The organism is Leptospira yasudae, assembly GCF_003545925.1.
GTDB lineage: Bacteria > Spirochaetota > Leptospiria > Leptospirales > Leptospiraceae > Leptospira > Leptospira yasudae.
This window is the reverse complement of sequence record NZ_QHCU01000003.1, coordinates 270,001-327,671: the sequence shown is the minus strand read 5'-3', so window position 1 is coordinate 327,671 and position 57,671 is coordinate 270,001. Positions and strand designations below refer to the sequence as shown.

Here is a 57,671-nt window from a genome sequence, read left to right as displayed (position 1 = left end):
GATCTCGGAAGACTTTTAGTTGTTGATCCAGGTCACTCATTTTCGAGTAAATCGTCCAGGTTTTCAAATTTCAGCTCTTTGACTTCCACGGGAGCCGGAAGATCCGATAGTTTATTCAATCCGAAATGAATCAAGAATTCTTTGGTCGTTCCGTAAAGCGCCGGTCTTCCCGGAACTTCTTTGTTGCCGATCGGCTTGATCAATTTCTTGGATATGAGAGAAGTCACCATCGCTCTGGAAGAAACCCCGCGGATCTCGTCGATCTCGGGAAGAGTGATGGGTTGTTTGTATGCGATGATGGCAAGAGTATCCAAACTGGATTTGGAAAGTTGTTCCCTTCTTTTTTCCTTGAAGATGTTCCCGAGAATTTCGGAATATCCTTCGTTGGTCACGAACTGATAAGCTCCGCCGATTTCCTTTAAAAGAAAGCCGCCGTTCTTTTCGGAATAGTCTAATACGAGTTCGTCGAGAATTTCTCTGGCATCGGTCTTTTCCATTTCGGCGGACTTGGCGATGCTCGCCAGTTTAAGAGGTTCACCGGAAACGAATAATAACGCCTCGATCAATCCTTTGAGTTTTGCCCTGTCCCGTTCCACTGTTCCTCTACCAGAAATAAACGGATCTCCCCGAAAAGTTTGTGCTGCTTAGCCCGGAGAATCCTCTGCTTACTTAGTTCCAGCAATGCCAGAAAAGTGGCAACGATTTCTGCCTTTTCCGGAACTTCCTTCTCGAATAATTCCGGGAAAGTAACTTCCTTTTTTTCTCGGAGGGAAGAAAGGATTTTTTCCATTTTTTCTTCCACCGTAAATCGGTGAGGTGTGGTGAGTAATGCGGGGATTTCCGCGTCGTCGACTTTGGCTTCGAGAATTTCGTTGAACGCGCCGATTAAGTCCAACAAAGAAACGTCCAGCCAATTGTCCTCCTCTTCCAAGGTGACATTGGATTCTCTTCTGAAAACTCCGGCTTGGACCTGATCCATTTCAGAGAGGCGCTTTGCGGTAAGCTGGAATTTTTTGTGTTCTAAAAGTTTTTCGACGAGTTCGGGGGGGAGCGGCGGCTCGTAGTCTTCTTCCTCAAATCCCGGATCCGGCAACAAAGCCTTGGATTTTAAGTAGATAAGATTGGCCGCCATCAAGGCGTATTCCGCACTGAGTTCTAAGGAGAGAGTCTCTGAAATCCGTAAGAAGCTTAAAAAATCACGGGTGATGCGAGAGAGAGAAACATCAAAGATGTCCACTTTATAACTTTCAATCAAACTCCAGAGGACTGAAAGAGGTCCTTCCGTCAAACCTCCCTCTGAGTTGTTCCATTGAACTACAAAGGACTTACCGGATTCTTCATTCTCCATTCAAAGACTTCTGCCTCTTAAGAATTCAGAGCTTTGTCCGCCGCCTGCTGGAGTCTTTCCGGAGAAAACGGTTTTACGACGAAGTCTTTGACTCCCATCTTGATCGCCTTTGCCAAAAGGTCTTCCTGACCGAGCGCGGTTACCATGATAATTCTCGCTTTCGCATCCAACTTGAATATTTCCTGAGCCGCTTCGATTCCGTCTTTTTCACGCATGGTAATATCCATCGTGACCAAATCCGGTTTCAAAGACTTGTATTGCTCCACGGCAATATTCCCGTTTTCAGCCTCACCTACGATCTCATGACCGGTTTGGGTGAGCGCGTCTTTTACCATGGTTCTCATGAATTTGGCGTCATCCACAACGAGAATTCTGGCCATAATTAAATTCCTCTCTCTTTCAAAATGATTTGGATCCTATTGATGATTTCAGTCACAGGCTCGATATATTCGACGCCTCCCATTTCAACGGCCTGACGGTTCATTCCATAAATTACGGAAGATTGTTCGTCCTGTGCGATCGTGGAACCGCCGGCTTCTTTCACTTTTACCATAGCCGCCGAGCCGTCCTTTCCCATGCCGGTCATAATCACGCCGACTATTCCGCTCTTGTATTCTTCGATCGCGCTGTTTAGGAGAACTTCAATGGAAGGTCTGTGTCCATTTACGGGAGCTTCCCTGTTCAGGGCAATCCATTTCCTCCCGCCGCGAGATTGAATGGAAAGATGCGCGTCTCCGGGAGCGACGTAGCCCGTATTCGGTTCGATCGGTTCTCCGTCTTCTGCTTCCTTCACTCGAATTTTGGAATGTTCGTTGAGTCTCATCGCGAACGCTTTCGTAAAACCTGCGGGCATATGTTGCACGACTAGTATCGGCAAAGAAATGTCCGCGGGGACTCTGGAAAAAACTTCCTGCAACGCTCTCGGTCCGCCGGTGGAAGTGCCGATGCAGATCACTTGCACGGGAGATTTTTTCGCCTGCGCTTCGCCGGAAGGAACGGTAGTCACGGGAACTTTTTTTAATGCGACAATGGAAGGAATTTTTACGCGGCTTTCGAAATACGCGAGAATCTTGGACTTGAGAATGTTTCCGATCTCTTCCGGATCGAATTGAAACGCGCTCGAAGGTTTGGGAACGAAGTCGATCGCGCCGTATTCCAAAGCTTTGAACGTGGCCTCGGCTCCGTTTTGAGTCAGAACCGAAAGCATGATGACCGGAATTCCCATCTTCTTTTTTTGAAGCTCGTGCAAGGCCGTAAGACCGTCCATCACCGGCATTTCCACGTCGAGGATGATGACGTCAGGATTCAATTTTTGAGCGAGCTCGATACAATCCACTCCGGTCTTACCGGTGGCTACGACGAGAATCTTGGAATCTTTTTGAATCTGATCGGAGATGATGTTTCTCACTAAAAGGGAATCATCCACGATGACCGCGCGAACCGGGTTGGGGACCATTTCCTTTAGAACCTCGGGATCAACTGAATCAGTTCGTCAAAGTCCGGAAGGAATAAAAGAACGCCGAGAAGATCGTTTCCTTCATGATTGAATTCGGTCAGCATACTTAAGAACTTCGTTCTCTCCGGTTTTACGACGTCCAACACCTGCATGAACGTTCCTTCTAAAAACTCGGGAACGGAAGGCATCACGCTCGCTTTCGCCTTGTTGGAAATCGAGTTCATCACCGAAGAACAAACGATATTGGAAATCTCGCTGAGAACGGACTTCGCATCGTCGGTCAAACCGGAACCGGGGGGCATATCCGAACCGAGAAGTTCTCTCGCGAGATTGCTCGCGTTTTCTCTGGAGAACATCATCAAAAGATTTCCGTTCAAATCCCCGTTCATGCGGATACGAAGACCGTAAAAGTGATCGTCCGAAAAACGAATTTCTTCCGCGAGACCGTCGCGGTCGTTCATGATGATTTCCGGAATAAAAAGATCGATATTCTTTTTCAAAAGCTGGGAAAGAACCATACCCGCGTTCATCATTCCCGTGTTGACTACGCTTTCGAGTTTTTTGATTTCCTCTTTGGAAAGGGCGCCTTTGAAGTCCTTCGCAGGACCGACGGACATCGTACGTTCCTTCTTTTGCGTCAGGAAGCTGTCGATGATCGACTTCGCCCGTTTTTGTTCCTCTTCGCTAGCGCTTTGATCCAACGCGATATCGGTGATATGCGAACGGTATTCCTCTTCCGACTTGGAAACGAACGGTTTACGCGGAGCGGATGGAGAATCCGAAAACGAAGTCACGGTCGGAGGCGGAGTAGCCTTCGGCGATTCCGGAATCACGGGTTCGCCAGCGGCAGGAAGTTGTCTTTCCTGAGGCGCTTTCATCTCCACGCTGAGAGCCGCCGCGAGTTCTTTTTCTTCGCGGATCATTTCCTCTTTGTCCACGACGATGCGTTTCGTATCGCGTGCGCGTTCCGTCTTTTTCTTTTTCAGACGTTCGCGGTTCGTGATCTCGTGCAGTTTGTGATTGTAGACGTTCGTAGGATTCGTCGTTTTCTGAACGTAAAGTTCTTCTTCGCGGTCCGCGGAATGAATCGAACTGATTCTCCGCATCGTTTCGAGATGATAACGAACGACTGTGTCCGTGTCTTCGAGTTCCGACGCGATCTCGACGATTCCGGGAATGTCCAAAACCATAATGATGGTTCCGTCTCCCATGATGGAAGCTCCGGTGAGACCGTGGATGTTTTTGAAATTCTTTTCGAGAGACTTGATGACGGTCTCGTGTTTGCCCACGAGTTCATCGACCATAAAGCCGATCTTGCGTCCCTTGTATTGAACGATGACGACCGGAAATTCTTCTCGATCGGTTTTGTCCTGAAGACCGATGATACGGTTGAGTCTGTAGATCGGAAGAACCTCTCCTCTGAGGTTGATGATTTCGTTTCCTTCGAGAGTGGTGATCTGATCGTTGTGAATCTTGATCGTCTCGTTGACTTCGGAAAGAGGGAACGCATACACTTCCTCTTCCATAAGAACGAGGATGGAAGGGATGATCGCAAGAGCTTGCGGAAAGGAAAGAACAAAGGAAGTCCCCTGACCTTTCGTGCTGTTGATCAAAATCTTTCCTTTGAATTCCTGGATGAGATTGTTCACGACGTTCATGCCCACGCCGCGGCCGGAAATATCCGTGATCGTATCGGCGGTGGAAAATCCCGCTTGGAAAATGAACTGATAGATTTCCTGCTCGGTGAGATTGGAAGCTTCGGTCGCGGAAACGAGTCCCTTCTCGATCGCTTTGCGGAGAATTTTTTCCGCATCCAAACCGCGACCGTCGTCGCGGATCTCTACCATGATATTGCTTCCGCCTTGGTAAGAATTCAATTCCACAGTTCCGGTTTCCGATTTTCCCGCGGCGACACGTTCGGACGGAGTTTCGATTCCGTGATCCACGGAGTTGCGGATCAAATGAAGAAGCGGCTCTCCGAGAGCATCGATGACTTTTTTGTCGAGTTCGGTGGATTCTCCGCTGAGAATCAAGTTCACTTTCTTGCCGGTTTCGAGCGAAAGGTCGCGCACCAAACGCGAGAATCTGCGGAACACCGTGGAGATCTGAACCATTCGGATGTTCATGATTCCGGATTGAAGTTCTTTCGAGATTCGGTTGATGAGATCGATTCTGGATTTGAGATCGTTGAAGAGCTGATCCTCGCCGAAGATGCGGATCAAATCGTCGTAGATTCTTTGAAAGCCTGAATTCGTGATGATCAACTCGCCCACGTTGTTCATGAGCTGATCGAGTTTATCGGAGGATACTTTAATACTTTTTAATGTGACCTTGGATTCGGACGCGGCCATGTCGTCGTCCATCTTGAATCCGGTCGCCGCGACTTCTTCCTGAACTACCGGAATGTATTCCTGAATGTCGAGGGTTTCCACCATATCGACGTTAGCCGCCGTGCGGATCTGCTCCAAAGATTCGGAAGAAAGAAACAAAAGCGTGATGGAAGTGACGTCGACTCCCTTTTCCAATTCCTCGAGATCGGGAATGGATTTATAAACGACTCCTAAATTTTTTAAGTTCTGAAGAATCAAGGAAAAACGAAGACCCTTCATCGGAGAATCTTTTCCAAGACTTACGGAGATCTTCAGACATTTTCCGGACTTGCGGATTTCTTCTTCGAGTTCGCGAACCTCGTCCGCTTCCAGACGAATCTCCAAACCGCCCGATACGGAAGGACGAGGCGCAGCGCTCAGCGCAGGAGAAGAAGTTGGAGCCGCCGCTTGAGATGCGGGGGCGGCTTCTGCGGGTTTTGCGGCCGGCGCGGAAGTCGGAGCGGGAGCGGAACCTGCAACGCCGGAAAAAGAAGAAGGATCTTTTTCATACGCATCCAGCTTTTGAATCATCTCCGTAAACGGAGTATCGATCTTTTTTCCTTGGCTTACGTTGGCGATCACGTATTTGATTAAATCGAAACATTGAAACAGAAGATTGACGAGAGGAAGTTTGACTTCGAGTTTTCCGTCTCTCGTCAACTGAAGAAGATTCTCCATCTTATGAGCGAGATCGGAAAGATTGTATAAGCCGACAAAGGCCGCGGAACTTTTGAGCGAGTGCGCCGCGCGAAAGATATCGTTGATGATCGAAAGGTTTTTGTGATCCGCTTCGAGACGAAGAAGGTTCGCGTTCAGTTCTTCGATCTGATCTTCGGACTCTTCCAAAAAGAGTTCGGTGTATTCTCCAAGAATTCCAGCCATTACGCGACCTCCTGTTCGAAGTTGATCAGGACGGATAGGTTTAAGTTAAGAATCAAGGTTTCCTCCGCCTGGCTGACAGATTCTATCAAAGAACTGTAATTGAGAGTAAGGTCGTCGGTGGCCTTGCTGATTTTGTCGAATTGAATTTTCACCACTTGCTTTACCGTATCGACGAGAATTCCCGCGCGTTTTTCTTCATGAACGACGACGATGATTCTCGTGGACGGAATGATCTCGCTGTATCCGATTCCGAAAACCTGCTTTAGATCTAATATCGGAATGATCTCTCCTCGGAGATTAATCACCCCGAGAATATAATCGTCTCCGTTCGGAATTCTCGTGATCGGAACCGGCTTCAGAATTTCGTGGATTTTCAGGATATCGATTCCGAAGATCTCATCCTCGACGTTGAAGGTAAGATATTCCTTTTGAGAGTCCGTCGTCTTATCCGCTTCTAAGGATTCAAGATATTGTCTATTATCGAATGAGGCCATGATTGTATACCCGAGGGTCTCCGTTAAAATCCAGGATCAATATATAAAACAGATTGCGATTTGTTTTTCAAGAACAATCGAAAGAAAGCATTCGCGAAACCTAAAAATTCTTACTCTATTTATCGAATAGACAGTATTTTACCGCTTTTTCAGACGATTTGATAGATTTTTTTCTCCGTAATGACGGTCCCTACTCTTATGTCGTGATCTTCCTTTGCAAAGCTCGCCGGAAAGAGTTCTTCGTAGGTAAGGCCGATCAATTTATTCGGACTTACGTCGTACAAGGTTCTGTCATAAAAGCCCGCGCCCCGTCCCAAACGAAAACCGAGTTCGTCGTAGCCCAAAGCGGGAACGACAATCCATTCCGCGTCGTGAAAATTTAAGGTCTTTGTTCCTTTCGGTTCGGAAATTCCGAACGGACCCGATTCCCAGGATTCGGGAAGAATGAATTCGAGCTTTTCTCCGGTCATTTTTGGGAAATAAATTTCCTTGCCGGAATCGTTCCAACCCAAGGCTTTCGGGTCCACCTTTACTTCCCATTTATCGGGTGCGTAGGCGATGATCCTGTGTGCGCCCGCCGTAATTTCCGCTAAGAATCGGAGAATGGCTCGGTCTTTGATTTCTCTTTCTTCCAAAAGAGTAAGAAGGGTTCGAAGTGCGTTTCTAGATTGAAGTTTCAAGGAGCGTTACTAAAGGAATCAAATTCATACGAAAGAAGAATCACAGGTCTCCAATGATTCCTTCTTCCAACATCGTGATCAACTTGCGGGTTTTTTCTTCGATCTCGCCGGTTCCGGGAGAAGCGGAAGGTGTCGTTTCACTTTTGATTTCTTTCGCTTGATTCAATTCGTCCGCGAAGTTCAGCGCGGCTAAGATGGCTAATTTTTGCCGGGATGCGCCGGGCATTCCGGCTCCGAGTTCTCTGAGCTTTCGATCCACGTCTTCCGCAAGGGAATAAATATAGTCTTCTCCCGTTTCGCTGAGGATCGTATATTCCTCTCCGAGAATTCTGACTTTTACCCTGCGTGGGTCCAATCAAACAACCTCAGGACTTAGGATCGTCTTCGATGATCAGAAAGTCGTCGTCTTCATCCGCGTCGAATACGCTGATCGCGTCGTCATCGTCTTCGATGATGATATCGTCGTCATCGCTTTCGGTCAGAGGACTGAATTCTTCCGCGGTTTCGTCTTCGGAAATTTCGATGATGTCTTCGTCTTTTTCGGGAACTTCTGTAATGAGGGAAATATCGTCGTCTTCTTCGTCGAGAAGAATGATTTCGTCGTCTTCGCCGAATTCCTCTTCTGCGGAAGCGGTTTCTTTAACGACGTTAGACGCCGCGGCGGTAGTTGCCGCTGCTGCCGCCGGAGCCGCGCTCGAAGCGGTAGAAGAAGAAGGGGCCGAAGATGCAGTTGCTCCGCCGCCTTGCGGAAGAGAATCCAATCTTCCGAGGAGTTGATTGATCTTTCCTTCGAGTTTTTGTTCTCTTTCTTTGAGTTCGGTAAGTTCTGCGTTCGTTTTTTGCAGTTGAGCGCGGAGAGAAGAAAGTTCTTTTTCCTTTTCTTCCATCGCCAGTTTCATCTGGTCGTTTTCGGCTCTCAGAGTTTCGTTTTCGGATTCTAAGCGACCATTTTCAGCGCGAAGATCACCGATCAGTTCAAGGGCTTTAATGACCTTGCTTTCTAATTCTTCAATGGTCTCCATAGTAAGCATAACCTGATTCTCCTTAAAAAACGATTCTCTGAAAACAGAAAAAGCCCTGTAAACTTACAGGGCCGCCGATTTTGGTCAAGCTGGATTGATTATCCGGCTACTTTGATCTTTTCGACCAGGGCGTTGAAAACTTCCCGATCGTTAAAAGCCAGCTCTGCAAGGGACTTACGATCCATGTTGATCCCTAATTTCTTAAGAGAATTCATGAATACGGAATAAGACAAACCATTTTCTCTTGCAGCGGCGTTAATTCTGATGATCCAAAGTTTACGAAAATCTCTTTTCTTCGCTCTACGATCGCGGTATGCCCACTGGCCCGCTTTCATTACCGCACTTTTTGCCGTTCTGTAAAGTTTAGAACGGGCTCCGCGGAATCCTTTTGCGTCTTTTAAGACTCTTCTTCTTCTATTTTTGTGGATTGTTCCGTTGACCGCTCTAGGCATTATCGTACTCCATAAGGCATTAATCTGACGATGGATTTCCAGTCAGAGTTATTGACCAAGGTCAAACCGCGAAGACGTCTTCTGCGTTTCGGTCCCTTTTTGGTCAAGATGTGACGGGTATTCATACTCTTGCGTTTGATTTTGTTGTTCTTCGTGAACTTGAAACGCTTTGCAGCGGCTCTGTTCGTTTTCAACTTTGGCATCTTACTCTACCTTCGATCCTATTTCCGGAAATTATTTCGGATTAATAATTACTACGATCTGTTTTCCGTCCTGAACCGGGTCCCTTTCCGCAGTGCCGTGTTCTTTCAGGTCTTCGATCATTCTATATACGACTTTCATCCCGAGGTCGGAGTGCATCATCTCTCTACCGCGGAACCGGAGACTGACTTTTACTTTGTCTCCCTTTCCAAGAAACTCTTGCGCGTGTTTCTTTTTGATTTCGTAATCATGGCTTTCGATTCGAGGACGAATCTTAATTTCTTTAACGTTGATTACGTGTTGTTTCTTTTTAGCCTCTTTACTCTTTTTGAGTAACTCGAATTTATACTTACCGTAGTCGATGATCTTACAAACGTGAAGTTCCTGATCCGCCGATACTTCCACGAGATCCAGGTTTTCTTCTTTTGCTTTTCTGAGAGCTTCTTCAAAAGGAACGATCGCCACTCCGTCGTCCGATACTAAACGGACTCTAGAAACGCCCGTGATCTTCTCATTGATCCTGTGATTAAAAAGTTTATCCGTTGCTGACTTTTGACTCGGTTTCCTCTGCATTCATTCTCCGGCTAGATTTCCAAGATTTTATTCTTAGGCCTGTTTTCAAGCGATTTTTGACTCTATTTCCCTGGAATCGGCCTTTATTTCAAGCGGATTTTAGAAAGAAGATCCTTTGAACCGAATCCAACGGAAGTTCCGACAATTTTGTCGTAAAACTTGCGCGCCCCACCCCGATTTCGGGTGGGGGGTGGGTGGCGGGAATTCTCCGGGAACTTTCCTTTATCAGAAAAATCTCACGTCCGCCATCGAAAAAGGGGGTTCTTGTCGGAACCTTGGTTTTTTTTCGAAAAACGACGCGTGTGGGAACTCCTTCCCCTTTTGTAACTCGAAACGATGCTTATAGAAAACGCAGGAGTTCCCACAAATCCAAAGTTCAACTGGGGAAATTCCCCAGTTGAACGACAATATCTTCCTACATTCTCGAAAAAAATCAGCCTACTTTGATTTCGTCCTGGAGATTAGAAATAAAACCGGCGCGGGTCAAGGTCTTCGTGTCTTCTTGACCGAGCTTTCTTACCGCGAGAGTTCCGGACTCCATTTCCTTTTCACCGAGAACCAAAAGATAATTCGCCTTTTTCAGGATAGAATCACGGATCTTGGCGCCGATCTTTTCGTTTCTCGTGTCCATCTCCACCCGGAAACCGGCTCCGACTAACTCGCGATAAACGTCCTTCGCGTAGTCGGTGACTTTTTCGGTCACGGTGAGAATTCTCACCTGGTTGGGAGAAATCCAAAGAGGAAATTTTCCCTCATAGTGTTCGATGAGAATTCCGATGAACCGCTCCAAGGACCCGTAGATCGCTCTGTGAATCATGACCGGTCTTTTTTTCTGACCGTCGCTGTCGGTATAATCCAACTCGAATCTTTCCGGCATGGAGAAATCCACTTGGATCGTTCCGCACTGCCAAAGTCTTCCGATGGAATCCTTGATGTTGAATTCGATCTTCGGTCCGTAGAACGCGCCTTCTCCTTCTTTGATTCCGTACGGAATTCCCTTTTTTTCGAGGGATTGTTTCAAGGTGTTCGTGGCAAATTCCCAGTCTTCGTCCTTCCCTTGGGATTTTTCCGGACGAGTCGCGATGAAAGTTTTGAATTCGGAAAATCCGAATTTCTTATATACGGTAAACGTAAAGTCGATGATGTCCATCACCTCGGACTCGAGATGATCCAACGGAGCGTAGATATGAGAATCGTCCTGCGTGAACGCTCTTACTCGGAAAAGTCCGTGAAGAACACCGTGCAATTCGTGACGATGCACGCTTCCGAATTCCGCGAACCGAAGAGGCAACTCGCGATACGAATGCAGGTGATGTTTATAAATCAAAGAACATCCAGGACAGTTCATCGGCTTGAGAGCGTAATCCTCTTCGTCGATGTCCGTGAAATACATGTTCTCGTGAAAGTTATCCCAGTGACCCGACTTCTTCCAAAGCTCTGAAGAAAGAACCGCGGGAGTTTTGATCTCCTGATATCCGCGCTTGTTGCACTCGGATCGAAGATAATCCGCGAGCGAATTCCAGAGGATCGTTCCTTTCGGATGCCAGAACGGAAATCCGGGTCCTTCTTTTTGAAAGGAGAATAGATCCATTTCTTTTCCGATCTTTCTATGATCTCTTTTTTTCGCTTCTTCGATTTGAAAGAGATACGCATCCAATTCTTTTTTGGTCGGGAAAGCGACTCCGTAAATGCGCGTAAGCATCGCGTTGTCTTTGTCCGCTTTCCAATACGCGCCCGAGATCGCGGTTAGTTTAAAAGATTTTAATACTCCCGAATTCGGAACGTGTGGTCCTCGGCAAAGATCGAACCATTCTCCCATTCCATAGATGGAAACTTCTTCGCTCGGAATTCCTCCGATGATTTCGATCTTATATTTCTCTCCGAGTTTTTGGAACGTCTCGATCGCTTCTTTTTTAGGAACGACCTTTCTCCAAACGTGATGATCCGCCTTTACGATCTTCTCCATTTCGGCTTCGATCTTCGGAAAATCTTCGGGAGTTACGATCGCACCTTGAAAATCGATGTCGTAATAAAAAAATCCGGGACCGTTTTCAATGACCGGACCCACGGTGAGATTCGCGTTCTTGTATAAATTCTGAACCGCCATTCCGAGCAAGTGCGCCGCGGAATGCTGGAACGTTTCCCATCCCGCTTTTTCGGAATAAGTCAACACTTCTATGTTTGCATCGGCTTCCACCGTTCGGGATAAGTCCTGGATATCCGTGCCGTTCAGACGTACGGCGAGAGCCTTGTTTTTTAAGAAGGGTAATTCTTTTTCGATGAAGTCGCGGTAAGTGGAACCTTGTGCGACTTCCTTAACGGATTTGTCCGGCAACGTAAGCCTATGCATATCTTATTCTATCCAGGAACGAATTTGGGTTTTCCCCTTTCCATTCGCGAAAATCGGACATATTTTTCAACCGATTTGCATTTGCGGGGGAAAAACCTTGACTGTGCCCTCCCCCCTATCGACGCTGTAGGAGATGAAAGCGTTTCTGGTTCTCGACAACGGCACGATCATAGAAGGAGAATCTTTCGGCTACGAAACGGACTCCGTCGGCGAGGTTGTCTTCAATACTTCCATGGCGGGTTATCAAGAAATTCTCACCGACCCTTCCTACTGCAATCAAATCATAACGTTGACCTACCCGATGATCGGGAACTACGGAATCCATCCGAACAACATGGAATCCGCAAAAATCCAAGCGAGCGGATTGATCGTAAAAGAATATGTGGACCGTCCTTCGAACTTTCGTTCCGAAAAGACGCTTTCCCAATTTTTAAAAGAATATAAAATCCCGGCCATCCAGGGGATAGATACCCGCAAGCTGACGCGTTACATCCGAACCAACGGTTCTCCGAACGGCGGAATCTTTGTGGCTCCGGAATATTCTCCTCAGTTTCTGGAGAAGGTGAAGTCCTTTCCGGGAATCATCAACGCGGATCTTGCAAAAGTCGTAACGACTTCTTCGAAATACATCTTCGGAACTCATACCGGAAAAAAATTCAAACTCGCCGTGTATGATTACGGCGTGAAGACGAACATTCTTCGTTTGTTGGACGCAAGCGGATTTGCGGTAACGGTTTATCCCGCGCAGACTCCTGCGGAAGAAATCATGAAGGAAGGAACGGACGCATTCTTTCTTTCCAACGGCCCCGGAGATCCGGCGCCTCTCGATTACGCGATCGACGCAACCCGTAAGATTATGGAAAAAGGATATCCTCTTTTCGGAATCTGTCTCGGTCATCAGATCATCGGACTTTCACTCGGTAAAAAAACCGAGAAGATGAAGTTTGGTCATCGCGGCGGAAACCAACCGGTTAAGAATTTGTCCACCGGACAGGTGGAGATTACTTCGCAAAACCACGGTTTTGCGGTGATCGACGATCAAAAGTCGGACGAACCCGTTTCCTTTTTGAATCTGAACGACGACACCGTAGAAGGGATTTTAAAATCCGGTTATCCATTGTTGACCGTTCAGTATCACCCTGAAAGCGCGCCGGGTCCGAACGATTCCCGTTATTTATTTCAAAAGTTTTACGATCTCGTTGAGTCTACAAAAAGAGGCAAATAAGAATGGCTGAATTTCCGCAACTTCCCGATAGAGTTTTTGGTATTCCTGTTGGAAAAGATTTTTCCATGGAAGCACTCGTAAAAGACGTATGGAATCCCGAAACGGACGACCTCTTCCCTCCTAAGAATTTTTTAGGCATCGGTTACGGCGTAAACTTTTACGCGATCGCTAGAAAAACCGGGCTCCTTTAATCCACTGCAAAACGTCGGGGTTGTCGGAGTTCCGACAGCTCTGCGAGGGAAATTTCTTCTTGAGAAAATTATGTTTTTCTGATAGAGGGGATTTGTTCGATTCTTTCCCACCACCTCACCCCCCACCCAAAACAGGGCGGGGCCGTTCGGTTTTACAAAAAAATTGTCGGAACAACGACCGGACGTTTATAATCTAAAGTTTTTTTAATCCACTGTAGTCATTTATAAATCGAATAGAAAATCTCCCGACAATCGAGTATGATTCCCTTCGCACCTTATGAATGAAAATCATACGATTCTCAACCTTCCTCAAGACCTCATCGAAGATTTGTCGACCGGAAGAAGAATTTCAACGGGACAAGGCTGGTTCGATCTTGCTTCCATCGGGGAAGTTCATTATAATTCCGTAAAGATCGGACCGTTTAAAGCGGACGAAAGAGGACAATACTATACGAATTCCGTCGGTCTCATCCAGGATTCGGAAGAATATGGAGAAGATCCCGAAATTCTCGTTTGGCTTCCCCGGCTTTCACTCTACGGGACTTGGGATTCCAGCCACGACGAACTTCATATTTTTCCCAATTCCACCTGGACGGAAATGAAATCCGATTTGGTTCCGTTTATCGAAGCGCAATGGGGAAGCTACGAAGGAGAGAAAAAAATCGAATTTCTAACTTTGGAAAGCGCGGACGATCCTGCTTCCGCATTCGATTTTATACCTTATGATCTGGATAAAACGATCGATGAGCTTCCGGATGAGAAACTAAGCGAATTTTTGAATCAATACGAAACATCCGTTCTCCGTCATCGACACGTTTCCACTTTGGACAAAGCTTACTTCGCATTAGCAAAAGCGTATTTCCGTCTGGGAACAAAAAATCCCGGCCGAGAAAAAATCTGGAGGGAGAAATGCGTTCAGATTCTGAATTATTATCCGGAAAACGGATTTCATTTCGAAAGGGAAGGCGCGGAAATCTGCGTATGGGCCTCGGCCGAAACGGGACTTCAAATCTTTCGAAATCTTTTGGACAAGGATCAGAGACAACCGGAATACGCGGGCGGTGCAAGCCTTCTTTCCGCGTTTTTGATTCATTTTCCCGATCGGTGGGAATCCATATTAGAAATATCTAAAATTCCAAACTATACGGAAGCGGCGTTCCGCTCCCTCGAAACCGCCAAACGATGGGCCCTTACGGTCGTAAACGACGAACTCGCAGCGAAACTCAAACAACACCGAAAAGCGATGGAATGGATTTCCATACTCGTGTATGAAATCGGAGAAAGCATTCTCTCCGCCCCAAGCGGAACCTATTCCGAAGAGCAAGTCCATTCGATTCGACACAAGAAAGTGATCGATCGGCTGGCGAAGGGTTGGGAACACTTAAAGAAAAAAGAATATGCTCAAACGGAAGAATTACTTCGCTCCGTATTCTCCGATTATGCGGAGGACGCGGAAGCCTTATTCTTGGACGCAAGATTGCATTGGTTAAAAACCGGATCACCGGAAGAAGGAATCGGACGCGCGGAAAAAAATCTGCTGACCGCGGCCAAAGGCGATCCCGCCGGAAGAGGGAGACTCCACAATCTCATCGGATGCGCGTTAGACGAAATCGGAAAACTGGAAGAATCCATACCGGCATTTCGAAAAGCGGAAGAACTCTGCCCGCAAGAATCCATGTATACGGCCAATCTCGCGGAGATTTTTTGGAAACTGAAAGATACGCAACAAGCCGCAAGATATGCCCAAAAAGCTAAAAGCAAGGGAGATCGATCGCCGATCGTAGAGGAAATTTTTCAGGCAACCAGGACTAATCCGAAACAATCATAACGGAGGCATTCGTATGATCATGGGCAAACCGCTCAACGAAATGCCCTCTATGGATCGCACTCTGTGAGGTCCAATGAAATCAATGTTCCGGGTGTTCGATCGGAACAAACAAAATCGTAAAATCGAAGAACTCGATCCTTAATGAAAGATTCCTTTTCGTTCGTTCCGTCCTTTCTTTGTCCGGGAAATCTCGTGCCGTTTTACGAACGCTCTTTACGTTATAATCCGAACGGATCGAACTCGGATTGTGCTTTATGATTCTTGCAAGTAAATTGACCGCATCGATGATTCCAAAACGATTGTTAAAAATTTTTTACGACTAAAAATTTGGGAGCACGAATCGACACGGGATGATTTCAAATGCTATACGAGAAAAGCACAAGGCTACCATGAGAAAAATATTCCTTTTGACGATGATCTTTCTTTATTTCGCCTGCCTTTCTGTACCCAAATACGATGTTTCTCAGGAAATCCCGGAAATAAGCAAAAATCGAAACGCTAAAATGATTTCCGCTTTTTTCGGTTTGGACAACGCGCTTCCGTTCCGATCGATCGCCCTTTGGAGAAACGCTCCCGGTAAAGACGGAATGCCTTTGGTCTTCTCCCATGAGATCGATCCTGCAACTTTGGATATTTTGGATTTTCAAATCATCACGGCGAAGGGTGAAATCCTCACTCCGTCATTCGCCACCTTTGCACCCGCTTTGGAAGCGTTCGAACTGCGAACCGTCTTATTGATCGGAGAATTCGGAAATTTCCCCGAAAACGAACCGAGAGAGATTCGAATTATAGGCGAACTGAAAAGCCGCGACGGTCAAAATTTTTTCGGGCAAAAAGTCGCGGTAACTTCTCTGAACGAAGGGCCGTATATTAGTTATGCTGAATATTTCAATTTCGAACGTTCCTATCCTTACAACGAATCCGAACGCGGAAAGGACTGTCCCCGCACGGAAACAGCGGTCGTAGTAAGAACCGTTTGGGCCGGAGGCGTCAGGGCCACCGACGGACAAGAATTAGGTGATCGAGATTTGAAACGGTTTCGAATTCGGATGAAAGCGGGAAAAAAAACATGGTTCACTCATCCGTTTCGCATCGCCGACATCGACGATAACGACAACAATATCGATTTGTGTATTTCTGAAAAAGGGATCCCTACCGCTGTGGAAGTGGAGGCGAATACGGCCATCGACCCGAGGGGAGACGCGAACCCGTATACGGAAAAGGAAGTATTAAGTCGCTGGTGAAAAATCGATCCCGTCTTCGTCTTTCGATAGATTCAGATTCTAAAACGAAAAACGAGATCGAAATTCTCCCTTAGGCTTGGAACGCGTCCAGAACGAGTTGATCCTGTTCCTGCAAGTGCAGTTTCATGTGGCCGGCCGCAGGGCTCGGAGATTCATGTCTTCCCGCATAGACAAGTCTAACGTTGGAAGGGATCAAATCCTCGATTCTTTCGCGAACGAAAAACCAAGCTCCTTGGTTTTTCGGTTCTTCCTGACACCACACGAAGGATTTAGCGTTCTTGAATTTCTTAAGAGCCGCTTCGATTTCCTTCGCAGGGAACGGATAGATCTGCTCCACTCGTACGAGCGCCGTATTCTGGATCTTGTTCTCCTCGCGGTATTTCAGTAAATCATAATATACTTTACCCGCGGAGAAGATCACCTTTTCGATCTTGTCGGCCTTGGAACCGGCGTCGTCCACGAGGATTTCGCGGAACGCGCCTTGCAGAATGTCCTCCACAGGAGAAAGAGACGCCGGGAAACGAAGCAAACTTTTCGGAGTTACGATCACGAGAGGTTTGCGGTAATTTCTGAGCATTTGTCTTCTCAAGAGATGGAAATACTGAGCCGCTGTCGTAAGGTTACAAACCTGCATGTTGTTGAGTGCGCAGAGCTGTAAAAATCTTTCGAGTCTTGCGGAAGAGTGTTCCGGTCCTTGACCTTCGTATCCGTGAGGAAGAAGCATGATCAAACCGGAAAGTCTTTGCCACTTCACTTCCGAACTGGAAATGAATTGGTCGAAGATCACCTGCGCGCTGTTCGCAAAGTCTCCAAACTGAGCTTCCCACATCACGAGAGCGTTCGGGTCGGCGAGAGAATATCCGTATTCAAAGCCCAACACCGAGAACTCGGAAAGGGAAGAATTGATGATCTCCGCCTTAGCCTGCTTAGGCGAAATGTGGTTGAGAGGAATGTATTTCTCGTTGGTGTTCGTATCGACCAACACCGCGTGACGATGGGAGAACGTTCCTCTCTGAGAATCCTGTCCGGAAAGTCGGATTCTAAATCCGCTTTCGAGAATCGATCCGAAAGAAAGGGCTTCCGCAAATCCCCAATCCACGGGGATCTTTCCTTCCGCCATTTCCTTTCTGCTCTGGAGAAGTTTTACGAGTTTTGAATTCGGAGTAAATCCCGGAGGGACGCTCGTCAAAGCCTGAACGATTCCGTGCATCTGCTCCGCGAGAAGTTTCGTCGCGGGTTCGGAATCCAAGGAAACCTTGGAGAACTTGGACCAAACTCCCTGCATGGTATCGACACGGATCTTTACGTCCTGTTCTTTGGCTCTTTGGAAAGAATCTTCCAGCCCGTGCATGGACCCGTTTTTGATGAAGTCCAAATCTTCCTGAGCGATGTCGCCTTCTTCCACGAGACGTTTCTCATAGAGATTGACCGTCGGAGGATGACTTTTGATCGTCGCATACATCTTCGGTTGTGTGAATGCAGGTTCGTCGGTTTCGTTGTGGCCGAGTCTTCTATAGCATACGAGATCGATGATAAAATCTTTTTTGAACTTCTGACGGTATTCCATCCCGAGTTTTACGACTCTATAAACCGCTTCGGGATCGTCCCCGTTTACGTGGATGATCGGAATTTGGAATCCTTTCGCGAGATCGGTTGCATACAACGTGGATCTGGATTCGTCCGGAAGAGTCGTGAATCCGATCTGGTTGTTGACCACGATGTGAAACGTTCCACCCGTCGTATAACCTTCGAGGTTCATGAGGTTGAGAGTTTCCGCAACCACACCCTGCCCCGCAAACGCCGCATCCCCGTGAATCAGAATCGGCATGTATTTCTCGCGATCCAAATCTCCGATGAGAGTTTGACGAGCACGCACGGAACCCGTTACGACCGGATCCACGCATTCCAAGTGGCTCGGGTTGAATGCGAGAGAAAGTTTCACTTCTTTTCCCGCAGTCGTCATTCTACTGTTGGAATATCCCAAGTGATACTTTACGTCCGCATAACTGAGGTTATCCTTATCCGTCTTTTCTTCGAACTCGGCGAAGATGAGGGACGCGGGTTTTTCGATGATGTTCACGAGAACGTTGAGTCGTCCTCTGTGCGCCATTCCGATTACGAGTCCGTCCATGAGGTGATGACCCGCTTCTTCCACGATCGTATCGAGAAGAGGAATGAAGGATTCTCCCCCTTCGAGAGAGAATCTTTTTTTACCGACGTATTTTTTCGCGAGGAAGGTTTCGAAGTAATCCGCTTGGAATAATTTTTCGAACAATCTGAGTTTGATGCTTTTCGGCAGAGGGGCTAAGAATGCGGGAGACTCCATTTGTTTCTGAAGCCATTCGCGTTCTTCGTCGTTTACGAGATAGAAGTGTTCCGCTCCGATCGTGTTGCAGTAAACCTTCTCGTAAAGATCGACGATCTCTTTGAGTTTCACTCTTCCGAGCGTGTCGCTGTCGACCACGGTTTCGAGATCCGCGGGAGAAATGCTGTGCAGTTTGGAATCGATGAACGTGCGGTTCGGTTTTTGAATTCCGAGTGGATCGAGTTTTGCCGCAAGGTGACCTTGTCTTCTATACGCGTTGAGAAGGTTGATAATCCCCATCTCGCGGATGGAGCCCGCTTGCGCGTCCGTAAAGGAAGTCGCGACCGCGGACTTTCCGTTTCCGTTCGTATATCCGCCGTTTCCGTTGGCGAGACCGTTGGAATCCACTTCTTGAAAGAAGGACTTCCATTCTTTGTCCACCGTATCCGGGTTGAGTTTATACTGATTATAAAGTTCTTCGAGGAGAGCACCGTTCTCTCCGTAAAGCGCCATGAGTTTTTCGATCTTCATTGTTGAAACCTACCTAATGCGATTCACGCGTGAATCGCCCACTTATCCACCGCCATCGCCGCTTCTTTGATTACTTCCGCCAAGGTCGGATGCGCGTGGAAACTTCTCGCTACGTCTTCCGCAGACGCGCCGAATTCCATCGCAACCGCAAGCTCGGCCACCATGTCCGAAGCTCTCGGCCCGAACACAAAGGCGCCGAGAATTTTATCCGTCTTTTTATCCGCTAAGATTTTAACCTGTCCTTCGGCTTCGTTCATCGCTTTTGCACGTGCGTTGGGTCGAAAGAGTGATTTTCCGGTTTTGTATTCGATTCCTGCCGCTTTTAATTCTTCCTCGCCTTTGCCCACCCAAGCCATTTCCGGCCAAGTGTATATGACGTAGGGAACCGCGTCATAATTGACGTGTCCCGATTGTCCCGCGAGAAGTTCGGCAAGCGCCACGCCTTCTTCTTCCGCTTTGTGAGCGAGCATCGGTCCGTCCACCGCGTCCCCGATCGCGTAGATTCCGGGAACCGATGTTTTGAAATGTCCGTCTACTTGAATTCGTTTGCGCGGTGTCAACGCGACTCCTGTCTCTTCCAGTCCTACGCCTTCCAAAAACGGTCTGCGTCCGACCGCGACGAGAACCACGTCGGCTTCGAGTTCTTTCGCTTCGCCTTTGGAATCTTCGATTTGGACTTTAACTCCGCCCTTGCCTGTGGTCGCGCCTTTGACCTTATGCTCAAAGAGGAATTCCATTCCTTGCGCGGTTAAAGAACGTTCGAGAAGAGAACCCATCTGACGATCCACGTTGGAAATCAGTCCGGGTAAAAATTCTACGACCGTGACCGCGGTTCCGAGTCTGGACCAAACCGATCCGAGTTCGAGGCCGATCACACCGGCTCCGATGATGATCATCTTTTTAGGAAGTTTGCGGATATCGATCGCGTGATCGGATGTGATGATGTTTTTACCGTCCACGGTCAAACCGGGAATGTCGATCGGAACCGATCCGGTTGCGACTACGATATGTTTTGCGTTGATCGTTTCTTTGTTTCCGTCGTTTAATGCGACTTCCACTTTTCCCGCGGATAAGACCTTTCCGAAACCTTCGTATCGTTTGATCTTATTTTTGTTCATCAGAAAGTCGACGCCGTCGGTCACTTCCTTTACGATCTGATCCTTGCGGTTCATGAGTTTGCCGAGATCGACTTCGACTTTTCCTACGGTGATTCCGTGAACGTCGAGTTTGTGCAGGGCTTTGTGATATTCTTCGGAAGAATCCAGAAGAGCCTTGGAAGGAATACAACCCACGTTGAGGCAGGTGCCTCCGAGGGTTTTTCTTTTTTCGATGATTGCGGTTTTGAAACCGAGTTGAGCGGCCCGGATGGCACAAACGTAGCCCCCCGGTCCCGCGCCGATCACGACTACGTCAAATTCTGCTGACATGATTCCTCTTTCATTAAAGTTCGAGTAAAAGTCGGGCCGGATCTTCGATCGCTTCCTTCACCTTCACGAGGAACGTAACCGCTTCCTTTCCGTCCACGATTCTGTGGTCGTAGGAAAGTGCGAGATACATCATCGGACGGATCACGATCTGATCGTTCACCACCACCGCACGTTTTACTATATTATGAAGTCCTAAAATTCCGCTCTGAGGAGGATTGAGGATCGGAGTCGACATCATCGAACCGTAGATTCCTCCGTTGGAGATCGTGAACGTCCCGCCTTCCATTTCGGCGAGTTCGATCTTTCCGTCTTTCACTCTGTTGGCGAGTCTTCCGATCTCTTGTTCGATTCCGGCAAAGGTCAAAAGATCCGCGTCTCTTACGATCGGAACCACGAGCCCCTTCGGTCCTCCGACCGCAACCCCGATATCGTAGAAGTTTTTATACACGATGTCGCTTCCGCGGATTTCCGCGTTGATCGCGGGGATCGTTTTGAGCGCGTGGATCGCCGCCTTCGTAAAAAAGCTCATAAAGCCCAAACCTACGTTATGCGTCTCTTTGAACTTATCCTTATAACGGTTTCTGAGTTCCATTACGTAACTCATATCCACTTCGTTGAATGTGGTTAAGATGGCTGCGTTGTGTTGTGCCGACACGAGTCTTTCCGCGATTACCTTACGAAGACGGGACATCGGAACCGCGTTTTCTCTCGGAAGATCCGTTCTTCTCGCCGCAGGAACCGCTTTCGGAATTTCGGGAGAAGGAGCCGCTTTTGCCGCGACGGGAGCTTGTGCAGGCGCGGAAGTCTTTGCTTCGATCGCTTTTAATACGTCTTCTTTCGTGATTTGTCCGTTCTTTCCGGAACCGGAAATCGAGGAAGCGCTTAAGCCGTTGTCGTCGATCAGTTTGCGAACCGCAGGAGGAAGGGTTTCGTTGATGTTTCCGTTTCCTGAGGTTTGTGCTGTTTGCGTCGTAGTTGCAGGTGAAGAAGAGGAAGGTGCGGGAGCGGAGGCGGTTGCGGCGGCGTCGATGAGACCGATGATCTCCTTCACCTTCACAGTGTCTCCGGCCTTCTTGTGAATTTTTTGAAGGACACCGGAGGACGGGGCAGGAACTTCCATGGTCGCCTTGTCGGTTTCCAGTTCCAGTAGGATCTCGTCCTGTTTTACTTGTTCTCCTTCTTTTTTAACCCAGTTCGCGATAGTTGCTTCCGTGATCGACTCTCCCATTTCTGGGACCTTGATTTCTACAGACATTAATGATTCCTTTTGAGGGGTTTCAGATGCGCGGTAGCGCAAGCCTCGGTTTCAATCCTTATAAACGAAAAAATTCTGTAAACGAAATTCTCCAAAACGCGATTATTCCGTTCTTGGTTTAAACTTCCGATCTGTTTTGCCTAATTCTTCATCACTAATCTGATATTCTTTCTGTAAGAATTCTCTAAAATCCATGGACTTGTGGTGATCCCGTTCTCCGTCACACTGACGATTTCCCATAACCGCCTTCGTAACTCCCGCGACCGTGATCGGCTTGAGAGTCAGGTTCTGAGTTACGGGACATACTCCCGGTTTTGGAGAAAGTCCGTTGTAAGCGCAGGTTCCTCCTCCCTGCACTTCCTCGGGCATGATGTCTTCGCCGAACGTCGGATAATTTTGACCGCCGTAAAAACGATTGTACATTCTTCCCCAAATCGGAACCGCAAGAACCGAAGCCGCCTGACCTCTTCCCAAAGAAATCGAACTTTTATCGAATCCCAACCAAATCACGGTCGTGTAGTTCGGATCAAAGCCGCAGTACCAAGCGTTCGTAAAGGAAGAAGTCGATCCCGTTTTTCCGGCCGCGATTCCTCGGTAATTTCCTTTGTCCGGATCGCGCAAACCCATGGCCGCAGTTCCGGCCATCGCCACGTTCGTGAGCATCTTTTTGAGAATGTAAGCGGTTCCTTCGGAGATCACTTGAATGCTTCCGTCTTTGGCTTGTCTTTGCAATTCTTCCTGAACCTTGACTTCCTCATTGTAGATCACGTTTCCGCTTTGATCGATCACATAACGGACGGAAAACGGAATCACCCTTCTTCCGTTGTTGGCTATGGTCGCATAACCGAGAGCCATCTCAAGCGGCGTGAGTTCCGCGATCCCGAGCGCAAGCGCGGGGCTGGAAGGAAAACGACTCGGATTTACTCCGAGAAGTCGGGAAGAAAAATCGATGACCGCGTCCGGTCCGGTTCGTAGGAACACCTGCACCGAAACGATGTTCAACGACAAGGAAAGCGCTCTCGACAACGGAACCATTCCCAAGAAGTCTCCGTCGAAATCCTGAGGAGACCAACCTTCTCCTTCTTCCGTTAAGGTGGTGAGAGGAGCGTCCATGATTCCCGTTCCGCTTCCCACGACTCGCTCTTGAATCGCGGCGCCGTAGACGAACGGTTTGAACGCGGAGCCGGTCTGACGTCTCGCCATCGTGGCTCGGTTGAACTGATTCTTCGGAGTGAATTCATATCCTCCGACCATCGTTTGAATATAACCGGTGGAAGGTTCGATCGTGATCGCGGCTCCTTCCACGTGTAAGTTTTTGCCGAAGACCGCGCTTTGTTTTTGAAACTCGCCGATCGCCGCGGATTCGTTTTCGCCCGGGGTCAATATGGTAAGAATATCGACTGCGTCGATGAGTTCTCTTTCGAGGGCGACCCGGTAGTTCGCTTTCTCATCCAGCTTACTGATAAACGGCATTCCGATCGGGAAGACCGAACCCATGAGATAATAAAGACCGACGAGACCGCGGTCCGCACCGCCGGAATAATTCACGGTCACGCCCGAAACGAGGTCGTCGTGTTTTTTGATCGCTCTGGACAATTCTTCCTGAGCGATTTCCTGTTTGCGCGCGTCGAGAGTCGTATAAACCTTCAAGCCGCCGGTATAAACCTTATCTTCTCCGAGTTCCTTTTCGAGTTTTTGACGAACGTATTCGGTGAAGTGCGGAGCCTTGTTCAGACGATTTCCCCAAGTGGATTGAGAAGGAGATTGTGTGATGACGACGGGCCAATACTTGTTCCAGAAATCGTCGTGGATCGATTGAACCTTGTCCGCGGGTATATAACCTTGTTCCGCCATCAATCGAAGAACGCTCAAGTGCGCGCCTTTGGAAATCGCGGGATTTTTAAACGGAGAATACTTCACGGGCGCTTTCGGCAATCTGGCGAGCATCGCCGCTTCGGCGATGTCGAGATCGCTTACGTCCTTTTGAAAATAGACGTCGGCCGCGGAAGCGAGACCAGTCGTTCCGTGACCGAGGTAGATAAGATTAAAATAAATTTCTAATATTTCTTCTTTTGAATATTCTTGTTCGATCTGAAGCGTAAAGAGCGCCTCGATGAATTTTCTCGCAAAGGAACGTTTTCTGTTTTGAAGAACGGTTTTTGCGAGCTGCTGCGTAAGAGTCGAACCGCCCTGTTTGATTCTTCCCGAAATGACGTTTACGACTCCGGCTCGCACGATCGCCATAAAGTCGATCCCGAAGTGATTGAAGAAGTTGTTGTCTTCCACGGAAAGAAACGCCTGAACCACGTGCGGTGGAATGTCCTGATATTTGAGAAGCTGCTGTTTGTGTTTATAGAGTTCCGCGAAGACGACTCCGTTGATGTCGTAGAGTCGGGTCGGAGTCGTAGGCTGGTAGGAGGCGAGCATCGCGAGTTCTCCTCCTTCGTCCACTTCCGAAAGGATATAACCGAAAAAGAGACCTCCTAAGAGGGCGATGATGAGCAATGCTTTGGAGGTTCTATGCAGTCCGATACTTTTCATACTAATTTATAAACGTTCCCTTCTACCGCGAGTTCGATCTCGATCGTGCGATTCCCGAGCGCGACGGCGTGCGCTTGGGCTTCCTGGAGAATGATGTCCAAAACGTCGTCCGCATAAGCGGGTTCGTGATGGGTCAGAACGAGTTTTTTCACGTTCCAGGCGACCGCGCAGTTTACGGCCATCGTGTAGGAAGTATGTCCCCAGTCAAATTTTTGGAAGGATTCATCCAAAGTATATTGGGAATCCAGGACCAGGAGGTCGGCATTTTCGAAAAACGGCTTCATTTCCGTAACGGAAGCGAAGTCTTCTCCCGTAAATTCCGCATCCGTGGCAAAAACAAAGACCTTTCCTTTTTCCTCCAAACGGTAGGCGAACGAACCGCCCGGATGTTTGAGAGGATACATACTGACCTTACAATCTCCCTCTAAATCCAAAGTTTCGTCAGGGCGTAGGCAGGTAAAGAGTTTCGTGGACGCAAGGGCGGAAAATGGAATGGGAAAGAATTCGGGGGATTGTTGTTTTTCAAAACGTTCCTGAAGATCGGCAAACGGGGAATAAAAATGGAACTCGTTTCCCGGAATGTAGAGAGGTTTGAAAAAGGGAATCCCTTGGATATGATCCCAGTGCGTGTGCGTAAAAAAGAATGCGATCTTTCCCTCACCTTTCGAAAAATCTCCCTGCATGAGTTCGTCCGCGATCACGCGTCCGCCCGTGCCGCAATCCAGGATGATTCTTTTTCCCGAAGAGGAAAGTACCGAAACACAGGTCGTATTTCCGCCGACTATGTGCGTAAGATACGGAGGAAGTTTGGAAATAAATTTATGAATGTCGGCAAGCGCGTTCGGTCCCGCGTCCCGAGCGATTTCCAGGATTTGAGTCACCTTCTGAATGTATTCCGGGGTGCGGAGCGGAGAGGAAATGGAACCCCGAGTACCGTAAAGTTGAACGATCACCTTGAACCGATTATTTCCGTTTGAAACATTCTGTCAAAGAGAAGAGGAAAAGAAAAACCGTTTTACGGTTGTCGTCGGATTCTAAAGAGAAATCATGTTCCCCTATGACAGGCATCTACAATCGGATCGGTCCGGAACTGACTCCCGTAGTCCGCACCTTATTGATTCTAAACGGGGGACTTTTTGCGGTTCAGCTTTTGCTCTCCTGGACGATCGGAGATTATCTCACGTTGTATCTGGGAATGACGCCGGATTTGATCAATCGTAATTACTTTGTCTGGCAGTTCGTTACGTACGCATTCTTACATTCGGTTCAGAACTTCTTTCATATCCTGTTCAACATGTTTTCGCTTTGGATGTTCGGGTCGATACTTGAGAACTACTGGGGCGGAAAGAATTTTCTGAAGTTTTATCTGTTCTCCTGTTTTATGGGAGGATTTTTTCCGTGGATGCTTCACAACTTCGGATTTCACCAAGGCACGATTATCGGAGCCTCGGGAGGGATCTACGGTTTGTTGATCGCGTTCGCGCTCATCTGGCCGAACCAGGAATTGCTGTTCATGGGATTTTTTCCTTTGAAGGCGAAATACATGGTGATCATTTTGATGCTGATCATCGCGTTTTCCGGCCCCGGCGGAAACATCGCTCACATGGCGCATTTAGGCGGAGCGATCGGAGGCGGTCTTTATTTTCTTTATTATAATAAACTAAAGTCTAAAATTCCAGCTTCGTTGTCCTTAAGCCGTTATCTTCAAAAACGGAAAATGCGAAAGTGGCAAGAGGAAATGAACCGCAAGATTCACGTTCGAGAAGAAGTGGATCAGCTCCTCGATAAAATCTCCAAGTCGGGAATGGATTCGCTTTCCAGAAAGGAAAAGAAATTCTTAAAGGACGCTTCGAGCAAATACTATTCGGAAGAATGATCCGAGGTTTTGTAGAATTTATCGATTCGTTCGAACGAGGCGGCGACGTTCTTTGCAACGAAAACGAACGGAGAATCCGTCCATTTTTCATGGAGCGAAACCTTTATTTCGGAAAAAAGAGAATCGGAATTCAATGAAATACGCATATCCTCCCGAACCGGTTTCCTTGCTCGGAAAACACGTGGAACTGCATCCGCTAAGGGCGGAACATCACGACGAGTTAGTCAAAGCGGTGTTAGACGGAGAATTGTGGAAGCTCTGGTTTACGATGGTCCCTTCTCCCGAGGAGATGAAACGCTGGATCGACAAAGCGCTCCTTGAAGAAAAGGAAAAGTCTTCTTTGCCTTTCGTGGTCCGCCGCAAAAGCGATCAAAAGATCATCGGCAGTACTCGTTATATGAATATCGAGAAGGTTTCCAACCGGCTCGAAATCGGTTCCACTTGGTATTCGAAAGAATTTCAAAAAACGCCCGTGAACACGGAATGCAAACTTCTTCTTTTGGAACACGCATTCGAAGATTTGGATTGTATCGCCGTGGAATTCAGGACGCATCGTCTCAACGAAAATTCAAGACGCGCGATCGAGAGGCTCGGAGCCTCGTTGGACGGGATTCTGCGCAACCATCGAGTGATGCCAAACGGAACGTTACGCGACACCGCAGTTTACAGCATTCTTGCAAGCGAATGGCCGACCGTAAAATGTCATCTGGCGTTTAAGCTGGAGCGCGGGAAATAGGATTTTTGCAACATTCCCCTTTGCGGTCGAATGTGTTTTCCTTATTTTTCAGTAGACGGTACCGCTACGCAACCCTTGACTCTTGGCGATCTCAATTCCTCTCCTATGAGTCGAGTCACAACAATCAAGCTATTGATTTATCGATCACTTCGCACCTCATTGCACACGGAATAATTCCCCTCGTCTCAATCTCCAAGGAAATGTCTTTAAAGATCATTTACAATTCTTCTCATAGTCATTCACGATCAATAAGCAGGCGCCTGCTTTCCCGGTAGAGAAAGTCGCTTCATCGGTACAATTTGCAAGAAGCGTATACAATTCAAACCCGCACATTTCAGCGTCTTCGACAATTTCATCTTCTAAATTACAGGACGCAATAACTAAGATTAGCGATAACGCAAAAATAAGAATTTTAAATTTTACTAATGTTTCCATCCTTAACCCCTACCTCCTCGATCGCATCGTGTAAATATCGAATTCAATAATTTAGTTTCAGTCATATTGCGTATCCTTTCGAAAAATATAGATTATCTCGTTAAACACCTCTTTCCCAAACTTTTTGCGCAAATTCCCCCGAGCCAGGATTCAGCTTATAATGTGAACCGGTCCTTAGCTTGCGTTTACGATCAATCGTTTGTAAAAATCTTTCTAAGATCGGTTCGTCCTATTCCGCTTTCTAAGAATAAAGATCGTTTGTTATCTTCCGCTTGAACCGTATATTTATAACGAAATATGATAGGCACTTACGAATCATTTCGATTGCGCAAAAAGGGAAGAGACTCAAACTTGTAGAAACCGAACGACCCATAGGAAGTGAGGTTGCCAAAAAAGCAGCGACCGTTGGCTCTCAGTATACGCTGAGAAACCGAAGTTTCACCGAATCATGCGCACATTCACATTTGTACAAAATTCGATCCGATCCGCGGCGGCCAATCTCGCGATCGAAGAAGCGATCGGCATCAACCTCGTATCTTCCGGTTACGGAGCGGGATTGCGGATTTGGAAAAATCCATTCTCCATCGTATTGGGTCTTTCCGAAAAAGCGGAGGACACGATTCTCCCCGAAGTCGTTCAAAGATTCCAAAAATCGCAAAATGACTCTTCGCAAACGATCCGCGGTTCGGTTCGTCAAAAAAATTTTGACCGAGAATTTCCGGCGATTGTGCGCCGAGCCAGCGGAGGCGGAACGGTCGTCCATCACCCCGAGGAGAATCTCAACTTTACCTTCTTCATTTCCTTGGACGTTAAACCGGAACTCTACAAAGTAAAGGAATCCTACGATTACTTTTTGAGTCTCGTCGTGAACGCTTTAAAGCGACAAACGTTAGACGCTTCTTTCCGAGGCAAATCGGATCTCGCCGTCTTCGAACAAGGACTGGAAAAGAAAATCTCCGGGAACGCTCAGTTCCGCAAAAAAGGCGCGGTGGTTCATCACGGAACTCTGATCCTAAAACCGTCTCTGATTTCCAGAGTTTCCGAACTTCTCAAACATCCTCCGGAAGAACCGGAATACAGAAAGAACCGCAAACATTCCGATTTCGTGACCTCTCTGCCGAGCGGATTTTCCACCGTAAAATTTGGTCAGGACCTATCTCATGTATTTGCCGAATCACTGGGCCTTTCCAGAATGGGCACAGAGAGGGATCTCCGGTTTACGAAATCGGTATTTCAAGAAGCGAAACGGCTCTTGGAAAACAAATATTCGAGGATGGATTTCATCTTCAGAGATTAATCGGACTTCTACTCGGAATCATCAAAAAGAAGGGCCAGATGCAGTTTCTTCCGAAAGCAGATCCAGAGATATTCGCAGCGTTAAAACAAGAGGACGAAAGACAGGAAAATAACCTGGAAATGATCGCCTCCGAAAACTTCGTTTCCAGAGCCGTTCTGGAAGCATACACTTCCACACTTACGAACAAATACGCCGAAGGTTATCCGGGAAAACGGTATTACAACGGCTGCCACAACGCGGACATAGTCGAAAGTCTCGCGATCGAAAGAGCGAAAAAACTTTTCGGCGCGGAATACGCGAACGTGCAGCCGCACTCGGGAGCGCAGGCGAACATGGCGGTTTTTCTCGCGTGTCTCGAACCGGGGGATTCTTTTTTAGGAATGAACCTCGCGCACGGCGGTCACTTGACGCACGGTTCTCCGGTCAACGTGAGCGGAAGAATTTATAAACCGATTCCATACGGGGTCGATCCTAAAAGCGAAACCATCAACTACGACGAAGTCGCTCAACTGGCGAGAGAACACAAACCGAAACTGATCGTTGCCGGCGCTTCCGCATACGCGAGAACCATCGACTTTGCAAAGTTCGCGGAGATCGCGAAAGAAGTCGGTGCGAAATTGATGGCGGACATCGCTCATATTTCCGGACTCGTTTCCACCGGATATCACCCTTCTCCCGTAGGAATGTTCGATTACGTCACGACGACCACCCACAAAACGTTGAGAGGACCGAGAGGCGGATTGATTCTATCTACATTAGAAAATGAGAAAGTACTAAACTCTCGCGTGTTTCCGGGAATCCAAGGCGGACCGTTGATGCACGTGATCGCCGCCAAAGCGGTGGCTTTCAAAGAAGCGCTTCAACCGGAATACAAAACTTATATCGAAACCGTTCTCGCAAACGCGAAGACGCTCGCTGAAGTATTCGTAAAACGCGGATACAGAGTCGTGAGCGGAGGAACCGATAATCACCTCGTTCTTCTGGACGTATCCGTAAAAGGACTGACCGGAGCGCAGGCCGCGGATGGATTGGACGAAGTCGGAGTAACCGTGAATAAGAACGCGATTCCGTTCGACAAAAATCCTCCTGCGGTCGCATCGGGAATCCGTCTCGGAACTCCGGCTCTTACCACACGCGGCTTAAAACCTGCGGATATCGAAGTGGTCGGAAATCTGATCTGCGACTTCCTCGATAATCCGAGCGACGAAAAAAACAGAACGAAGGTCAAAGGCGGAGTGAAGGAACTCACCCAAAAATTCCCGATGACCAATTTCCGTTTAGATTAAAATTTGTTAAACCGACTTCGGTTGTTTCCAAAGGCGCTCCTCGGGGCGCCTTTTTTATTGGGAAAACATTTGGGCGCCTCCACTCTTCGAGTGGATCGAGCTCTGCCGCGACTTCGCTTACGCTTCGGCCGCTTCGCGGGCCGCATTTCTCACTCCCTAAGGTCGTTCGAAAATGCGTCGCTCGGATCTCTGGCGCGGGGCTTTTTAGAAAACAACAGGGATATTTCCGTAAAAGAAATTCGTATGAGTTCCTACATTTCCATAGTAAGAATCAAGCTCTCGCCGACTTAAAAAATGTGGTAGTTCCTACACTTTACCGGACATAGTCCTCGACTTACGTCGCATTGGCTGCAGGAGTTCCCACAGTATATATGACATAGCCTGGATTGAATGTCGCATGAGCGGTCCGAATTGTGGGAACTCACACATATTCCTGAATTTCAATTTCTCCGTCTCCGAAAAAACGTAGGAACTCCCACTTCCCTATTTATCACTCAATCATAGCTCTTACGATAAAAGCACTTTACATTTATATACATATCATATAATAAGTAACCATGGAACTTCAGACTCTCGTAACCGCACCTCCTCCTTCTTCGGAAATCGACAATCTCTACAATCCGATTCTTAGCTGGGAAAGAAAAGGACTCGGAATGCTGACGGGAATGTCGGGGATCTACAACCTCGCCCTACACTGGGAATATGCGTTCGCGGTTTCGGGTTTTAAGATTTTCAACTTGGATTGCGCGATCCGCTTCAATCCCTTTGTCATCACTGCCGAAACGAGAAAAAGAAGAATTCCTCCCGAAGCCCTACTGAGCAACATCCTCGTTCAAAGAGCATTCACCCCGTATCAAATCCTGGACGCACTGCAGGCCGTCGCCTCGCGCAAAAACGAAGAGAACATCTACTTTCTCTTGGCTCCTTGCAAACAATTCTTCGACGGAGACGTTCAAGAAGACGAAGGAAGATTTCTCTTGGATAAGATGCTTCTCATCTTGGAACGACTTCATGAACAGGAAGTCCCGGTTCTCGTAATCGAATCGATGAAATACACCCACCCGACCTTCAAGGCGTTCTTTCCGAAATTGGCGGAAGCGTCCGCAGATCTCTGGGAACTCAAAATCGAAAATAAACTCTCTTATTTAAAAGTAAGAAAGAAATCTTCATCTTCTCCGGATACGATCGAACGTATCGGAAACGTTCAGAGGTAACAATATGGGAAGAACCGTTACGCCTTATTCCAGACAAATGCAGCAGGTGGAATCCGGTCTCTTGGAATTTCGCAGAGGCCTTCGCAAACCCGATCAGGAAATTTTCGACGATCTGATACGAGTCGCCAAATTACAAGTTCAGGCTGGAGTCATGGCATCGGGACCGTATCCGATCGACACGATGCTGATGACGATGATGATTCATCTCAAAAAGGAAATCTCCAAGCTAAAGCAGGAACTGAACGAACTGCGCGCTCCGAAAGAAAATGTCTGAACCGATCTTCATAGAAGGAACTCTATTCGATATTTATCATATAGAAGACAAGATCCATCTATGGCTCCGAAACAAAAACGGAGAATGCGTTCTATTCCACGATTTTTATCAGCCTATCATCTACGCGCGAGGGGAAGAATCCATTCTCAAGAAATTGGTGCAGCGATTCTACGAACTGGACGCGTTATCCGCAATCCCCGTCGTCAAAAACAAAACCCTTTTTTACGAAAACCTCGAAGTCCCCGTCTTAGAACTCAAAATCTCTCGTCCTTCCATTCTTTCCAAGGTTTCCCGAAAGCTCTACGCACTGTACGGAAAATTCGACATCTATCATTCGGATATAGAGGTTTCCACGAGTTACATGGTGGACAAGGGAATTTTCCCTTTGTGTAAATTAAGGATTTCTTATACGGAGGGAAAACACGGAAAACGAATCCATACGATCGACGCAGACGACGATCAAATTAAGAATTTGGAATACGAGGTTCCGAGTTTCAAAATTCTAACGATGAAATTGGCGCAGAGCCATCGAATCGATATGAAGAACAACTCCATCGTATTCGGCGACGGTTCGCAGTCCTGGGAATTTTCCGGAAAGGACCCGAAAGATCTTCTTTTAAAAATCGATAAACTTCTCAAACAAGAAGATCCGGACGTGATTCTTTCCTCGTACGGAGATCACACCATCTTTCCTTATCTTTTCACGCAGGCGCAAAAGCTGAGAATTTTTCCGGCCTTTGACCGGGATAAAACGTCTCCGATCCGAAGAAACATTCAAACCAAGGGAACGAGTTACAACACGTACGGGACCATCGTGTATCGCGCCCCTTCGTATCCTTTGTTCGGAAGATGGCATATCGATTCGGAAAACAGTTTCGTTCACAAGGAAGCGGATCTTTTGGGAATCGTGGAATTGGCAAGACTCTCTCGTCTTCCCATGCAGAAGATGGCGCGCGCTTCCACGGGTAAGGCGCTGACGAGCATCGAAACCGACGTCGCTCTTCGAAGAGGTTATCTCGTGCCTTGGCAAAAAAGCGCGATCGAATCTCCCAAAACCGCGCTTCAACTTTTGGAAGCGGACAAAGGCGGACTCGTCTTTCAACCGGATATTTCGTTCGGGATGACGGCGGAGAATGTGGCGCAACTCGATTTCGCGCAAATGTATCCGTCGACGATGGTGCTTCACAACATCTCTCCGGAATGCGTCAACTGTTCTTGCTGCGCGGACGATCCGCAAACGCCGGTCGTTCCCGGACTCGGATATAAGATCTGCAAAAAGCGAAAAGGAATCGTGTCCGACGCCTTAGAGCACGTACTCGAACGAAGAGCGTATTATAAAGATCGAATCAAGGAAATCCACAAAGCGAACGAAGAAAAAAAATACGGCGACAAACTTTACGGATACGAACGCAAACAATCCAGTTTGAAGTGGATGCTCGTCACTTCTTTCGGCTATCTCGGATATAGAAACGCGAAGTTCGGAAGATTGGAAAGTCACGAAAGCGTAAACGCGTTCGCAAGAGAAAAACTTCTTGCGGCAAAAGAAATCGCGGAAGATCGGGGTTACGTTTTTATCCACGCCATCACGGACAGCATCTTCATCCGCAAAGAAGATTCTTCTCCGTTTGCAAAAGAGGAATTGAATTCCCTCTGCATCGAAATTCAAAAACGCACTTCCGTCAAGATAGACGTGGACGGAATTTATACTTGGCTTTTGTTTCCCGCTTCGAGCCAGGACCCGCAAATGCCCGTGGCCAATCGCTACATGGGAAGGTTCGAAACCGGAGATCTGAAATGCAGAGGGATCGGAGCAAGACGAAAGGATCTCCCCTTATTCGTCAAAAAAGCGCAGGCGGAAATGCTGGAATGGATGCGGAAAAAAATCACGATCGCAGACTTAAAGAATTCCGAATGTGAGATTTTACGAATTTACGAACGATTCGACGAACTCATCAAATCGGAACGCGTTCCTTTGGAGGAACTTCTCATCCGAAGATCCACGTCCAAGGACCTGGACGAATATGAAGTCGACGGGCCCACCGCGGTTTCGCTTCACAATCTGAAAGAAATGGGAATTTCCGTTCAAGCGGGGGAAAAGATCCGTTATCTGGTTCTCAATCGAAAGGCCAAAAGCAAAGACCAATGGTATCTTCCCGAAGAGGCGATTTCCGCTCTAAAACGGAAAAACCAAAAGATCCATATCGATCGGCCGTATTACCGAAAACTTCTCGTAAACTCGTTTCGGGAAATCTGGTCCGAGTTCGCTTCGTTTCAAAATTTCGATTCCCTGATCGACGAACAAAGATGGCTTCCCTTCGATCGTTGTTACAGGACGGAATACGAACTCTATTTGGCCGGTTTAAAAAGAATCGCCTAACAACGGTTTTATCCTCTGATCAAGGAAGGAATCCAACCGATACTTTCGAATACGATCAACGTTCCTCCGCTAAAAAAACCCGCCAGAAAAAAACGGTAACTCCAGCGAATATATCTGTATTTCGTAAAGTAGATGGTTCTCCCCATCTGATAGATATCGAAGGAAATCGCTTTATACAAAGAAGCGTCGGTTTCCAAAGCGGCTTCCACGTTTTTAAAAAAGGTTTCCTCGTCGTCCGCGGCGAAATCTCCGAAAAACAAAGGATTCTTTTTACGAACCTTATCCGGTCTGGAAAGAGGCATCACGGCAAAGATCGCAAGGGATGCGGCAACGGCCAGAAATCCCATCAGAAGAATGATGCCCGTAACATAAATTCCTCGCTGTAAAAAACCGAGGGCCAAGGAAAGGATCACGAAAGACGCCGCGATCAAAATATTCGCCTTTTGATCGGCCATTAAACTCAACTGAACGTGATGTTGATGGACGGTTCTTAAAAGATAATCGACGGAAGACCTGGCGCGGGTATTGGAGAAATATTCTGGCTGCATAAGTGGGGAACTTTTTAGTCCAGATTCAAATACCCGCCCGATTCGAAAATCAGATTTAGAATTGTCTAAAACTTATTTTCAGATCCCCGGAAGATAAATACGGCTTACCGGCACCTGACTTTTCTCCTCATCCTTCATATATGCGACGTGGGATCCGCCGTTGAAATACTCGATATGGGCCAAATATTCCATATTTATAATATATTGTTTATGAACCCTTCTAAACTTGCCCGAGGATAGCTTAGGTTCGAGGTCTTTCAGAGTTCCGATCACTTCGATTCCGTCGTCTACGGTATGAAGAATAGAATGTTTTCCGTTCGAAGAAATATAAACGATATTGGAAAATGTGATGAAAACGTTGCGATCGACTCCCTTAAATTTGGTTCCGTAATTGTGAATCGATACGTTTTTCGCGCTGGAAAGTTTTTCATAAGCGCGGTCCAACGCTTTGTGCAATCTTTCCGGAACGACAGGTTTAGCTACGTAGTCCAGATTTCCAAAATCGTAAGCGGTCACCGCGTTTCCCTCGTGACCGGTTACCGAAATCGTAACGGGAGGATCATCCAATCCCTTCAATAAATCGAACCCGTTTAAATCCGGAAGTTCAATATCGAGAAGAAGAAGATCCACCTTGTTGTGCGCCAAAAAACGTACAGCATCAGAACCGTTCTCGAACATCTCCGTGACTTCAAATTTACCGTGAGTTTCCACCTCTTTTTTTATAAAAGATCCGATCACAAAATCGTCTTCGATTACGACCGTTTTATAGGGTTTTTCCATGCTTCTCATTCTAACCACCGCTCGGACTTGTCCGAATTCTCCATCTACGTTTCAGACATAGAATCCGTTGTCTATTCGTATTACCGAAACAAGCCCGCGTTTCGTTCCCTTTTAACTGTTCTTCATTCCGTTCGCAATAAACCGCTTATAAAGCGTAACGACGGCCGACTAAAAAGTATAATAAGAAAAACCAAATTATAGAAATAGGAGGTTCGGGATAAATTGACACAAAATTTCATTCCGAAATAAGTGCATCTTATTCCCGGCATACAACCGCTTCTTCTTTTGGCAAAAAAGCGCGCAAATAATACTTTTCTTTCCTAAAGATTCTGAAAGGTTTCACGTCGTATTCATAGAAACATTTTTAGTACATTCATTTTTCTTAATGTATTGGAAATTGCGGAGGGTGTTTTGGATGAAGGCGGACAAATTTAAATTCGGGTTGATTCTCGGCATTATCATTCTTTTTCAATCCTGTCTCACGGACAGACCGCAAGGATTAGTCGGTCTATTCTTTTCCCTCCTTGAGGAAAAAAACGTTTCAGGAATTCCGCAGACAGGCGTGGGTGGCTCTCCAACCGCATCCGTACATAAGATCGTCATCGAACCGAGTTCCATCACGCAAGAAGCGGGCGGAACGGTCCAATTCAGAGCATACTATTACATCGACGGAGTTCTCAATTCGGAAGTCACCGAGAGTGTGAATTGGTCTTCCGCAGATACTTCCGTAATAACGATTTCCAATACTCCCGGTAGCAAAGGTTTAGCGACCAAGGTTGCTTACGGATCCAGTCAGGTTACCGTATCCGCTCTAAGTTCTTTGACAAGTTTACTTCCTGGTTCCGCTACGTTTACGAACGAAGATGCGACCGCGACTGTGGCTGATCTCACGCTGCCAATTTTGAATTCTTTTAGCCCGGCCAACGGTTCCAGCGGTTTCTCGCCGAACTCATTTCAATTTCGATATGTCTTTAGCGAGCCGATGAATACGAGCGTAGCGCCCGTTTTGAGCTTCGATGATAAAATGGGAGCGAGTTCCTTTGCCCCTTTTCCCGGCTTCAGTTATTCTTATCTTTGGAATTCCAGCACCGATTTATCCGTCTACGTTTATCCCCTTCCTGAAAATTTTACGATCCGTTGGAACCTAATCAGTACCGCGGTGACCGATGTCGCGGGGAATCCGTTGAACACCAGTTATTCGGGAACGAGCGGAACAACGGCCGAATACTTTCTTACACCTTTGACGGATACCGGACAAACACAATGCTGGGACGCAAGCGGCACGTTGATCGCTTGCGCAGGAACCGGAATGGACGCGGCAATCATCGGCGCTTCACCCACAAGCTCCCTTTCCGGACCGAGCGTAAATCCGGGATATGCAAATGATCCGATCACTTACCACGGACTAACCGATCTTACGTGGGCTTCGTGCGTCAACGGTCAAGTATGGTCGGGCAGCGACTGTACCGGAACGGGATCTTCGAATATTTACGGAGCATGGGGCGCCACATGGCAGCAAGCCGTTCATCGCTGCCGGGAATACGATAAGTTAAACGCAGGAGCGGGTTATGCGGGTTTACAAAATTGGAGACTTCCCACGATTCGAGAAATGCAATCCTTATTCGATTATTCCTACTATGCGGACGACTACATCATCAGTCCGATTCACTTTCCCAATATCATAGACGGGAACACGAACTACTGGTCTTCTTCCGTGAGAGCAAACAGCAAAGACAAAGCGTTCAAAGTAAATATTTACGCAGGTAAAACGCAGAGCGCGGATAAGACGACGAATTTTTACTATCACTATTGTGTAACGAGCGGGTAAACAAACTATGAAACGTATAAGAATTTGGATTCTAAGCATTCTTCCATTTTTGATTATCGCGGAGCTTCTTTCCATCGGACCGTTTAATCCGGGCGGAACTCCGGGAACCATCGTCGACGGAGCGACAGGTTTGACTTGGACTCAATGTAGTATGGGACAATCGACCACAGCGCCTTGCTCGGGAGCAGTTACGGCGGTTAACTGGACAGCGGCATTGAACTACTGCAACACACTCGCGTTAGGCGGATTCGTATGGAGACTCCCGAACATCAAAGAATTATATACGATCGTAAACTACAACGTCGAAGGTCCGGCGATATCGGGAGGTTCCTTTCCCAACACACCGAGCGCAAGCAACTCGTATTATTGGACTTCCACCACACATCCCTCACCGAGCGGAACCGGCGGACGACACAGAGCCATGATGATCGACTTTCGGGAAGGCGGTAGCGATGACGACGTTAAAACCGGTTTGCATTACGTACGTTGTGTGAAGGGACCTTAAAAGACTTGAAACCCGTAAATTAAAACGAAACGGTTCCTAATAGAGTCTATTTGATCGCGCGAATCTCCGATTCGTACGGAGATTTCGTTTCGTTTCATGTTCCAAAAGTTTAGAATCGGCGCAAAGTTCGTATTTCTGATCATCCTATTCTTTTCGCAAAATCTCTTTTCGGACATGATACGGCTGAGAAAAAATAAAACCCCTTTGGTCGGTAAGATCATTCAGTACAAAGAAAATGCAGTGGAGCTTTCGACTGCGGAAGGAACAAAAGAAATCCCTTCGAAAGAAATCGAAAAGATAGAACTCGGATTCGACGGAATTCGAACGACTCTCAAGACCGTCGCCGAATCTCAAACTTCCGAACTCATCTTGCTCGAAGTCGTCGACCGTGAAAAATTCGTTTTTTACGACGCGGAGAAATCCGAACTTAAAGTCGTATCGCTTTCCGAGATTCATTCCGCCGAGTTTCAATTTCCTTTCAATCCGGAAAAATTTCAAAGCATGCTCTCCGGATATCAAGTGGAAGTTGTCCTTCAATCGGGAGAAAGAAAAGGCGGGGTCTTATCGAATATCGGATTCAATACGACGACACTTACGATCGATTCTCAAAAAAGTCGGATCCCAAATTCATCCATTCAAAAAATAGCATATACTCGCAGCCTGCCGTCGCAAACAAACCCCGGTTCCGAGACAATCGACCACTCCGTTCGACCGTATGAAATTCTGATACCGGGGAGTTATCAAATTCGAACCGGAAGAAAAGCTTCAGGAGCAACCCTGTTCATCGGAACTCTCTTATCGGCGGCCGCAGCGGAATACGAATATTTGAGGGGGAAAAGCGAACTCGGAAAACAAAAAGAATTCAACGAACAAGCGATTCTTTTGGGAAAAGAATACGGACTCCTGTTTGTAGACTTTGAATACGAAGCCTACTACGAACACAAAAGCAAAAACCGCTCGTTTCTGATTCTTACTTCCCTATTCTACGTTTTGAATCTATTCGATCTCTGGACTTGGAAGCCGGATTCGAAAACCGTGGAGAATTCCTCTTTTCGAATTCTTCCGTCCTTTCGTTTCCCCTGGAACGAACGTTCCCGATCGGAAACGGAAATACAAATTCGTCTGGAGTTCGGCTTCTAAAATCCGATATATTCAATATTAAGAATATACAAATCGAATCAGGAATAAATTTTACTTCGGGCTTCAAGCAAAGATGCGTCGTATAAGGAGATTTCCGTTTTAAACCCGTTTCCGATCTCGCTTTGAATCCGAAGATCGGCTTCGGTGCAAATTTCTTTCAGTCTTCTTCTTAAATAAAAGAAAGTTCCTTCTTCCAAATCGTCGCCCGCTATCCGTGCGCCCGGACCGTTGTCTTGGACCGTGATTCGAATCCGATCCTCGAACTCCCAACCAATCTCCACTTCGATCACGATCGAATGTTTCGATTTCATCACCGCGTGTTTTACCGAATTTTCCACAAGAGTCTGAATCAAGAACGGAGGAACGAAAACTTTTCCGATTTCCATTCCCACCTCTTTTTTGATGAGGATTCGAAACGGATGTTTCGCCTTATTTTTAACAAGATCGAAATAAGAAAGAGTGAAATCCAATTCCTCCCTTAGAGAAACGCGATCACGATCCACGAAACGGAACGAATACCGAAGCATATTCGAAAGACTGTCCAAATATTCGACGGCGTCTTCGCGTTCGCTTTCCATATAGATACGAAGCGTCATCAATGAGTTGAATAGAAAATGCGGAGTCATTCTTAGATTATAAATTCTAGAACCTAAGAATTCCCGATCCGGAGAAACGTTACCCGGCTCGAATCCTTTCGTATTTGCATCCGAATTTTTAAATCTGCCCTGAAGAGCATTGCGTATCAAAAAACTAACGAAGACGAAATGCAAGGGCATAAAAAGGAGAATCAAAGTAACGTATAAATGCGCGGAGGTTCTCGGACTCTGGAGAAACGAAAAATAAATTCCGGAACCTGCCAGCGAAAAGAGAAGGAGATTTGAAAAAAAGATTCCCTTACGATCAAAGAACAGGAAAAATAACGCCCCTCTTTTTTCCATCGATACCATCTTTAAAGAAGGCAACTTCCGAGCATCGAAAAAAACCGCGCACATTTTCAAAGAGGCCGTTTTACATTCCTCATCTTGTATCGTTCATTCCTTTTCCAAGCGCATTCAAACGGGAAGAGCGACCTTCAAAATTCGGGAATTTTTTAATACTTGGCTTGTACGCGTGAAAGTTTATATTCACATTCGCATGAAACGGGAAGATTTTAAGAAATATTTGGAGAAGAGAATGTTTCTCGAATCCTTCTATCCGCTGCGAATCTTCCGAAGAAGTTCGAAACCGGCTTTGAATGAAGAACAAAAAAAGGAGTTGGTCCGGTACGCTCCGTATACGGAGTATTCTTCCTTTCAAAAAGAAGGAAGCGAGGAAACTCCGAATCTTTCTCTGCACCCGATCGACGTTTTTACTAACGCACGCAATTCCAAAAAAGAAAATAAAAGATTCCTCTTTCCGGCGGTTTGGCGTTTTGAGTTGATCTCGCTCGCTTGTTTGCTCTTAATTGCGTCTTCCGCAATCGTTTGGGTACAATGGCGGCTCCAATCGGACCGAAATACGATCTTCGAATTAAGTTGGAAGGGAGAAGGATGTAAGGTTCTGCAAACGGATTCGGATCTTTGGACAATCGATTCTTCTCCAAGAGAATGCAAAATTTCGAATACTTCCATTTTTGGAACGACTCACCTCCTTCTTTTTCCGAACACCGCAGCTACGATTCAAACCGTGCGTTCGCAAACGACGCGACTCCATCTTGAACTCAAAACAGGAAGAATCTATCTGCGGGAAGATCTGCGTCCGGGAAACGGAACTAGATTTTTTATCGGAGGCTGGAAGATTCAACTAACGGGAACAAAAATTTTGGCGGAGATCGCCAACACGAAGGCTTATTTCACTTTATTGGAAGGATCTCTCGATTCCGACTATGAGGATGGAGATACGTCGGTTCACGAACATTTGTCCGTACCCGGCGAATCGATGGAAATCGAAACCGAAAAACCGAATCTCCGAAAAGTCATATTAAACCGAACTCAATTCGAAGCGTTGAATGAAACTCTTCGAAAGGATACGATTTCCTCGCTCCAGGATTCGACTCAAGCTTCGTATTTCAAGCCGCCTGCTAATCGGTCTTTGCGGGCAAATCCTTGGATCATTCGTCTCAAAGACGGAAGAATCCTAAAAGGAAGAATCAAAACCGAAAACGATAGAATTCACATCTTTACCGGAGAAGGAGAAGAAATCCTGGAAGAGCGGGAGGTTCTCTCCATATCGAAATAGAATCATACCTCCGCCTTGTTTTGGTCCGGCCACGTATACGGAAGGTAAACACGACTTACGGGGACTTGACTTTTTTCGTCGTCTGTCATATACGCGTAGTGAACTCCGTCCGTAAAGTATTCCACATGTCCTAAAAATTCCATATTGATAATATACTGTTTATGAACGCGTACGAATTTTTCCGACTGCAATCTCTGCAAGGTCTGCTTCAACGTACCGACCACTTCCAAATTCTGATCCGGCGTATGAAGGACGGAATATCTTCCGTTCGAGGAAATATATACGATATTCGAAAACGTCACGAAGTAATTCCGATCGGCGCCTCTGAACATGGCTCCTATGATTTTGACTTCATTGAACTTCATCGAATCGATCCTTCGCATAATATTTCAAATTAAACCGACATAAAAGAAATTTCATAAAATCGATAATACCTCTTGAGTTTCTTTCTCCTTCGACAACAAGAACAAACGAACCGTTCTTCCCTTTCAATGGTCCTTCAAAATTCTCGTTTTATTTCCCGAGCGACGCACACAATTCAACTAGGAAATAATTTTCTTACAATTTCGATCGTTCGAACCTAATTATGACGTAAGATACCCGATTTATACTTCTTCCATTTCGAATTCTTATCAGACTCGCGCAAAAAAGCCGAAGCGATCGCAAAGAGAGCCTTTCATTTTTAAAATATGAAACAAAAAATTGAAAAACCGATTCACTGAGTGATGAACATAATGGCATCTCGTGTTGAAAGCAACTCTTTCTGCACAATTGTTTCCACTTCAAATAAATACGCATAAATAAAATGCCTTTCTAATGTAATCAAAGGCTCATGACGTTGTGCGAAAGAAACGCTTCGAATAAAGAAAAAATTTTTCTTCGTTTGTTTCCCTTGACAAGCCGTGGAACGGCTCAAGGAGCATCCAATGAAATCGCATCGGTTCAATGGGCGTTCGCAGTATTGCTTAACCCAATAATCGTAGGTTATAAAAAAAGAAAGCCGAGCAAAGCCCGGCCTTACAAACGGAAACGTTCCGCGGTTTCCAAGCGAACCCATCCTTCTTCGATGGGATCGCATCCCGTTGAATCTTAAGAATCCTTTCTTAACGCCAAACTCCCGAAAACAACATCGCGATACGAGAGATCAAACCGATGCTTTCCAGTTGATCGTCCGCCTTTGCCGCTTCGTAATGAGAAAGATTCACGAACTTGGTTTTTAAACGGAACTCGAACGTAAATCCGGGCCACAACGTGGTATTCTTACCCGAACTCGTACGATACCAACTGACGCAACCTCCCGTATTCCAGATGGATTTTTCCAACCGCGCCTGAATCGCCTGATTGTATTTATCCTGAGCTTGTTTCAACACGTTGATGAATTTCAGTTTTTTCTTACGCATGGAAAGAATACATTGAAGCACGTAATTGATCTGCGATTCGATCATCAAAACCATGGAACTATGACCGAGACCGGTGTTCGGACCAACGATCAGAAAGAAATTCGGAAATCCGGCAACGGTCGTTCCCAAATACGCTTCGGCTCCGTTCGCCCAAGCGTCGTTCAAATCGTTTCCGTTTAAACCCTTCACTTCAAAAGGAGACATCGCCTCCGCAGCTTGAAACCCGGTCGCGAGGATGAGCGCGTCGATCGGATGTTCCACGCCGTCCTTGGTAACGATTCCGTTCTCGCGGACTTCTTGGATCGCCGTCGTATTTACGATCACATTCGGTTTTTGTAATGCACCGTAGTATTCATTGGAAATCAAAACGCGCTTACAGCCGATCGTAAAATTCGGAGTCACCTTTTGTCTCAGTTCGGGGTTTTTGATCTGCTTCTTCAGATAACCTCTCGCGAAAACTTCGAACAATTTCATCAAACTAGGATGAATCGTAAACGCGATCACCCGGAACTCGAGCATCCAATAGATCGCAAGACGGAACAACCACTGAGCCGGAGGAAAAACTCTAAACAACCATCTTTCCGCTCCGGAAATCGCGCGGTCCGGTTTCGCGATCACCCAAGGCGCGGTTCTTTGAAAGAGATGCAGTTTTTTGACGTTCGGTTGAATCGCAGGCACGATCTGAATCGCACTCGCTCCGGTTCCGATCACACCCACGGTTTTGTCCTTGAGATCGTAAGAATGATCCCAACGCGCCGAGTGAAACATCTTCCCTTTAAATTTTTTTAAACCGGGAATATCCGGAAGAACGGGACGGCTCAAACCGCCCGAACCGTTAATCAGACTTCTGCACTTAAACGAATTTCCGTTTGCAGACGTTACGTGCCACAGCCCGGATCGTTCGTCGAAGATCGCCGAGTTCACGGAATTGTTAAAATGAATATGAGACCTGAGATCGTATTTATCCGTGCAGTGATTCAGATAGCCGAGAATCTCGGATTGAAGACCGTACATTCTCGACCAGTTCGGATTTCGTTCGAACGAAAAGGAATACAGATGAGACTGCACGTCGCAAGCCGCACCCGGATAATGATTGTCTCTCCAAGTACCGCCCACTCCGTCCGCTTGTTCCAAAATGACAAAAGAATGAATTCCCGCTTGTTTCAAACGGATTCCCATTCCCAGTCCCGCAAACCCCGTTCCGACGATAACCGCATCCAAGACCGGATGATCGGAAGTTTTCAATTTGTCCGCCGCTTCTTTCAATTTCTGAGCCATTTCCCTATTCTCCAAATTCAATCGAAATCTTAGAAAAACCCCAGGTCCTGAACCTTTCGCTTTTCGGGAATGATCCTAACACCAAACGCCGTCCGCTTCGACCAGACTTATGATTTTTGACCGAGATCGGCTGATCGATTCCGAAATCAGAGAGGATTTTTTTCCGCGCACCGCGATCAGGTTCGAGCCAAAATCGGAAAATGAAACGGAAGTTTTCCGAGATCCCCGAAACCCTTCACGAACAAAGGAGAATCGGATTCGTAGGAAACGGCTTCGATGGCAAGATCCTGAACGTCCAAACCGTCCGGACAAAAACCGAATCTCACTTCTTCCGCATCCCTCCCTTCTCCTTCGGCGAAAAAGTCGGAAAGGGAGAATGGAGATTGGCAGAGAACTTCGTGCAACCAAAGAACGTTGCCTTCCCGTTGAAACACGAGAATCGCGTCTTGATCGGGAAAATAGAAAAAGTTTTCGGGAAACGCATACAACCAATAAAAGGAAAGAATGAAACCGTAATTCCGCGCACCGAATCGTTTTGTCACCGGAAGCGAAGAATTTGCGATCCGTCTAAATAAGGTTCGATCTTCTTCGGAGTGAACGTTCAAAACGCGATAAGACCGTTTGCGTTTTGGAGAAGAATTTCGAGCGGGATGTTTCAGGATAAATCGCGACTCGACCGCATTCGCAAAACCCCACTTAGGATAAAAATCGACAACGCTTTCGTTTCCGAAAAGAAAGAAGAAGGACGTTTTCGATCGGTAATCCTCGAAAATCCGTTCGAGCAAAATTCTCGACAAACCTTGATTGCGGTATTCGGAAAGAGTTCCCACGGTCGCGAGCTGAACCGCGTCGTATTCTTTTCCATCGTAAAGAAGTTTCATTTCGCAGACGGAAGCGTTCGCGACGGTATTCTTCCCATCCATCAGACAATACGGAATATAAGAATCTTCCCAAAAACCGAAATCATACCAAAGACGAAAGTCGGCTCCGTAGAGAGCGGGCGGAGTAAATCGAAAGAACGCCTCTCGAAGAACCGGGTCGTCTCGGAAATTTTTGTGAAAGGTAAAATCGCGCCGCATAGCCTAACAATCGTACGCGGCGTTTCGTTTTTGAAAATCGGAAAACGTTCTAATCCTTTAAGAGAGAACGGAGAATTTCCCGCGTTGCCGAACCGGTCAGGGAAAAGTCGCGGCCCGTTTCCTCCAAAAGATGATCCGCTTTTTCGCGATCCAAAGTCGGAAAGATTTCCTTCATCTTCGTTCCGAGTTCCTTTTCCAGATCGTATTCAGGTTTCATTGTATAATCGTAGCCGAACGTATCGATGATGGATTCGTTGATGTCGGCCGCGTGCGAAGCCGCGCGTTTACCCACGAATTTCATCAAATCACCGTTAGACGATTGATCCGGGAAACCGTCGAAATCTTTCGTTAAAAATCCGGCCAAGGTGGAAGTCACCGGAGTCGGGCTCTTATAAAATTGAATCAATCCGTAGGAAACGAAATCTTCATATAGGAAGTGACGATTGGATACGAGCTGTGTGGTTTTCGCCTTCGTTTCCTTTTTGGATTCCTTGGAGGAAAAAGCGAATTTCAAATAATAGAAAAAACCGGCGTCCGGAACCGCTTTGGAATGATACGGTTGACCGATATCCTGAATATAATGACAGGCCCAAGCGGCGAATCGATATCTCCAATAATCGTGTCCCGTTTTTCCCGCCAATTTGGAAAGACGGGAAAACAACTCGATTCGATCCAGGATCATTCCTCCTTCCACGATCTCCGGCGCGAATAAGGAAAGAATCCAGTTTTCGTTCTGAAACTGCATGTGAAACGGAGCCTTGCTGCTTTCACCTTGCGGTTTACCGTACGGCTGCTTTCCGTAACCGTATTCCTCGAAACCCCAAAGACTGTGATCCATGCCCCAATCGGGTTCGTCGATAAACGTATATAATACGTTTCTAATCTTGATTTTTTTACCCGCGGTCGATCGAAATCTCGCGGGAAGTTCCTCCAAATCGGGCAAATACGGAGTGATCGCGGAAACCGGAACATCGCCGTTCATGTTCTTGGAACCGGGAAGAATCCGCTCCACTTCCATAAATTTGGTCGCGGGATTCAATCTCGCAGCCTTTAAAAAATCGAGAACGGTAGGTGATTTCGCATTAAATTCCACCTTTTTAAACCGCTTAGAACCGCGTTCGGTTTCCCAAACAGCGAATTCGTCGAACAGAACTTTTAAGGAATCCTTTTCCTTTTTTACGAAAGAATCGAGGGATTCGGAAGCAACCTCCTGCGAAACAAAGTGCATAGAAGGATGTTCCAATGCACGATCCATCACGAGATAGTGAGTGCCCCAGGAGAATACTCCCTGCGGCAGCAGAAACAGGAGAGGAAGAATCCAGATTTTCCGGCCGAATTCGGAAATTTTTTTGCGAAATGAAATCGAGAAAGAGGAAACGTTGGATGCGAAAGGTGCGGGAAAGGTTGCATTTTTTTTCTTTTTTATCATGATAATTCTCTTCGTTCAGGATATGGGAGGTCCAAGAATATCCTCAAAGCAAACTAACGCAATCAAAGATTCCGAATCCGCTTTCGATCCCGTAAAAATAGAATTCCCGATTTCTCAAAAGAAAAAACTCAACCGTTCGGAAACGGGGTTTTTCATAACGGTCATTTCGAAATCAAAAATAATTTTTTGATAACTTATAAGATGCAGTTCCGCAGAAGGTTCAACAACTTCCGTCTCTGCGGATCGCGGCGTCATGGATATCATCGTGCCGCCCGCTGTTTCCGATAAAGAGGATTCGACTTCGAGTCACTCCTTAAGCCAGGAATCGAGTTCGGCGAGAAATGATCGATTGGAAAAAAAGATCCGATCCTCGAGTCGGAACATGCGAATTCCATTATACTCAAGAACCGGCCTCATTTTCCTTCGTTTATTCAAGTAAAAAGTATCTAAAAAAATTTTCACTTAACAAATGAAAGACGAATAACGTTCATATTTCGAAAAAAATTTTACAAAAAGTTTTAAATCGAATCCATAAAGCTCGAATGCGGATTATAAACACGGAACGAACTACCGAAAAATTGGAATAAATTTATTTCCAAAAATGAAAAACCGATTCCGAGCGGAGGTTTACTGATTCGAACGACAACGCGACTAACGATTGTAAGATATTTTTTCGCGTTCCGTTCTAAATAGAGGAGACCCTAATGCAAACAAAAACAAAGAACGTTAGATACATTCTAGCGCTCACTCTCGTAGGATTGGCGATCAATTTTTCGAATTGCGCCGAAGACAACAAAACGGATCTGACTCCGATTCTCGCCATACTGGCGTTAGCCGGAAATTCGGGCCCGGCGGACCTGCCGCAACCTACGGACGGCACCGCCATTATGAAGTTAGGCGATGAAAGCTTCATCCTGACCAACCAGCAATTGTGCGTTTCGGGAGCGGGAGGAATTATCGTTCAGATGGTCGACGCGGACAACCTGCCGATTTTGAACATCCACAACATCAATTTCTCGCAGACTACGACGCACACTCTGGGTGAAGGCGGATCCGCTTTGGACATCGACACCGCTGGAGGAGTTTACGGAGCTGGTACCAATAACGTGCGAGGAACCTGCACCGCCACGGTCAAGGAAACCTCCGCCACGATCTTTGATCTTCAAGCGTTGAACTGCCCGATTACGAAGCAGTTTGCCGCAAGCAATATTCCCGATGCGAAACTTTCGTTTCGGGTTCGTTGCAGAAGATAAGTCGATTTGGTAGATCCGTAACAAACAACAAAGAATCGGACGAAGTGAAAGCGTTCGATCCTATAAAATAAAAAAGCCCTTCCTTCGAGGAGATTCGGAGGAAGGGTTTTCGGTTTCGAATCGGATCATCTTAAAAATCCGGTCTTCGGTTTAACGGAATTTTCTTTATTTCGAAATCCGTTGCAGGATCCAAGCTCCGATCACCGTGGCCCCTACTTCGGTTGCCATGCTCAAATAAATGTATTCGTTTCCCGGACCGTCCAGGAACAGAGTGTAAATTCTTCCTAAGAACAAACCGGATGCTGTTGTGATCGCAAGCAGAATCGAGGCCTTACGCCATTCTTCCTTGAATAACCCGAGTAAAAGCACGACGCCTACTCCCAAACAAAGTCCGCCGTACATCGCTCTGAAATCAGCGAGCGCAGCGGAACTTTTGATTTCGATTCCGATCATCGAAGCGAGTCGAATCGGAACGAGAAAAAAACCGATCGTAAAGCCCGCGTAAACCGCAGCGTTTAAAGCGATAAAAATTTTCGAGAAAAGCTCGAGTAGACGATCTCCTTCCGCGGATCGCTGCATCGATAGGCTGTTGGTTTGCATTCATACCTTCCTTGTTGGCTTGCAACAAGACTCAGTATGCGCCGTTTCGATTCGGAAATCGACCGGTGTTATAAAGGCTTACAAATTTTTTCAGACCTTTACGGTTTTTCGGTATTCGACGGGAGTTTTTTCGGCGAGTTTTAAAAAGGCTTCGTTGAAAGAGGACCGATTGTTGAAGCCGACTTCCATCGCGATTTCCAAAACGGTCTTATTCGTTTCCGCGAGAAGTTTTTTTGCCTCTTCCACTCTGTATTGATTGAGCCATACGAAAAAACTCTTATTCAGTTTGCTGTTGATGAGTTCCGAAAGCTGATGAGTCGTCAACGACATCCGTTCCGCGACGGCCGCAAGGGAAACCTCTTCGTCCCGGTAGAATTTTTCGGTCCGCATCATCGTTTCCAAACGCGCAAGAATCTCTTCGATTTCCAATCCGCCGAGACGCGATCGGGAATACTTCGCCTTCACCAACTCTACGTGAATCGTTTCTTCCAGATTGGAGTACCGCTTTCGCACGTAATAGATTCCGCACAAGGCAAGCGAAACGAAGATGGAGGAAATTTTTAAAAAGAAAACTCCGTATAAAAATCCGAGGGCCCCGAATAGAGAAACGCTCGCAAAGTCCAAAGCGCAGATCCATATCAAAAATCGAAGCGAAGCTTCTTTGACCGAAGCTAAAATTCGAAAAATCGAAATTCCGAAAACGAACGAAAATACGGTCGAAGCAAGAAACAAAATCAAGACCAGGCTTTTTGCGCCGGAAGGGTTCGAAAGACTCGCGATCTCCCAGGGAAAAACCGATTCTTCACGCGGAAGCAAAAATACCGTAAGTCCGAAGACGATCGTTGGAATCCAAAGAAGAATTCGTTTCCGATCGAATCGAAAATCCTCTTCGACCATTGCGGTTAACGCCGTGTAGGCGACCGGACCCGCTGCAAACAAGAGCGGAATTGTTAAACGAACATAGAAAGCGGAATCGGAAAAAACTCCCTGACAAACGGCTGCGTTCAAAAACTGTAAAACTCCGATACAAAGCAGCGAGATCGCGAAATAGATTTGAAATTTAGTTTTTTTGAATGGAATCAGTTCCGGAAACGCGAGCAAAAAAGCCAGAAACCCTCCGAACACGGAAAAGGCGTTTCCGAACCATTCCCAGGATCCGTTCATTTTCGAAATGCGGCCTGCGCTTGGATAAAACTCGCAACGTCCGTTTCGAACTTCGATCCCAATTCTTGATAAACGAACTTAGGCGGAGAAGTCACCTGTTTGAGAGCGTTACATCCCATTCTACGACATTCTTCCGGTACGGAAGAAGCCCAGACCGCACCGATCACGGAATATCCGTGATCGTATTTGATCGCTGTCAATTGGTTTAGATTTTTGTCATAGATTCTGATTTCGGTACCGGCTTGCAAAGAAGCGTAACTCGGGATCAATCCGAAACTGATCACGGAAAAGATGGAGGAAAATAATTGCACGACGCTGCTTCCGAAATGTTTCGGAGTTTGAAACGCGGGAGTATGGATTCCGAGAACATAATAATCGACCCCGATATCCTTGAGCTTGAAGATCCGATCCTCTCCTTTTTTTTCCACGCTCGTAACGTATGTCAGTTCCAGAACGCCGCTTTCTTTTACTTCGTTTAGATAATCCTGAACGAACTTCTTAACCTTATCCGAGGGAACGTCCTTTCTGAAACCGGCCGACTTGAGTTCGGACGCGTAAACCCCATTCTGAAACTTTAATATAGTTCGATCGGGATATGCGAGATTGGCGGTATAAACCCGCGTCTCCGCGGAAGAGGTAGTCATCTCCGTGGCATAAGGTCGAAAACCGATGTACGCGATTCTTACCTTGGATAAGTTCGGAATCGCCGCGCTGTCAGCGCCGTCTTTTTGCACGTAGTAATGATAATTACAGTCGAGAAGAAAGGAAAAAAGCAGAATGTAAAATACGGAGAATCTGGATTGTTTCATAGTATTACCGGAAAATTGCGGACTCAAGTTTCGCCTCTTCCGCTTCCGTATTAGATTCTCCTAAAGCATGGCTCTTTGCAATCAAAAAGAAGAACCGAAACGCGGATCGCGTGAAAAAATCGGAAAGGCACGCGCGGTTTCGATTCTTTTTAAAATCGAAGTTCGATTCCGAAATTCACGTACGGAATCTTATTCTTATCGGTCTGCAGGGCTTGTTGTCCGTTGAGGTACATGTATTGTGTTCGCGGATTGGCGCCCGGCACATGCGGAAGAATCGGAACGAACGCTTCTTGTCCTGACGCGATTCTGTTTCCGGTGATGTTGACGAGTTCCAGATAAAGAGTGAGCTTTCCCCAATCCGTATGGATAAATCGATCGAACCGAATGTCGAGTTGTTTGTAATGAGGAAGTCTCGCCGAACGTTGCATATCCGAATAGATCGGCTTATACATCGGAATAGAAAACGAACTCCCTTCGGTTCCCGTAGTTGGAACCGGAGGTAAATCCGGGAAGGCTTCCGCGATATTTTGACTTAAGGTTGTCCGGCTCGATCCGGCGACCGGAGTATATGCAAAATTCGTTAAATACGTGGTTTTAAATCCGATCTGCCCCTTGTCTCCGAACTTCCAGCCGAGAACCATGGTGAACACGTGGGTTCTATCAAAGTCGTATAATTCTTCTTTTGAATTTTTAAGAAGAACATCGTAACTTCCGTCTCGATAGTAGTTCGCATAATATTGTTTCGCGTCCTCTTGATAAACGAGTTTTTTAGAGGAACTGGAAGCGAGCGGAAAGCCTGATTCTCAGAGATCAGTTTCGGATAACGCATTTTCGATCCCGGGTCGATTTCGGTCCTAAACAAACGGAATTCACAACGGCTTCTTCGGTCTCCGGCCCATTCCAAGTCACTTGTAAAAAATATGCACAGCGCCTGAATTCAAAACGCTATCATTGTCGGTCGAAGGCGTGGGAGGAGAATTTACGGACTTGTTCAAAATCATTCCGAGTCCGTCGTCGTCGTTCTGTGCGGCAACCGCCATCAAGTCTCCATCGATACAAACCAGAATTCCAAACGCGTCCGACGCTTCCGCGTTAGGCGCCTTTAGATACGATTGAAAAGCCCATCCGGACGATAACTTTCGGAACACATAGGCCGCACCGGAATTCAGCACGCTATCGTCGTCGGCTCCCGGAGCCGGAAGGGTCGCGGGAGAATGTAAAACGGAGGTTTGAGAACTATCTTCCCCATTAGCGCCGACTAGGATCGTATCCCCCGAAATGGCAACGCTTCTTCCGAAATTATCGCTCGCTTCGATATTCGGCGATTTCAAGTACGCTTCGAACGCCCAAGTGCTTCCGGTCCTACGGAATACGTACACGGCGCCGGACGCAAGGGCCGAATCATCGTCACCCGCGGTTGTAAGATTTGCTCCGAGAGAATTTGAAATCGTCGTTTGAGCGCTGTCTTCGTTGTAAGCTCCGACTACGGCGACATTTCCATCTTCCGAAAGATCCAAGCAAACGCCGAACTGATCGCTGTTATCCGCGTTCGGAGCCTTGAGATAGGATTCGAAAGCCCAGGTCGCACCCGTTTTACGGAATACATAAGCCGCACCCGAAGCGGCAAGAGAATCGTCGTCACCGGCAGTCGTAAGCGAAGGTCCTAAGGAATTCAAAATCGTCGTGTTCCCGCTATCCTCATTGATGGCGCCCACAAGCAAAGTGTCTCCTCTGACACGAATCTTTGCGGCGAATAAGTCCCCAGTTTCCACATTCGGAGCTTTGATGTATGCGTCCCAGGTCCAAGTTGTTCCGGTCCTTTCAAAAATGTAAACCGCACCCGAAGTGGCAGCAGTGTCATTGTCGGTTGCACCCGAAAAACCGGGCGCCGGAGCTTGGAGAATCGTTCCAAGACCTCCCCTTTCCTGAACGGCTCCGACTGCAATCCGATCCCCGGAAATCGAAACGCTGGCCCCGAATTGATCTCCGCTGTCGATGTTCGGAGCTTTTAGATAAGCCTCCAAGGCCCAAGTGGACCCTGTCCTACGATAAACATACGCCGCTCCCGCACTGATTACGGTATCGTCATCTCCCGCCGGAGTTAAACCGGCAAAGGGAGAATGGAGAATTGCGGAATTCCCGCTGTCCTCTGCACGAGCGCCGACGACGATCGTATCTCCCGAGATAGCGACGCTGCATGCGAATTGATCGTTCGCTTCCATGTTCGGAGCTTTGAGATATGCTTCCAAAGCCCAAGTGGTTCCCGTGCGACGGAAAACATAAGCGGCTCCTGCCCCGTTCGCGGAATCGTCATCCCCGGCGGAAGTCAAACCGGCAAACGGACTTTGGATAACGCCGGTTTGAGCGCTGTCCTCGCCGCACATCCCCATCACCAACGTATCTCCGGACAGATCGAGATCGAAGCCTCCGGTCGGATCGCTGCTATCCGGATTCGGGGCCTTTAGATAACTTTCCCATTCCGCGTTGAGGGCATCGACTGAAATCTGAATCGAATAGGAAGAAGAACCGGAAGAATTCGAAGCGGTAATCGTATAAGAAGACGAAGCCACCTTGGAAGTGGGCATACCCGTGATTTCACCTGTAGCGGAATCGAAGGAAAGACCGGACGGCAACGCGGGTGAAACTGAAAGCGAAGTAGTAGGACCGGTGATCGTGGGTTGAATTGCAGAAATGGGTATGTTCTTAACGAATTGAAACGAACTCGTCGGGTATGTCAAAGTGGGAGGAGTTCCCGCAGATTTCGAAAGATCTTCGATCGTCACCGAAGTAGGATTGCCCAGCAACACCATGAAATGTCCGGGATCATGATTCTGCAGACATCCGAAAAGAAATGACTGACAAAGAATGGAAAACCAAAGGACGCGAAAATGAACGTTTTTTTCCAAAAGCCTTCCTCCCTTCCTCTCAAGACTTTTTTGAAGTCTCTTTTTTTAGGGAGAATGGTAGGTGAAATCCGGTCGTCCAACAACCCCGATTATAAATGAGGAAATCTTCGATTATAAGCAACCGATCCTACGTTGAGGACAAAAAAAATCCATGCCCTTCTTCCGAAGCGGCATGGAGCTTTCCAATGTTTTAAGTAACGGTTGCTGTTTTACTTTTTCAGTTCCGGAGCAAGTTCTGCCAATGGAACCTTATCCTTTGGAAGAGAAGCATATTCCGGGAATTCGTATCCGTTCGGATAGTGCTCGTGATCTTCAGGATTGTAAAAGTGAATGTAGTCCTTGCGGTATCCCCAAGTGAAAACGGATTTTTCAGGATCCTGTCCCACCACTAAACAACGAGGATTGATCCAGCCTTCGGTTTTTTCAGTCTTAACGCGAACGAAAAGTTTCGCGTTCGCTTCGTGGTTTCTATAGTCATATACTCTCACCACGGAACCGGGAGTGATTCTTTCTTTAACCGCTGAAGTCGCATCGGCTTCCGCGAAAATCGGAACCGTAGGTTCCAGAGAAGGATTCACTAAGGATGGATCGCAATTCTTATGATTGGTGACTTGCGCGAGTTTAGAGCAAGCTCCCAAAAAGAGAGCCGCGCTTATTAAGAGAACTGTCAGTTTTAGATTCTTTTTCATCGTTCCTCTTCTCTTATTGATGATGGTGCAGAGACTGATCCAATCTTGGATCCCCTACCGGAATCAGAGCCGCAGATTCGTAGCGTTTCAGAACTACGAAACCGAAAAGACCGATAAATCCGATCACGGCGCCGAGTGTTACGATCAATCCGGAAAGCTGGAAGTTTTCGAAATTAGCGGGGAACACCAGCCAATAGATTTCGATCACTTGCGTAAACACGATCCAGATCGCAACTTTCACGAGGAAGTTGATGTCTCTTTTGTTCGGTCTATTCAAGAGCAACAAGAACGGAAGGATGAACTTAATGAAAGGAAGAGCGTAAGTGAACACTTCCCATCCGCCGGTCAATCTTTGCTCGTAAAAGAAAGTTTCTTCCGGAATGCTCGCATACCAAATCAACATGAACTGGGAGAATCCTACGTAAGCCCAGAATACGCAGAAACCGAGCATGAACTTGCCGATATCGTGGATATGGTTTTCGTTCACGAGATTACCGAGATATCCTTTCTTTTTCAGAAAGTAGATCATGATTACGAGCGTGGAAAGACCGGTTTGATACGCGCCTGCGAAACAATATACTCCGAACATGGTGGAGAACCAGTGCGGTGTTAAGGACATGATCAAATCGAAAGAAGCGAGAGAGAAAGAAAGCGCGAAGAATACGATAAATCCCCCGGCCAATCTTGCGTTGAACTGAGTATGCGCAACGTCTTTATCCCCGTCTTGTTGAGTGGAACGTTTGTGGAATAACCATCCGAAAACGGACCAAGCCGCTCCGAAAAGAATCATCCGAATCACGAAGAAAGGAGTGTTCAACAAAGGTTTCTTGTGTTGAAGAAGATGATCGTGAGCGACTACGTCTTCGTGGCTCCATTCGTAAAGATCGTGAATTCCGACCGCGGTGATCAGCAGAAGAACCGCTACCACAGGAAGGAAAAGTCCGTAACCTTCGGCAAGTCTTCTTACGGTGATGGACCAATGAGCGCCGGTGATGTTGCTGATCGCTGTGAAGAAAACTCCCGCGAGAGAAATCCCGGTGATAAAAAAGGTTCCGATCAAGAACGCGGACCAAGCCGGATTGGAATGTCCTCCCTCGTGTCTTGGAGGGGTATGAGAAAGGGTGAAATACCCGATGAGTAAACTTAATACTCCGATCCCGATCATCCCGAAAAGGGCGCTGCGGGTCTTGGAGTCGAGTTTGAAGTTAATCAGATTTTGTTCGACTTTGACTTCCATGATTCTTAATTCCTAGCCACGTCTTTTTTTGTTCTGTTCTCGTATTCCTGGAGTTTTCTCACGTAGAGAACGATCTTCCAGCGGTCTTCGGGAGAAACTTGAGAAGCGTAGCTTTTCATTCTTCCCCAACCCGCAGTGACTACGTGATAGATTTGTCCGTCGGAATATCCTTGGATCTTAGGAGAAATCACGGCAGGAACCGGAAATCCGATTCTTGGAGCCGGACCAACGATGGTTCCATTCCCCGCCCCTCTTACGCCGTGGCAAGGAGAGCAATACGTTTGATATTTAGCTTCTCCCTTTTGAAGATTCGCTAAATCGTTTTTGAAAGGATTGGAAAGTCCTTTATTCGGCAATTGAGTTACGTCCAATCCGAGATACTCGTAAGGATAGTATCCTACCGGAACCGCTCCTTTCGGAGGAATTCGAGAAGCGGCTCCGTCGCGTGCGATCGGATCCTCTTCCTGAGCTTCTCTTGCGGGAGAATCGGCCATATCCGGAAAGTATTCCAGAGGAGGCGTTTTGGACTCGCAGTTCCAGAAAAGAACAGCGGCCAAAAGGAAAATTAGAGATTTACAGCGAGTCTTTAGGCTTATGTTTTCTAAAACTGAAAAACCGAAAGCTGCAAGGTTCTGTCCCGTCAGGGACAGGTTCTTATAATATTTCATTCTTGTCCCTGCTCCTATTTCACAACCTCGACGTTCTTTCCGCCGAGACCCTTGATAAAGCTTACGACTTCGTCTTCCTTATAACCTTTGGAAGAGGAAGGAATCCAGAGTGCGAACTTGTCCGTAGTGATGTCCGGATGCAGAACTCTCCGATTGATTTTCGGAAGTCTGGTTAAAAAGAACATCGCCGCAGCCGTTCCCACACCGGCCATAAACACGGTGAATTCGAACGTGATCGGGATATACGCGAACCAAGCGTTCAGATTCTTTCCGGAGATGTTGATGGGCCAATCGAACTTGTGAGTCAGATACTGCATTCCGAAACCTACGGTGCATCCGAAAAGTCCCATGAAGAATGTCACCCAAGGAAGACCGGAACGGGGAACTCCCATCGCGTCGTCCAATCCGTGAACCGGATACGGAGTGAAACAATCGAAGTTCGTGTAATTCTTCTCTTTGGTTTTTTGCGCCGCAGAGATAATCTCCGCGGGGCTATCGAAAAGCCCGAATACTCCCGAGCTTGTTTCTTCGAACGTATGAAATTGTTCTTTATGAGGTTTATACATCAGTGGTGTCCTCCGTCTTTGTGAGGCATAACGGTTTTAACTTCCGCAACCGCGATGACCGGCATGATTCTACAGAACAGAAGGAACAACGTGAAGAAGATTCCGAACGTTCCGATGAGCATCATAAAGTCGTAAACGGTTGGGATATACATATCCCAGCTGGAAGGAAGGAAGTCCGCGTGAGTCGTCATAACGATCACGTATCTTTCGAACCACATCCCGATGTTTACGATGATGGAGATGATAAACATGACCGGAATATTGGTTCTGAGTTTTTTCCACCAGAATACCTGCGGAGAAAACACGTTACAGCTGAACATGATGAAGTAAGCCCAGCCGTAAGGACCGAAAGCTCTGTTTACGAAAGTAAAACCTTCGTATTCGTTACCGGAATACCAAGCCATGAAGAACTCGGTGGAGTAAGCGAGACCCACGATCAAACCGGTTACCATGATGACCTTGTTCATGTTTTCCAAGTGTTTCATGGTGATGTAATCTTTCAGATTGAAAACTTCTCTTGCGATCACCATCAGAGTCACAACCATCGCAAACCCGGAAAAGATCGCCCCTGCAACGAAGTAGGGAGGGAAGATCGTCGTGTGCCAACCCGGAAGGATCGAAACCGCGAAGTCGAAGGATACGATCGTGTGAACCGAAAGAACCAGAGGAGTGGAAAGAGCCGCGAGGATCATCGCCACCATTTCGAGGTGAGACCAAGCTTTGTTGGAACCTACCCAACCGAGAGAAAGAACGTCGTAGATTTTACGTTTCATTTCTCCTTTGGAACGGTCTCTTACGGCCGCGATATCCGGAATCAAACCGATATACCAGAACACGAGAGAGATCGTTAAGTAGGTCGAAACCGCGAACGTATCCCAAATCAGAGGAGAACGGAAGTTAACCCAAAGAGGGCCTCTTTCGTTCGGATAAGGGAATAACCAGAATCCCACCCAAGGTCTTCCGATGTGGATGATCAGGTTGGAAGCCGCCGTTAACACCGCGAAGATCGTCATCGCTTCTGCGGCACGGTTGATCCCGGTTCTCCATTCTTGACGAAACAGATAAAGAACGGCTGAAATCAGGGTTCCGGCGTGACCGATCCCGATCCAGAATACGAAGTTTACGATGAAGAATCCCCAAGCCACGGGATTGTTGATCCCGAGAATGTAGAGACCTTCCCACATCAGGTATCCGATGATACCTAAGTCGATAACGGTAATGGTAAGAACCAGAAGGAAAGCCTTCCACCACAAAGAAGTGGGGAACGCTTCGACGGGTCTTAAGATATCCTCGGTAACGTCCCGAACCGACTTACCGCCGGTTACGAGAGGCTGGATATCCAGGGCTTCTTTGACTGCGTTGGACATTGACATAGCTTTTTACGTTACTCCATTAAATTGAGCTTCTGACCCGGGTCAGGTAAGCCACCTGAGGACCGACGTTCAGATATTCGAGGACACGGAAGGATCTTGGTCCGGAGGAAAGTTTTGCAACTTCCGAACTCTTATCGTTCGTGTTACCAAAGCTGATTGCATCCGCCGCACAGCTTTGCTGGCATGCGGTTTTCACTTCGCCGTCTTTCAGAACACGGCCTTCGTTTTTAGCCGCGATCTTCGCTTCCGCAATTCTATGAGAGCAGAAGTTACATTTTTCCATAACCCCGCGACCGCGAACCGCAACCTCTGGATTGAGTCCCAAGTAACGAG

Annotated in this window: 55 protein-coding genes and 1 pseudogene (2 of these 56 only partly in view); 16 read left to right on the top strand and 40 right to left on the bottom strand. The window is 47.0% G+C overall.

Translation table 11 applies throughout. The features are described 5' to 3' along the window. The 14 genes from pheA to thrS all read right to left on the bottom strand — a co-directional run. Positions 1-40, bottom strand: partial view of a prephenate dehydratase gene (gene pheA / locus DLM76_RS10290; protein ID WP_118955428.1) — the 5' portion only. Its footprint begins 1,052 nt before the window's first position; only the first 40 of its 1,092 coding nucleotides appear in the window; it begins with the start codon at positions 38-40; the stop codon falls past the left edge of the window. Further along, positions 33-596, bottom strand: coding sequence for an SMC-Scp complex subunit ScpB (scpB, locus tag DLM76_RS10285; RefSeq protein WP_118955429.1), 564 nt, complete (start codon positions 594-596; stop codon positions 33-35). Before scpB ends, pheA begins: the two co-directional genes overlap by 8 nt. After that, positions 563-1,348, bottom strand: coding sequence for a segregation and condensation protein A (locus DLM76_RS10280; protein WP_118955430.1), 786 nt, complete (start codon positions 1,346-1,348; stop codon positions 563-565). Before DLM76_RS10280 ends, scpB begins: the two co-directional genes overlap by 34 nt. 17 nt (positions 1,349-1,365) lie before the next feature. Further along, complete coding sequence (locus DLM76_RS10275) at positions 1,366-1,728, bottom strand: response regulator (RefSeq protein WP_004458304.1); 363 nt, start codon at positions 1,726-1,728, stop codon at positions 1,366-1,368. Between the two features lie 2 nt (positions 1,729-1,730). Further along, complete coding sequence (locus DLM76_RS10270) at positions 1,731-2,804, bottom strand: protein-glutamate methylesterase/protein-glutamine glutaminase (RefSeq protein WP_118955431.1); 1,074 nt, start codon at positions 2,802-2,804, stop codon at positions 1,731-1,733. Between the two features lie 5 nt (positions 2,805-2,809). Further along, positions 2,810-6,055 carry a chemotaxis protein CheW gene (locus tag DLM76_RS10265; protein ID WP_118965142.1) on the bottom strand — a complete coding sequence of 1,082 codons (3,246 nt, stop codon included), beginning with the start codon at positions 6,053-6,055 and terminating at the stop codon, positions 2,810-2,812. Further along, a complete protein-coding gene (locus DLM76_RS10260) occupies positions 6,055-6,549 on the bottom strand; it encodes a chemotaxis protein CheW (RefSeq protein WP_118955433.1) in 495 nt (164 codons plus the stop codon). The genes DLM76_RS10265 and DLM76_RS10260 overlap by 1 nt, the downstream gene beginning before the upstream one ends. A gap of 149 nt (positions 6,550-6,698) precedes the next feature. Next, a complete protein-coding gene (locus tag DLM76_RS10255) occupies positions 6,699-7,229 on the bottom strand; it encodes a 5-formyltetrahydrofolate cyclo-ligase (protein ID WP_118965141.1) in 531 nt (176 codons plus the stop codon). Positions 7,230-7,269: 40 nt separating this feature from the next. Next, a complete protein-coding gene (locus DLM76_RS10250; RefSeq protein ID WP_118955435.1) occupies positions 7,270-7,584 on the bottom strand; it encodes a cell division protein ZapA in 315 nt (104 codons plus the stop codon). Between the two features lie 10 nt (positions 7,585-7,594). Beyond that, positions 7,595-8,260, bottom strand: coding sequence for a coiled-coil domain-containing protein (locus tag DLM76_RS10245; RefSeq protein ID WP_118965140.1), 666 nt, complete (start codon positions 8,258-8,260; stop codon positions 7,595-7,597). 89 nt (positions 8,261-8,349) lie between these two features. Continuing rightward, the gene (gene rplT, locus DLM76_RS10240; RefSeq protein WP_002726297.1) at positions 8,350-8,703 is read right to left on the bottom strand and encodes a 50S ribosomal protein L20; all 354 of its coding nucleotides are present in this window, start codon (positions 8,701-8,703) and stop codon (positions 8,350-8,352) included. Then, a complete protein-coding gene (rpmI, locus tag DLM76_RS10235; RefSeq protein WP_002765180.1) occupies positions 8,703-8,906 on the bottom strand; it encodes a 50S ribosomal protein L35 in 204 nt (67 codons plus the stop codon). The genes rplT and rpmI overlap by 1 nt, the downstream gene beginning before the upstream one ends. A gap of 31 nt (positions 8,907-8,937) precedes the next feature. Further along, on the bottom strand, positions 8,938-9,477 hold the full coding sequence (infC, locus tag DLM76_RS10230) for a translation initiation factor IF-3 (RefSeq protein WP_118955437.1): 540 nt from the start codon (positions 9,475-9,477) through the stop codon (positions 8,938-8,940). A gap of 433 nt (positions 9,478-9,910) precedes the next feature. Then, positions 9,911-11,827, bottom strand: coding sequence for a threonine--tRNA ligase (gene thrS, locus DLM76_RS10220; RefSeq protein WP_118955439.1), 1,917 nt, complete (start codon positions 11,825-11,827; stop codon positions 9,911-9,913). A 133-nt stretch (positions 11,828-11,960) separates the two neighbouring features. Here thrS and carA point away from each other — a divergent pair, with 133 nt between their 5' ends. From carA to DLM76_RS10200, 4 genes are all read left to right on the top strand, one after another. Next, positions 11,961-13,052: a glutamine-hydrolyzing carbamoyl-phosphate synthase small subunit gene (carA, locus tag DLM76_RS10215; RefSeq protein ID WP_118965139.1), complete on the top strand. Its 1,092-nt coding sequence runs from the start codon at positions 11,961-11,963 to the stop codon at positions 13,050-13,052. 2 nt (positions 13,053-13,054) lie between these two features. After that, positions 13,055-13,243: a hypothetical protein gene (locus DLM76_RS10210; protein WP_118955441.1), complete on the top strand. Its 189-nt coding sequence runs from the start codon at positions 13,055-13,057 to the stop codon at positions 13,241-13,243. Between the two features lie 277 nt (positions 13,244-13,520). Beyond that, positions 13,521-15,071: a tetratricopeptide repeat protein gene (locus DLM76_RS10205; protein ID WP_118965138.1), complete on the top strand. Its 1,551-nt coding sequence runs from the start codon at positions 13,521-13,523 to the stop codon at positions 15,069-15,071. Positions 15,072-15,460: 389 nt separating this feature from the next. Then, positions 15,461-16,315, top strand: a complete 855-nt coding sequence (locus DLM76_RS10200) for a hypothetical protein (protein ID WP_167450752.1) — start codon at positions 15,461-15,463, stop codon at positions 16,313-16,315. Positions 16,316-16,385: 70 nt separating this feature from the next. Here the strand turns inward: DLM76_RS10200 and DLM76_RS10195 are convergent, their stop codons facing one another. The 5 genes from DLM76_RS10195 to DLM76_RS10175 form a co-directional block, all read right to left on the bottom strand. Then, positions 16,386-19,151 (bottom strand): 2-oxoglutarate dehydrogenase E1 component, encoded by a 2,766-nt coding sequence (locus DLM76_RS10195; RefSeq protein ID WP_118965137.1) that lies wholly within the window; start codon positions 19,149-19,151, stop codon positions 16,386-16,388. A 23-nt stretch (positions 19,152-19,174) separates the two neighbouring features. After that, positions 19,175-20,578 carry a dihydrolipoyl dehydrogenase gene (lpdA, locus tag DLM76_RS10190; protein ID WP_118965136.1) on the bottom strand — a complete coding sequence of 468 codons (1,404 nt, stop codon included), beginning with the start codon at positions 20,576-20,578 and terminating at the stop codon, positions 19,175-19,177. 13 nt (positions 20,579-20,591) lie between these two features. Next, the gene (gene odhB, locus DLM76_RS10185) at positions 20,592-21,833 is read right to left on the bottom strand and encodes a 2-oxoglutarate dehydrogenase complex dihydrolipoyllysine-residue succinyltransferase (protein ID WP_118965135.1); all 1,242 of its coding nucleotides are present in this window, start codon (positions 21,831-21,833) and stop codon (positions 20,592-20,594) included. A gap of 102 nt (positions 21,834-21,935) precedes the next feature. After that, entirely contained in the window at positions 21,936-24,374 is a 2,439-nt protein-coding gene (locus DLM76_RS10180; RefSeq protein ID WP_118955446.1) for a penicillin-binding protein 1A, read from the bottom strand. Beyond that, a complete protein-coding gene (locus tag DLM76_RS10175; RefSeq protein WP_118965134.1) occupies positions 24,371-25,327 on the bottom strand; it encodes an MBL fold metallo-hydrolase in 957 nt (318 codons plus the stop codon). Before DLM76_RS10175 ends, DLM76_RS10180 begins: the two co-directional genes overlap by 4 nt. A gap of 104 nt (positions 25,328-25,431) precedes the next feature. Here DLM76_RS10175 and DLM76_RS10170 point away from each other — a divergent pair, with 104 nt between their 5' ends. Continuing rightward, on the top strand, positions 25,432-26,250 hold the full coding sequence (locus tag DLM76_RS10170; protein ID WP_118965133.1) for a rhomboid family intramembrane serine protease: 819 nt from the start codon (positions 25,432-25,434) through the stop codon (positions 26,248-26,250). On the opposite strand, the gene DLM76_RS21550 is transcribed toward DLM76_RS10170, so the two are convergent. Then, the gene (locus tag DLM76_RS21550; protein ID WP_158586382.1) at positions 26,235-26,384 is read right to left on the bottom strand and encodes a hypothetical protein; all 150 of its coding nucleotides are present in this window, start codon (positions 26,382-26,384) and stop codon (positions 26,235-26,237) included. The genes DLM76_RS10170 and DLM76_RS21550 overlap by 16 nt on opposite strands. Between DLM76_RS21550 and DLM76_RS10165 the strand changes: the two genes are divergently transcribed. Further along, positions 26,384-26,986, top strand: a complete 603-nt coding sequence (locus DLM76_RS10165) for a GNAT family N-acetyltransferase (protein ID WP_118965132.1) — start codon at positions 26,384-26,386, stop codon at positions 26,984-26,986. The genes DLM76_RS21550 and DLM76_RS10165 overlap by 1 nt on opposite strands. Before the next feature lie 213 nt (positions 26,987-27,199). Here DLM76_RS10165 and DLM76_RS10160 read toward each other — a convergent pair whose 3' ends face one another. Next, complete coding sequence (locus DLM76_RS10160) at positions 27,200-27,421, bottom strand: hypothetical protein (RefSeq protein WP_118965131.1); 222 nt, start codon at positions 27,419-27,421, stop codon at positions 27,200-27,202. A 448-nt stretch (positions 27,422-27,869) separates the two neighbouring features. On the opposite strand from DLM76_RS10160, the gene DLM76_RS10155 reads away from it, so the two are divergent. The 5 genes from DLM76_RS10155 to DLM76_RS10130 all read left to right on the top strand — a co-directional run bounded on the left by DLM76_RS10155 (position 27,870) and on the right by DLM76_RS10130 (position 33,869). Next, positions 27,870-28,718 (top strand): lipoate--protein ligase family protein, encoded by an 849-nt coding sequence (locus tag DLM76_RS10155; RefSeq protein ID WP_118965130.1) that lies wholly within the window; start codon positions 27,870-27,872, stop codon positions 28,716-28,718. A 38-nt stretch (positions 28,719-28,756) separates the two neighbouring features. Then, entirely contained in the window at positions 28,757-30,004 is a 1,248-nt protein-coding gene (gene glyA, locus DLM76_RS10150) for a serine hydroxymethyltransferase (protein WP_118965129.1), read from the top strand. Positions 30,005-30,561: 557 nt separating this feature from the next. Then, complete coding sequence (locus DLM76_RS10140; RefSeq protein ID WP_118965127.1) at positions 30,562-31,218, top strand: P-loop NTPase family protein; 657 nt, start codon at positions 30,562-30,564, stop codon at positions 31,216-31,218. A 4-nt stretch (positions 31,219-31,222) separates the two neighbouring features. Then, positions 31,223-31,492 carry a DUF8156 family protein gene (locus DLM76_RS10135; protein WP_118955454.1) on the top strand — a complete coding sequence of 90 codons (270 nt, stop codon included), beginning with the start codon at positions 31,223-31,225 and terminating at the stop codon, positions 31,490-31,492. Then, positions 31,485-33,869: a DNA polymerase domain-containing protein gene (locus DLM76_RS10130; RefSeq protein WP_118965126.1), complete on the top strand. Its 2,385-nt coding sequence runs from the start codon at positions 31,485-31,487 to the stop codon at positions 33,867-33,869. The genes DLM76_RS10135 and DLM76_RS10130 overlap by 8 nt, the downstream gene beginning before the upstream one ends. A gap of 8 nt (positions 33,870-33,877) precedes the next feature. On the opposite strand, the gene DLM76_RS10125 is transcribed toward DLM76_RS10130, so the two are convergent. Continuing rightward, positions 33,878-34,417 carry a Pycsar system effector family protein gene (locus DLM76_RS10125; RefSeq protein WP_241548218.1) on the bottom strand — a complete coding sequence of 180 codons (540 nt, stop codon included), beginning with the start codon at positions 34,415-34,417 and terminating at the stop codon, positions 33,878-33,880. Between the two features lie 78 nt (positions 34,418-34,495). Then, a complete protein-coding gene (locus DLM76_RS10120; RefSeq protein ID WP_118955456.1) occupies positions 34,496-35,206 on the bottom strand; it encodes a LytR/AlgR family response regulator transcription factor in 711 nt (236 codons plus the stop codon). Positions 35,207-35,612: 406 nt separating this feature from the next. On the opposite strand from DLM76_RS10120, the gene DLM76_RS10115 reads away from it, so the two are divergent. The 3 genes from DLM76_RS10115 to DLM76_RS10105 all read left to right on the top strand — a co-directional run bounded on the left by DLM76_RS10115 (position 35,613) and on the right by DLM76_RS10105 (position 38,670). Then, positions 35,613-37,025: an Lcl domain-containing protein gene (locus DLM76_RS10115; protein WP_158586040.1), complete on the top strand. Its 1,413-nt coding sequence runs from the start codon at positions 35,613-35,615 to the stop codon at positions 37,023-37,025. 7 nt (positions 37,026-37,032) lie between these two features. After that, positions 37,033-37,530 (top strand): Lcl C-terminal domain-containing protein, encoded by a 498-nt coding sequence (locus tag DLM76_RS10110; protein ID WP_118965125.1) that lies wholly within the window; start codon positions 37,033-37,035, stop codon positions 37,528-37,530. Between the two features lie 96 nt (positions 37,531-37,626). Further along, positions 37,627-38,670 (top strand): LB_137 family protein, encoded by a 1,044-nt coding sequence (locus tag DLM76_RS10105; protein ID WP_118965124.1) that lies wholly within the window; start codon positions 37,627-37,629, stop codon positions 38,668-38,670. A gap of 38 nt (positions 38,671-38,708) precedes the next feature. Here DLM76_RS10105 and DLM76_RS10100 read toward each other — a convergent pair whose 3' ends face one another. Further along, positions 38,709-39,608 (bottom strand): sensor histidine kinase, encoded by a 900-nt coding sequence (locus DLM76_RS10100; protein WP_158586041.1) that lies wholly within the window; start codon positions 39,606-39,608, stop codon positions 38,709-38,711. 235 nt (positions 39,609-39,843) lie between these two features. Between DLM76_RS10100 and DLM76_RS10095 the strand changes: the two genes are divergently transcribed. Then, positions 39,844-40,887, top strand: coding sequence for a hypothetical protein (locus DLM76_RS10095; RefSeq protein ID WP_147455793.1), 1,044 nt, complete (start codon positions 39,844-39,846; stop codon positions 40,885-40,887). Between the two features lie 2 nt (positions 40,888-40,889). Here DLM76_RS10095 and DLM76_RS10090 read toward each other — a convergent pair whose 3' ends face one another. The 5 genes from DLM76_RS10090 to DLM76_RS10070 form a co-directional block, all read right to left on the bottom strand. Continuing rightward, positions 40,890-41,252 carry a LytTR family DNA-binding domain-containing protein gene (locus DLM76_RS10090; RefSeq protein ID WP_158586381.1) on the bottom strand — a complete coding sequence of 121 codons (363 nt, stop codon included), beginning with the start codon at positions 41,250-41,252 and terminating at the stop codon, positions 40,890-40,892. Between the two features lie 350 nt (positions 41,253-41,602). Beyond that, a complete protein-coding gene (locus DLM76_RS21465; protein ID WP_147455792.1) occupies positions 41,603-41,803 on the bottom strand; it encodes a hypothetical protein in 201 nt (66 codons plus the stop codon). A gap of 187 nt (positions 41,804-41,990) precedes the next feature. Beyond that, positions 41,991-43,565: a flavin-containing monooxygenase gene (locus tag DLM76_RS10080; RefSeq protein ID WP_118965120.1), complete on the bottom strand. Its 1,575-nt coding sequence runs from the start codon at positions 43,563-43,565 to the stop codon at positions 41,991-41,993. Positions 43,566-43,741: 176 nt separating this feature from the next. Further along, positions 43,742-44,644, bottom strand: a complete 903-nt coding sequence (locus tag DLM76_RS10075) for a GNAT family N-acetyltransferase (protein ID WP_118965119.1) — start codon at positions 44,642-44,644, stop codon at positions 43,742-43,744. Between the two features lie 49 nt (positions 44,645-44,693). Then, complete coding sequence (locus tag DLM76_RS10070) at positions 44,694-45,899, bottom strand: phospholipase C/P1 nuclease family protein (RefSeq protein WP_241548229.1); 1,206 nt, start codon at positions 45,897-45,899, stop codon at positions 44,694-44,696. Between the two features lie 878 nt (positions 45,900-46,777). Here DLM76_RS10070 and DLM76_RS10060 point away from each other — a divergent pair. Beyond that, entirely contained in the window at positions 46,778-47,326 is a 549-nt protein-coding gene (locus tag DLM76_RS10060; RefSeq protein ID WP_118955468.1) for a hypothetical protein, read from the top strand. Positions 47,327-47,491: 165 nt separating this feature from the next. Here the strand turns inward: DLM76_RS10060 and DLM76_RS10055 are convergent, their stop codons facing one another. The 11 genes and pseudogenes from DLM76_RS10055 to DLM76_RS10005 all read right to left on the bottom strand — a co-directional run. After that, positions 47,492-47,926: a DUF4345 family protein gene (locus DLM76_RS10055; protein WP_118965118.1), complete on the bottom strand. Its 435-nt coding sequence runs from the start codon at positions 47,924-47,926 to the stop codon at positions 47,492-47,494. A 90-nt stretch (positions 47,927-48,016) separates the two neighbouring features. Then, a complete protein-coding gene (locus DLM76_RS10050; RefSeq protein ID WP_118965117.1) occupies positions 48,017-49,090 on the bottom strand; it encodes a helix-turn-helix domain-containing protein in 1,074 nt (357 codons plus the stop codon). Next, on the bottom strand, positions 49,087-49,899 hold the full coding sequence (locus DLM76_RS10045; protein ID WP_118955651.1) for an Lp29 family lipoprotein: 813 nt from the start codon (positions 49,897-49,899) through the stop codon (positions 49,087-49,089). The genes DLM76_RS10050 and DLM76_RS10045 overlap by 4 nt, the downstream gene beginning before the upstream one ends. Before the next feature lie 149 nt (positions 49,900-50,048). Further along, positions 50,049-50,687, bottom strand: a pseudogene (locus tag DLM76_RS10040) (TonB-dependent receptor plug domain-containing protein); the annotation flags it as partial. A gap of 117 nt (positions 50,688-50,804) precedes the next feature. After that, positions 50,805-52,805, bottom strand: coding sequence for a putative Ig domain-containing protein (locus tag DLM76_RS10035; protein ID WP_118965116.1), 2,001 nt, complete (start codon positions 52,803-52,805; stop codon positions 50,805-50,807). Between the two features lie 209 nt (positions 52,806-53,014). Then, entirely contained in the window at positions 53,015-53,494 is a 480-nt protein-coding gene (gene lsa16, locus DLM76_RS10030) for an E-cadherin-binding lipoprotein adhesin Lsa16 (RefSeq protein WP_118965115.1), read from the bottom strand. A 13-nt stretch (positions 53,495-53,507) separates the two neighbouring features. Further along, positions 53,508-54,731 (bottom strand): hypothetical protein, encoded by a 1,224-nt coding sequence (locus DLM76_RS10025; RefSeq protein ID WP_118955473.1) that lies wholly within the window; start codon positions 54,729-54,731, stop codon positions 53,508-53,510. Positions 54,732-54,736: 5 nt separating this feature from the next. After that, positions 54,737-55,399, bottom strand: a complete 663-nt coding sequence (locus DLM76_RS10020) for a c-type cytochrome (RefSeq protein WP_225913525.1) — start codon at positions 55,397-55,399, stop codon at positions 54,737-54,739. 14 nt (positions 55,400-55,413) lie between these two features. Next, positions 55,414-55,965, bottom strand: coding sequence for a DUF3341 domain-containing protein (locus DLM76_RS10015; protein ID WP_118955474.1), 552 nt, complete (start codon positions 55,963-55,965; stop codon positions 55,414-55,416). Further along, positions 55,965-57,332: an NrfD/PsrC family molybdoenzyme membrane anchor subunit gene (gene nrfD, locus DLM76_RS10010; RefSeq protein WP_118955475.1), complete on the bottom strand. Its 1,368-nt coding sequence runs from the start codon at positions 57,330-57,332 to the stop codon at positions 55,965-55,967. The genes DLM76_RS10015 and nrfD overlap by 1 nt, the downstream gene beginning before the upstream one ends. A 25-nt stretch (positions 57,333-57,357) precedes the next feature. Continuing rightward, on the bottom strand, positions 57,358-57,671 hold the 3' end of the coding sequence (locus DLM76_RS10005) for a TAT-variant-translocated molybdopterin oxidoreductase (RefSeq protein ID WP_118965114.1). Its footprint extends 2,752 nt past the window's final position; only the last 314 of its 3,066 coding nucleotides appear in the window; its start codon lies beyond the right edge, outside the window; its stop codon occupies positions 57,358-57,360.

What these genes read in the sequence shown, in the direction of transcription:
- DLM76_RS10060 (WP_118955468.1), top strand. Translation starts at nt 46,778, where the DNA reads ATGCAAACAAAAACAAAGAACGTTAGATACATTCTAGCGCTCACTCTC.
- DLM76_RS10260 (WP_118955433.1), bottom strand. Translation starts at nt 6,549, where the DNA reads ATGGCCTCATTCGATAATAGACAATATCTTGAATCCTTAGAAGCGGAT.
- DLM76_RS10125 (WP_241548218.1), bottom strand. Translation starts at nt 34,417, where the DNA reads ATGCAGCCAGAATATTTCTCCAATACCCGCGCCAGGTCTTCCGTCGAT.
- DLM76_RS10170 (WP_118965133.1), top strand. Translation starts at nt 25,432, where the DNA reads ATGACAGGCATCTACAATCGGATCGGTCCGGAACTGACTCCCGTAGTC.
- nrfD (WP_118955475.1), bottom strand. Translation starts at nt 57,332, where the DNA reads ATGTCCAACGCAGTCAAAGAAGCCCTGGATATCCAGCCTCTCGTAACC.
- DLM76_RS10015 (WP_118955474.1), bottom strand. Translation starts at nt 55,965, where the DNA reads ATGTATAAACCTCATAAAGAACAATTTCATACGTTCGAAGAAACAAGC.
- DLM76_RS10140 (WP_118965127.1), top strand. Translation starts at nt 30,562, where the DNA reads ATGGAACTTCAGACTCTCGTAACCGCACCTCCTCCTTCTTCGGAAATC.
- DLM76_RS10050 (WP_118965117.1), bottom strand. Translation starts at nt 49,090, where the DNA reads ATGAACGGATCCTGGGAATGGTTCGGAAACGCCTTTTCCGTGTTCGGA.
- glyA (WP_118965129.1), top strand. Translation starts at nt 28,757, where the DNA reads ATGCAGTTTCTTCCGAAAGCAGATCCAGAGATATTCGCAGCGTTAAAA.
- DLM76_RS10090 (WP_158586381.1), bottom strand. Translation starts at nt 41,252, where the DNA reads ATGAAGTTCAATGAAGTCAAAATCATAGGAGCCATGTTCAGAGGCGCC.
- DLM76_RS10055 (WP_118965118.1), bottom strand. Translation starts at nt 47,926, where the DNA reads ATGCAAACCAACAGCCTATCGATGCAGCGATCCGCGGAAGGAGATCGT.
- rplT (WP_002726297.1), bottom strand. Translation starts at nt 8,703, where the DNA reads ATGCCTAGAGCGGTCAACGGAACAATCCACAAAAATAGAAGAAGAAGA.
- DLM76_RS10280 (WP_118955430.1), bottom strand. Translation starts at nt 1,348, where the DNA reads ATGGAGAATGAAGAATCCGGTAAGTCCTTTGTAGTTCAATGGAACAAC.
- DLM76_RS10265 (WP_118965142.1), bottom strand. Translation starts at nt 6,055, where the DNA reads ATGGCTGGAATTCTTGGAGAATACACCGAACTCTTTTTGGAAGAGTCC.
- DLM76_RS10195 (WP_118965137.1), bottom strand. Translation starts at nt 19,151, where the DNA reads ATGAAGATCGAAAAACTCATGGCGCTTTACGGAGAGAACGGTGCTCTC.
- DLM76_RS10135 (WP_118955454.1), top strand. Translation starts at nt 31,223, where the DNA reads ATGGGAAGAACCGTTACGCCTTATTCCAGACAAATGCAGCAGGTGGAA.
- DLM76_RS10270 (WP_118955431.1), bottom strand. Translation starts at nt 2,804, where the DNA reads ATGGTCCCCAACCCGGTTCGCGCGGTCATCGTGGATGATTCCCTTTTA.
- DLM76_RS10045 (WP_118955651.1), bottom strand. Translation starts at nt 49,899, where the DNA reads ATGAAACAATCCAGATTCTCCGTATTTTACATTCTGCTTTTTTCCTTT.
- DLM76_RS10130 (WP_118965126.1), top strand. Translation starts at nt 31,485, where the DNA reads ATGTCTGAACCGATCTTCATAGAAGGAACTCTATTCGATATTTATCAT.
- DLM76_RS10245 (WP_118965140.1), bottom strand. Translation starts at nt 8,260, where the DNA reads ATGCTTACTATGGAGACCATTGAAGAATTAGAAAGCAAGGTCATTAAA.
- DLM76_RS10155 (WP_118965130.1), top strand. Translation starts at nt 27,870, where the DNA reads ATGCGCACATTCACATTTGTACAAAATTCGATCCGATCCGCGGCGGCC.
- DLM76_RS10110 (WP_118965125.1), top strand. Translation starts at nt 37,033, where the DNA reads ATGAAACGTATAAGAATTTGGATTCTAAGCATTCTTCCATTTTTGATT.
- odhB (WP_118965135.1), bottom strand. Translation starts at nt 21,833, where the DNA reads ATGTCTGTAGAAATCAAGGTCCCAGAAATGGGAGAGTCGATCACGGAA.
- DLM76_RS10205 (WP_118965138.1), top strand. Translation starts at nt 13,521, where the DNA reads ATGAATGAAAATCATACGATTCTCAACCTTCCTCAAGACCTCATCGAA.
- carA (WP_118965139.1), top strand. Translation starts at nt 11,961, where the DNA reads ATGAAAGCGTTTCTGGTTCTCGACAACGGCACGATCATAGAAGGAGAA.
- DLM76_RS10105 (WP_118965124.1), top strand. Translation starts at nt 37,627, where the DNA reads ATGTTCCAAAAGTTTAGAATCGGCGCAAAGTTCGTATTTCTGATCATC.
- DLM76_RS10200 (WP_167450752.1), top strand. Translation starts at nt 15,461, where the DNA reads ATGAGAAAAATATTCCTTTTGACGATGATCTTTCTTTATTTCGCCTGC.
- DLM76_RS10120 (WP_118955456.1), bottom strand. Translation starts at nt 35,206, where the DNA reads ATGAGAAGCATGGAAAAACCCTATAAAACGGTCGTAATCGAAGACGAT.
- DLM76_RS10075 (WP_118965119.1), bottom strand. Translation starts at nt 44,644, where the DNA reads ATGCGGCGCGATTTTACCTTTCACAAAAATTTCCGAGACGACCCGGTT.
- DLM76_RS10025 (WP_118955473.1), bottom strand. Translation starts at nt 54,731, where the DNA reads ATGGAAGTCAAAGTCGAACAAAATCTGATTAACTTCAAACTCGACTCC.
- lpdA (WP_118965136.1), bottom strand. Translation starts at nt 20,578, where the DNA reads ATGTCAGCAGAATTTGACGTAGTCGTGATCGGCGCGGGACCGGGGGGC.
- thrS (WP_118955439.1), bottom strand. Translation starts at nt 11,827, where the DNA reads ATGCATAGGCTTACGTTGCCGGACAAATCCGTTAAGGAAGTCGCACAA.
- DLM76_RS10210 (WP_118955441.1), top strand. Translation starts at nt 13,055, where the DNA reads ATGGCTGAATTTCCGCAACTTCCCGATAGAGTTTTTGGTATTCCTGTT.
- rpmI (WP_002765180.1), bottom strand. Translation starts at nt 8,906, where the DNA reads ATGCCAAAGTTGAAAACGAACAGAGCCGCTGCAAAGCGTTTCAAGTTC.
- DLM76_RS10070 (WP_241548229.1), bottom strand. Translation starts at nt 45,899, where the DNA reads ATGGATCGTGCATTGGAACATCCTTCTATGCACTTTGTTTCGCAGGAG.
- DLM76_RS10180 (WP_118955446.1), bottom strand. Translation starts at nt 24,374, where the DNA reads ATGAAAAGTATCGGACTGCATAGAACCTCCAAAGCATTGCTCATCATC.
- infC (WP_118955437.1), bottom strand. Translation starts at nt 9,477, where the DNA reads ATGCAGAGGAAACCGAGTCAAAAGTCAGCAACGGATAAACTTTTTAAT.
- DLM76_RS10165 (WP_118965132.1), top strand. Translation starts at nt 26,384, where the DNA reads ATGAAATACGCATATCCTCCCGAACCGGTTTCCTTGCTCGGAAAACAC.
- DLM76_RS10115 (WP_158586040.1), top strand. Translation starts at nt 35,613, where the DNA reads ATGAAGGCGGACAAATTTAAATTCGGGTTGATTCTCGGCATTATCATT.
- DLM76_RS10080 (WP_118965120.1), bottom strand. Translation starts at nt 43,565, where the DNA reads ATGGCTCAGAAATTGAAAGAAGCGGCGGACAAATTGAAAACTTCCGAT.
- DLM76_RS10160 (WP_118965131.1), bottom strand. Translation starts at nt 27,421, where the DNA reads ATGGAAACATTAGTAAAATTTAAAATTCTTATTTTTGCGTTATCGCTA.
- DLM76_RS10275 (WP_004458304.1), bottom strand. Translation starts at nt 1,728, where the DNA reads ATGGCCAGAATTCTCGTTGTGGATGACGCCAAATTCATGAGAACCATG.
- DLM76_RS10020 (WP_225913525.1), bottom strand. Translation starts at nt 55,399, where the DNA reads ATGAAATATTATAAGAACCTGTCCCTGACGGGACAGAACCTTGCAGCT.
- DLM76_RS10100 (WP_158586041.1), bottom strand. Translation starts at nt 39,608, where the DNA reads ATGGAAAAAAGAGGGGCGTTATTTTTCCTGTTCTTTGATCGTAAGGGA.
- DLM76_RS10095 (WP_147455793.1), top strand. Translation starts at nt 39,844, where the DNA reads ATGTTTCTCGAATCCTTCTATCCGCTGCGAATCTTCCGAAGAAGTTCG.
- lsa16 (WP_118965115.1), bottom strand. Translation starts at nt 53,494, where the DNA reads ATGAAAAAGAATCTAAAACTGACAGTTCTCTTAATAAGCGCGGCTCTC.